52 protein-coding genes (1 of these 52 running past the window's edge) are annotated in these 57,671 nt (G+C 34.0%); 10 read left to right on the forward strand and 42 right to left on the reverse strand.

Annotated elements, in window-relative coordinates:
* Positions 1-128 precede the first annotated feature (128 nt).
* Entirely contained in the window at positions 129-1,118 is a 990-nt protein-coding gene (gene hemB / locus DRF57_RS06710) for a porphobilinogen synthase (protein WP_047488446.1), read from the reverse strand.
* A gap of 118 nt (positions 1,119-1,236) precedes the next feature.
* Here hemB and DRF57_RS06715 point away from each other — a divergent pair, with 118 nt between their 5' ends.
* The 3 genes from DRF57_RS06715 (at position 1,237) to DRF57_RS06725 (ending at position 3,919) form a co-directional block, all read left to right on the forward strand.
* Complete coding sequence (locus DRF57_RS06715) at positions 1,237-1,587, forward strand: T9SS type A sorting domain-containing protein (RefSeq protein WP_047488443.1); 351 nt, start codon at positions 1,237-1,239, stop codon at positions 1,585-1,587.
* Between the two features lie 105 nt (positions 1,588-1,692).
* Positions 1,693-2,604, forward strand: a complete 912-nt coding sequence (locus tag DRF57_RS06720; protein WP_047488441.1) for an ABC transporter ATP-binding protein — start codon at positions 1,693-1,695, stop codon at positions 2,602-2,604.
* Positions 2,605-2,608: 4 nt separating this feature from the next.
* Positions 2,609-3,919, forward strand: a complete 1,311-nt coding sequence (locus DRF57_RS06725) for an ABC transporter permease (RefSeq protein ID WP_115917576.1) — start codon at positions 2,609-2,611, stop codon at positions 3,917-3,919.
* A gap of 75 nt (positions 3,920-3,994) precedes the next feature.
* On the opposite strand, the gene DRF57_RS06730 is transcribed toward DRF57_RS06725, so the two are convergent.
* The 9 genes from DRF57_RS06730 to DRF57_RS06770 form a co-directional block, all read right to left on the reverse strand.
* Complete coding sequence (locus tag DRF57_RS06730) at positions 3,995-4,663, reverse strand: porin family protein (RefSeq protein ID WP_047488436.1); 669 nt, start codon at positions 4,661-4,663, stop codon at positions 3,995-3,997.
* A 15-nt stretch (positions 4,664-4,678) separates the two neighbouring features.
* Entirely contained in the window at positions 4,679-5,551 is an 873-nt protein-coding gene (sucD, locus tag DRF57_RS06735) for a succinate--CoA ligase subunit alpha (RefSeq protein WP_047488432.1), read from the reverse strand.
* A 90-nt stretch (positions 5,552-5,641) separates the two neighbouring features.
* Complete coding sequence (locus DRF57_RS06740; protein WP_047488429.1) at positions 5,642-6,208, reverse strand: hypothetical protein; 567 nt, start codon at positions 6,206-6,208, stop codon at positions 5,642-5,644.
* Positions 6,208-7,107 (reverse strand): UDP-3-O-(3-hydroxymyristoyl)glucosamine N-acyltransferase, encoded by a 900-nt coding sequence (locus tag DRF57_RS06745; protein WP_115917577.1) that lies wholly within the window; start codon positions 7,105-7,107, stop codon positions 6,208-6,210. The genes DRF57_RS06740 and DRF57_RS06745 overlap by 1 nt, the downstream gene beginning before the upstream one ends.
* Positions 7,108-7,177: 70 nt before the next feature.
* On the reverse strand, positions 7,178-7,741 hold the full coding sequence (gene efp / locus DRF57_RS06750) for an elongation factor P (protein WP_047488422.1): 564 nt from the start codon (positions 7,739-7,741) through the stop codon (positions 7,178-7,180).
* 76 nt (positions 7,742-7,817) lie between these two features.
* Entirely contained in the window at positions 7,818-8,612 is a 795-nt protein-coding gene (gene lpxA / locus DRF57_RS06755; RefSeq protein ID WP_047488419.1) for an acyl-ACP--UDP-N-acetylglucosamine O-acyltransferase, read from the reverse strand.
* A complete protein-coding gene (locus DRF57_RS06760; RefSeq protein WP_047488416.1) occupies positions 8,613-10,010 on the reverse strand; it encodes a bifunctional UDP-3-O-[3-hydroxymyristoyl] N-acetylglucosamine deacetylase/3-hydroxyacyl-ACP dehydratase in 1,398 nt (465 codons plus the stop codon). It lies immediately after the preceding gene.
* Positions 10,003-11,034 carry a UDP-3-O-(3-hydroxymyristoyl)glucosamine N-acyltransferase gene (lpxD, locus tag DRF57_RS06765; RefSeq protein WP_047488413.1) on the reverse strand — a complete coding sequence of 344 codons (1,032 nt, stop codon included), beginning with the start codon at positions 11,032-11,034 and terminating at the stop codon, positions 10,003-10,005. The genes DRF57_RS06760 and lpxD overlap by 8 nt, the downstream gene beginning before the upstream one ends.
* Positions 11,035-11,106: 72 nt before the next feature.
* Positions 11,107-12,333 carry an HD domain-containing protein gene (locus DRF57_RS06770; RefSeq protein ID WP_115917579.1) on the reverse strand — a complete coding sequence of 409 codons (1,227 nt, stop codon included), beginning with the start codon at positions 12,331-12,333 and terminating at the stop codon, positions 11,107-11,109.
* 225 nt (positions 12,334-12,558) lie between these two features.
* Here DRF57_RS06770 and DRF57_RS06775 point away from each other — a divergent pair, with 225 nt between their 5' ends.
* The 4 genes from DRF57_RS06775 to DRF57_RS06790 all read left to right on the forward strand — a co-directional run bounded on the left by DRF57_RS06775 (position 12,559) and on the right by DRF57_RS06790 (position 17,029).
* The gene (locus tag DRF57_RS06775) at positions 12,559-14,199 is read left to right on the forward strand and encodes a S41 family peptidase (RefSeq protein WP_115917581.1); all 1,641 of its coding nucleotides are present in this window, start codon (positions 12,559-12,561) and stop codon (positions 14,197-14,199) included.
* A gap of 132 nt (positions 14,200-14,331) precedes the next feature.
* The gene (porX, locus tag DRF57_RS06780; RefSeq protein ID WP_047488402.1) at positions 14,332-15,876 is read left to right on the forward strand and encodes a T9SS response regulator signal transducer PorX; all 1,545 of its coding nucleotides are present in this window, start codon (positions 14,332-14,334) and stop codon (positions 15,874-15,876) included.
* 98 nt (positions 15,877-15,974) lie between these two features.
* A complete protein-coding gene (locus DRF57_RS06785) occupies positions 15,975-16,265 on the forward strand; it encodes a YciI family protein (RefSeq protein WP_047488399.1) in 291 nt (96 codons plus the stop codon).
* Complete coding sequence (locus DRF57_RS06790; RefSeq protein WP_047488397.1) at positions 16,265-17,029, forward strand: exodeoxyribonuclease III; 765 nt, start codon at positions 16,265-16,267, stop codon at positions 17,027-17,029. The genes DRF57_RS06785 and DRF57_RS06790 overlap by 1 nt, the downstream gene beginning before the upstream one ends.
* 69 nt (positions 17,030-17,098) lie before the next feature.
* Here DRF57_RS06790 and DRF57_RS06795 read toward each other — a convergent pair whose 3' ends face one another.
* From DRF57_RS06795 to DRF57_RS06945, 31 genes are all read right to left on the reverse strand, one after another.
* Positions 17,099-17,470, reverse strand: coding sequence for a septal ring lytic transglycosylase RlpA family protein (locus DRF57_RS06795; protein WP_115917583.1), 372 nt, complete (start codon positions 17,468-17,470; stop codon positions 17,099-17,101).
* Positions 17,471-18,180: 710 nt separating this feature from the next.
* A complete protein-coding gene (locus DRF57_RS06800) occupies positions 18,181-18,888 on the reverse strand; it encodes a hypothetical protein (RefSeq protein WP_115917585.1) in 708 nt (235 codons plus the stop codon).
* A 35-nt stretch (positions 18,889-18,923) separates the two neighbouring features.
* Positions 18,924-19,598, reverse strand: coding sequence for a hypothetical protein (locus DRF57_RS06805; protein ID WP_123863296.1), 675 nt, complete (start codon positions 19,596-19,598; stop codon positions 18,924-18,926).
* Positions 19,599-19,985: 387 nt separating this feature from the next.
* A complete protein-coding gene (gene rimO / locus DRF57_RS06810; RefSeq protein WP_115917589.1) occupies positions 19,986-21,287 on the reverse strand; it encodes a 30S ribosomal protein S12 methylthiotransferase RimO in 1,302 nt (433 codons plus the stop codon).
* A 95-nt stretch (positions 21,288-21,382) separates the two neighbouring features.
* A complete protein-coding gene (gene rfbC, locus DRF57_RS06815) occupies positions 21,383-21,928 on the reverse strand; it encodes a dTDP-4-dehydrorhamnose 3,5-epimerase (RefSeq protein WP_115917591.1) in 546 nt (181 codons plus the stop codon).
* A gap of 17 nt (positions 21,929-21,945) precedes the next feature.
* Complete coding sequence (locus DRF57_RS06820; protein WP_228450319.1) at positions 21,946-22,911, reverse strand: MraY family glycosyltransferase; 966 nt, start codon at positions 22,909-22,911, stop codon at positions 21,946-21,948.
* Positions 22,908-23,804, reverse strand: a complete 897-nt coding sequence (locus DRF57_RS06825; protein ID WP_115917593.1) for an NAD-dependent epimerase/dehydratase family protein — start codon at positions 23,802-23,804, stop codon at positions 22,908-22,910. Before DRF57_RS06825 ends, DRF57_RS06820 begins: the two co-directional genes overlap by 4 nt.
* Position 23,805: 1 nt before the next feature.
* Positions 23,806-24,954: a glycosyltransferase family 4 protein gene (locus DRF57_RS06830; protein ID WP_115917595.1), complete on the reverse strand. Its 1,149-nt coding sequence runs from the start codon at positions 24,952-24,954 to the stop codon at positions 23,806-23,808.
* Positions 24,955-24,965: 11 nt separating this feature from the next.
* Positions 24,966-26,096, reverse strand: a complete 1,131-nt coding sequence (locus DRF57_RS06835) for a right-handed parallel beta-helix repeat-containing protein (RefSeq protein WP_115917597.1) — start codon at positions 26,094-26,096, stop codon at positions 24,966-24,968.
* A 4-nt stretch (positions 26,097-26,100) separates the two neighbouring features.
* On the reverse strand, positions 26,101-26,970 hold the full coding sequence (locus tag DRF57_RS06840) for a glycosyltransferase family 2 protein (RefSeq protein ID WP_115917599.1): 870 nt from the start codon (positions 26,968-26,970) through the stop codon (positions 26,101-26,103).
* 8 nt (positions 26,971-26,978) lie between these two features.
* Entirely contained in the window at positions 26,979-27,848 is an 870-nt protein-coding gene (locus DRF57_RS06845; RefSeq protein ID WP_115917601.1) for an alpha-1,2-fucosyltransferase, read from the reverse strand.
* Positions 27,845-28,417 carry an acyltransferase gene (locus DRF57_RS06850; RefSeq protein ID WP_084085208.1) on the reverse strand — a complete coding sequence of 191 codons (573 nt, stop codon included), beginning with the start codon at positions 28,415-28,417 and terminating at the stop codon, positions 27,845-27,847. The genes DRF57_RS06845 and DRF57_RS06850 overlap by 4 nt, the downstream gene beginning before the upstream one ends.
* Positions 28,404-29,279, reverse strand: coding sequence for a glycosyltransferase family 2 protein (locus DRF57_RS06855; protein WP_167449350.1), 876 nt, complete (start codon positions 29,277-29,279; stop codon positions 28,404-28,406). The genes DRF57_RS06850 and DRF57_RS06855 overlap by 14 nt, the downstream gene beginning before the upstream one ends.
* Positions 29,280-29,282: 3 nt before the next feature.
* The gene (locus tag DRF57_RS06860) at positions 29,283-30,317 is read right to left on the reverse strand and encodes an EpsG family protein (protein ID WP_084085212.1); all 1,035 of its coding nucleotides are present in this window, start codon (positions 30,315-30,317) and stop codon (positions 29,283-29,285) included.
* A 2-nt stretch (positions 30,318-30,319) separates the two neighbouring features.
* Positions 30,320-31,666, reverse strand: a complete 1,347-nt coding sequence (gene wzx / locus DRF57_RS06865; protein WP_115917603.1) for an O-unit flippase-like protein — start codon at positions 31,664-31,666, stop codon at positions 30,320-30,322.
* Positions 31,666-32,742 (reverse strand): GDP-L-fucose synthase family protein, encoded by a 1,077-nt coding sequence (locus DRF57_RS06870; RefSeq protein WP_115917605.1) that lies wholly within the window; start codon positions 32,740-32,742, stop codon positions 31,666-31,668. Before DRF57_RS06870 ends, wzx begins: the two co-directional genes overlap by 1 nt.
* Before the next feature lie 9 nt (positions 32,743-32,751).
* Positions 32,752-33,810, reverse strand: coding sequence for a GDP-mannose 4,6-dehydratase (gene gmd, locus DRF57_RS06875; protein WP_084085218.1), 1,059 nt, complete (start codon positions 33,808-33,810; stop codon positions 32,752-32,754).
* A 57-nt stretch (positions 33,811-33,867) separates the two neighbouring features.
* Complete coding sequence (locus DRF57_RS06880) at positions 33,868-34,866, reverse strand: mannose-1-phosphate guanylyltransferase (RefSeq protein ID WP_084085220.1); 999 nt, start codon at positions 34,864-34,866, stop codon at positions 33,868-33,870.
* Positions 34,866-37,226, reverse strand: a complete 2,361-nt coding sequence (locus DRF57_RS06885; protein WP_115917607.1) for a GumC family protein — start codon at positions 37,224-37,226, stop codon at positions 34,866-34,868. The genes DRF57_RS06880 and DRF57_RS06885 overlap by 1 nt, the downstream gene beginning before the upstream one ends.
* A gap of 70 nt (positions 37,227-37,296) precedes the next feature.
* Entirely contained in the window at positions 37,297-38,589 is a 1,293-nt protein-coding gene (locus DRF57_RS06890) for a nucleotide sugar dehydrogenase (protein ID WP_115917609.1), read from the reverse strand.
* Between the two features lie 85 nt (positions 38,590-38,674).
* On the reverse strand, positions 38,675-39,493 hold the full coding sequence (locus DRF57_RS06895; protein WP_115917611.1) for a polysaccharide biosynthesis/export family protein: 819 nt from the start codon (positions 39,491-39,493) through the stop codon (positions 38,675-38,677).
* 37 nt (positions 39,494-39,530) lie between these two features.
* Positions 39,531-41,459, reverse strand: a complete 1,929-nt coding sequence (locus tag DRF57_RS06900) for a polysaccharide biosynthesis protein (protein ID WP_115917614.1) — start codon at positions 41,457-41,459, stop codon at positions 39,531-39,533.
* Between the two features lie 128 nt (positions 41,460-41,587).
* The gene (locus DRF57_RS06905; protein WP_115917616.1) at positions 41,588-42,724 is read right to left on the reverse strand and encodes a DegT/DnrJ/EryC1/StrS family aminotransferase; all 1,137 of its coding nucleotides are present in this window, start codon (positions 42,722-42,724) and stop codon (positions 41,588-41,590) included.
* Between the two features lie 27 nt (positions 42,725-42,751).
* Positions 42,752-43,210, reverse strand: coding sequence for a regulatory protein RecX (locus tag DRF57_RS06910; RefSeq protein ID WP_174772365.1), 459 nt, complete (start codon positions 43,208-43,210; stop codon positions 42,752-42,754).
* Positions 43,211-43,269: 59 nt separating this feature from the next.
* The gene (gene glyA / locus DRF57_RS06915; protein WP_047488328.1) at positions 43,270-44,535 is read right to left on the reverse strand and encodes a serine hydroxymethyltransferase; all 1,266 of its coding nucleotides are present in this window, start codon (positions 44,533-44,535) and stop codon (positions 43,270-43,272) included.
* Between the two features lie 364 nt (positions 44,536-44,899).
* The gene (locus tag DRF57_RS06920; RefSeq protein WP_115917618.1) at positions 44,900-45,805 is read right to left on the reverse strand and encodes an NAD(P)/FAD-dependent oxidoreductase; all 906 of its coding nucleotides are present in this window, start codon (positions 45,803-45,805) and stop codon (positions 44,900-44,902) included.
* 187 nt (positions 45,806-45,992) lie between these two features.
* Positions 45,993-47,516, reverse strand: coding sequence for a glycosyltransferase family 39 protein (locus DRF57_RS06925; protein ID WP_115917620.1), 1,524 nt, complete (start codon positions 47,514-47,516; stop codon positions 45,993-45,995).
* A 136-nt stretch (positions 47,517-47,652) separates the two neighbouring features.
* Positions 47,653-48,858, reverse strand: coding sequence for an efflux RND transporter periplasmic adaptor subunit (locus DRF57_RS06930; RefSeq protein WP_047488322.1), 1,206 nt, complete (start codon positions 48,856-48,858; stop codon positions 47,653-47,655).
* Positions 48,859-48,982: 124 nt separating this feature from the next.
* Positions 48,983-50,254 (reverse strand): ABC transporter permease, encoded by a 1,272-nt coding sequence (locus DRF57_RS06935; protein WP_047488319.1) that lies wholly within the window; start codon positions 50,252-50,254, stop codon positions 48,983-48,985.
* An 82-nt stretch (positions 50,255-50,336) separates the two neighbouring features.
* Positions 50,337-51,566: an ABC transporter permease gene (locus DRF57_RS06940; RefSeq protein WP_047488316.1), complete on the reverse strand. Its 1,230-nt coding sequence runs from the start codon at positions 51,564-51,566 to the stop codon at positions 50,337-50,339.
* 83 nt (positions 51,567-51,649) lie between these two features.
* Positions 51,650-52,339 carry an ABC transporter ATP-binding protein gene (locus tag DRF57_RS06945; RefSeq protein WP_047488314.1) on the reverse strand — a complete coding sequence of 230 codons (690 nt, stop codon included), beginning with the start codon at positions 52,337-52,339 and terminating at the stop codon, positions 51,650-51,652.
* 423 nt (positions 52,340-52,762) lie between these two features.
* Between DRF57_RS06945 and DRF57_RS06950 the strand changes: the two genes are divergently transcribed.
* The 3 genes from DRF57_RS06950 (at position 52,763) to DRF57_RS06960 (ending at position 55,846) form a co-directional block, all read left to right on the forward strand.
* On the forward strand, positions 52,763-53,737 hold the full coding sequence (locus tag DRF57_RS06950; protein ID WP_047488312.1) for a ribonucleotide-diphosphate reductase subunit beta: 975 nt from the start codon (positions 52,763-52,765) through the stop codon (positions 53,735-53,737).
* A gap of 103 nt (positions 53,738-53,840) precedes the next feature.
* Positions 53,841-54,131: a hypothetical protein gene (locus DRF57_RS06955; RefSeq protein ID WP_047488308.1), complete on the forward strand. Its 291-nt coding sequence runs from the start codon at positions 53,841-53,843 to the stop codon at positions 54,129-54,131.
* 47 nt (positions 54,132-54,178) lie between these two features.
* A complete protein-coding gene (locus DRF57_RS06960) occupies positions 54,179-55,846 on the forward strand; it encodes a ribonucleoside-diphosphate reductase subunit alpha (RefSeq protein ID WP_262484686.1) in 1,668 nt (555 codons plus the stop codon).
* Between the two features lie 207 nt (positions 55,847-56,053).
* Here DRF57_RS06960 and DRF57_RS06965 read toward each other — a convergent pair whose 3' ends face one another.
* Positions 56,054-57,671: the 3' portion of a TonB-dependent receptor gene (locus tag DRF57_RS06965; RefSeq protein WP_115917624.1), read on the reverse strand. Its footprint extends 1,568 nt past the window's final position; only the last 1,618 of its 3,186 coding nucleotides appear in the window; the start codon falls outside the window, past its right edge — the gene reads right to left on this strand; the stop codon is at positions 56,054-56,056.

Raw genomic sequence — 57,671 nt, forward strand, 5'->3', positions numbered from 1 at the left:
GATAAGACTTAATTTAAAAGGAAAGAGTCCGATAGAATATCGAACTCTTTATTATCAAAAGATTATTTAATTTTGTCTAAACTTTTGGGTGCACTCTATCTGAGGTGTTTTTTTATAGTATCTTTTTCTTATTTATTCAGAATCATTGCTGCTTCCTTCGCAAAATAAGTAAAGATCATATCTGCTCCGGCTCTTTTAAAACAGGTAAGACTTTCAATAATAGTTTTATCATTATCCAGCCAGCCATTTTGAACGGCTGCTTTTACCATAGCATATTCTCCACTTACGTTATAAACTGCTATCGGCAGATCTATAGCTTCACGTACTTTAGAAACAATATCAAGATAAGGAAGTCCCGGTTTGATCATGATAACATCAGCTCCTTCATCAATATCTTTATAGACTTCATTCAACGCTTCACGGGAATTATGAAAATCCATCTGATATGTTTTTTTGTCTTTCGGAATTTCCATATCATCTTTCGGTGCGCTGTCTAAGGCACTTCTGAAAGGTCCATAGAAAGAGCTTGCATATTTTGCAGCATAGCTTACAATTCCTACATCTGTAAATCCACTTTCTTCCAATGCTTCACGAATGACCAATACTCTGCCATCCATCATATCACTTGGTGCCACTAAGTCTGCCCCTGCTTCAGCATGAGACACAGACATTCTGGCTAATGCATCATTGGTAGCATCATTTAAAACCTTTCCGTTTTCAATGATTCCGTCATGACCATAGATTGAATAAGGATCTAACGCTACATCAGGCATAACCACCATTCCCGGAACGGCATCTTTAATCGCCTTAATGGTATTCTGCATCAATCCGTCTTTATTCCATGCTTCTTTTCCGGTATTGTCTTTCAGATTTTCTGACACTTTCATGTACAGATTGACAGCTTTTACTCCCAAAGAAAATAATTCCTTACATTCTTTTACGGTCAGATCTATACTCCGCCTAAATATCCCCGGCATCGACGGGATCGCCTCCTGCTTGTTTTCGCCCTCCATTACGAAGATTGGCATTACAAAATCATCAGTTGTAAGCACATTTTCTCTTACCAAACTTCTGATAGATTCATTAACTCTAAGTCTTCTATTTCTTGAATGTATCATTTTGGAATACTTTTTGAATAAGTTTCTACAAATTTACTACAAGTTCAATAAAAAACTATTGTACAAGATTGTAGAATTTGTTACATTTGTTATATATATTCGAGAAAATATAAATTTGATGAAAAAACTTTTACTTTTAATTTTATTTGTAGGCACTTTTGTTGGATTTTCCAACAATTTACAAGCTCAGCTTAAAGAGCCGAGTTCCATCTCACAAAAAGCTGATGATGGAGTAATGATTGCCTATCCAAATCCTGCAAAGGATTACCTTATCATAAAGGCAAAGGATTCTTCTTTAAGAATCAAAAGTGTGACTTTTTATTCTATTTTGGGTATGCAGGTTGCCAGCTATACTGTCAATATGAATTCCGGAGAAATCAATATTGAAAAATTGAAACCCGGAAAATATCTGATCCGTTATATCTTAAGTGACAACACGCAAAAAGTTACTCAAATCGTAAAACAATAAATTAGAATCCTGATAATCATCAGGATTTTTTCTTTTACATCAATTCTGTTTAATATTTCCGTAACTTTCAGCACTTTTTTATACTAATTGTAAAAGAACAATTTAATGTTAAAAGCTGAACATATTAAAAAGACCTATAATGCAGGAAAAAAGGTCGCACTGGATGATTTTAGCATCCACGTTCCACAAGGCAGCATTTATGGGCTTCTAGGCCCCAACGGAGCTGGAAAAACATCTTTTATCCGTATCATCAACCAAATTACCCAGGCAGATTCAGGAGACATCTTCATCAATGGAGAAAAACTGAACCCCAACCATATCAGGGATATTGGGTATATGCCCGAAGAAAGAGGCTTATATAAAAATATGAGCGTGGGTGATCAGATTCTTTATTTTGCCGAACTGAAGGGAATGAGCAAAAATGACGCTTTACAGGAAGCAAAAAAGTGGTTTGAAAAACTCAATATTGACCAGTGGTGGAAAAAAAAGCTTTCTGAACTCTCCAAAGGGATGGCCCAAAAGATTCAGTTTGTAGTCACTGTTTTACACAGGCCCCACCTTTTGATTCTCGATGAGCCTTTCTCCGGTTTTGACCCTGTGAATGCGAACTTGATCAAAGATCAGATCATTGATCTCAAAAATAATGGAACCACCATTATTCTTTCTACCCACAGAATGGAAAGTGTAGAGGAAATGTGTGATTATGTAGCATTGATCAACAATTCCAAGAAGATTATTGACGGAAAGGTTTTTGATGTAAGAGAAAAGTTTAAGAAAAATATTTTTGGTGTTACGCTTTCCGAAGTTAGCAATGACCAATTTGAAAACTTCAAAAACAGATATGAGATTTTCAATCTTTCTAACGAGAACAATCTTGTCTCATTCGATCTGAAGAATGAAACCGGTCAAAATAATATTCTTCTTGACCTTGTCAACGTAGGCCAGGTAAGATCATTCGACGAAAGAATTCCTAGTATGAATGAAGTGTTTATTAATGCAGTAAGTAACCATTCTTAATTTTATGAATAATATTTTTTTAATTACAAAGAGAGAGTTTCTTACTCAGGTTAAGAAAAAGTCTTTTATCATATTGACCTTATTGGCTCCTATCCTTATTATTGCTTTTGGAGCAGTAATCGGGCTGATGTTTAAAGCTAATGAGTCTCACAGTGTCATCGAGGTAGTAGATAAAAGCGGATTGTTTAGAGACCAGTTCAAGTCTAATGATAAACTGGATTATCAATTTATTTCTGCAGCAGACGAAAAGGCAAAAGTTAATAATTTAAAAGACAATGAGTCTCTGGATGGTATTTTGATTTTACCGGAGCTTAAGAATCAGAATTATGATGAGCTGGAAAGCGGCAGCCGATTAATAGTGAACAGTAAAATAGGTCTTGATACGAAACAGAAGATCGTATCTGATATTTCCAATGTTATTAAAAAGGAAAAGATCAAGCAATTAGGCATTCAGGAAGTTCAGCTAGATGATCTTGACAAAAGCTTCACTCTGAAAACCATTAATGTATCTAATGACAATAAAGAGGATTCTGATCTTGCTTTCGGCGTGAAAACAGGGCTTAGTATGATTCTGATGTATGTAACATTTATGTTTATTATCATTTATGGGGTAAGGGTTATGCGAAGCGTTCTGGAGGAAAAAAACAACCGTGTCGTAGAAATTATCATTTCTTCCGTAAAACCTTTTGAGCTGATGATGGGGAAAATTTTAGGAGTGACATTGGTTGCCTTAACTCAATTTATCATCTGGATTACCATGTCTGTGATTGGTGCTTTGGTTTTAAATACCGGTTTTTCATCACTCCAGAAAAATATGCCCGGCGGAAATGAACAGGTGATGAATAAACTGGACATTGCCCAGCTTGCTACTCAGATTTCTCATAGCTTACTGGAAATGAACTTCCCATTGATCATTTTTGTATTTATTGTTTTCTTCCTTTTAGGCTATATTTTCTACAGTTCAATTTATGCTGCAATTGGCTCTGCCGTTGATAATGAAACCGAAACCCAGCAGTTTACTTTATTTGCTGTTTTACCCTTGATGCTGGGGATGTACGGAAGTTTTTCATTAATGAATAACCCTGATGGTCCGCTAGGCTTCTGGTTATCTATTATTCCGTTTACTTCACCTGTGGCAATGATTGCAAGAATACCATTTGGAGTTCCTGCATGGCAGATTGCATTATCTATTGCATTATTGCTGGGAACAACCATTTTCATGATATTCCTGGCAGGAAAAATTTACCGTGTAGGTATATTGATGTATGGCAATAAAGCGACTTTAAAAGAGCTTTGGAAATGGATCAAAGGATAGAGACTATCTTATATTTATAAAACAAAAATCCCGGAAATAAATTCCGGGATTTTTTTATGTTATGATGAATAACTTTTATTTGAATATGTAGCTTAAGGTAAGTGCTAAAACCTGTTCAGATTTTTTCTTGTCAGTACCTCCTTTTTCTTTTGCAAGACCAGGATAAGTATCTGAAAGACCTAAATCATATTTAACGGCTACCTCCAGCTGTCTCTTGAAGCTATAACCTACTCCTAGTCCTAATCCCCAGTTAAAGCTTTTTGCTTTTCCGTTGACTGTTGGTCTTGCCGGGTCAATAACATCCGGATCGTAATAAGGTCTGTCTGCAGGAACATTTTTAACATTCTGGTTAAGCAAAAAGTTAAATCTTGGTCCTATCATTCCAAAGAATTCTGATGCAGATTCTGAAAAATACCCTTTAAAATAAAGAGGTACACTTAGATAGTTGTTGCCATATACAGCATCATAACCATCTTTTCCTTTTGCATCCTTATCTTTACCTGTTTCTCCTGCACCATAGTACAGAACTTCCGGCTGTATATAGAATTGGTTTGCCTTTCCAACCGGTATCAAAGCCAAAGCTCCACCTTGAAAAGTGTATCTAGGGCCAGAAGGGTTATGGGCATTGGCTACTCTGGAATAATTTAATCCTGCAGTAACACCAAATCTGGTATTTTTCCATTGAACTTGAGCAAAAGACAAAGCGGAGAGGGTAAGCGCTGAGGCTAATAAAAGTTTTTTCATATGTTTGGTTTAAGATTATCCTAAGATTTTTGCAACAGTTGCACCGATGTCAGCAGGAGAGTCAACAACGTTGATACCATTTTCTCTCATGATTTCCATTTTTGCCTGAGCTGTATCTTCTGCACCACCTACAATTGCACCAGCGTGTCCCATTGTTCTACCTTTTGGAGCAGTCTGTCCAGCGATAAATCCTACAACCGGCTTAGTAGATCCGCTTGCTTTGTACCATCTTGCAGCTTCAGCTTCTAATCCACCACCGATTTCACCGATCATTACGACAGCTTCAGTTTCAGGATCATTGATGAATAATTCTAGTGCTTCTCTTGTAGTTGTTCCAATGATTGGGTCACCACCGATACCGATAGCTGTAGAAATTCCGTATCCAGCTCTTACCACTTGGTCAGCAGCTTCATAAGTAAGAGTACCTGATTTTGAAACGATACCTACCTTACCTTTTTTGAAAACGAAACCTGGCATAATACCAATTTTAGCTTCTTCAGAAGTAATGATTCCAGGGCAGTTTGGTCCGATTAATCTGCAGTCTCTGTCAGCAATGTAAGATTTTACTTTTACCATATCAGCTACAGGAATACCTTCAGTAATACATACAATAACCTTAATACCTGCTTCAGCAGCTTCCATAATAGCATCTGCTGCAAATGCTGGTGGTACGAAAATAATACTTACGTTTGCTCCTGCTTTTTCAACAGCGTCAGCTACTGTATTGAATACCGGTTTCCCTAAGTGCTCGCTACCTCCTTTTCCTGGAGTAACCCCACCTACTACGTTGGTTCCGTATTCAATCATCTGGCTAGCATGGAAAGTACCTTCGTTCCCTGTAAATCCTTGTACAATTACTTTAGAATCTTTGTTTACTAAAATTGACATTTTATTGTTGTTTTAATTTATTAATTTTCAGTTTATACGTCAGACAAAAATAACGATTATTTGTCGTTAAAAAAATTTTTAAATCTGATTTTATTCATCATATTTTTTCAGCACATTAATCAAATCTTCCTCCTTAAGTCTGTTATAATTAATGTTCTCAATAAGCGGTTCCAATTCTGGTTTATCAGCCATCAGAACCTTTAATCTTTTTCTATTATTCGTAAGGATGCTCAATACCTGTCTTACATTTCCCTTATACAAAATATCTGTACTTAAGGTAGATCCATCATAACCATGGCGCTGATAACTTCTAAACCATTTTATTTTATTCCCATTGTACAGCTCTTCTATGAGTGTTTTTGAAGATTCTGCCGGGAAATACACAAAAATTCTTGGTTTATTTTTGAGATCAGTGAACTCAATTTTTTTAATTTCAGAAGCGGGATACTTAACTTTCTTTCCATCTTCCAAAATCTTTATAGTCTTATCTGCAAGTGTTATTTCATCGATTTGATTTCCATCAAAAAGATTGGTTATAAACGGAATTTTAGCATTCAAAACTTGATCATTATTAAAAGTAATTTTAGAATCAATTTCTGATTTCTGCGCAAAACCTATGGTATAAATAAAAACAAGTAATCCAAATAATCTCTTCATCAAAGTCGTCTTAGTTTTACTTCTTTTTTCAGATATGTTTTGAAGTCTTCGGCAAACATCCCGATATAGGTTCCTTTTTCCAGGTCTCTGTTCACTCCGGTTTTTCCTAAAAGTACAGATCCGCTCTCAATTTTATTGCCTGAGGCGATACCCACCTGTCCCCATAATGTTACTTCATCTCCAATAACACAACATCCGGCAATACCCACCTGGGAAGCGATCAGACATTTTTTTCCGATAATGGTATCATGCCCTATCTGAATCTGATTATCCAAGACTGAGCCTTCTCCAATGATGGTAGAATCTGTAACACCTCTATCAATGGTACAGCCATTTCCAATCTCCACATTATTTTCGATCACCACATTTCCTACTGAAATTAAACGGTCAAAATTTCCATTTAATTTTCTGTAATAAAATGCATCACCTCCCAACACTGTATTGGACTGAATGATTACATGATCTCCTATTTCCGTTCTGTCGCCAATGACAACATTAGGGAAAATCAGTGTATTTTTACCAATTTTCACATTATTTCCAATGACTGCTGAAGGGTGAATTCTTGTACCCTCACCTATTTCTACATCATGAAGTTCTTCTGTGAAATTGTATATTCTTGTAAAATGAGTATTGATTGCATTAAAATCTCTGAAAGGATCATCAGAAACTAAAAGAGCTTTTCCTTCAGGACATTCTACTTCTTTGTCGATCAAGATAATGGTAGCAGCAGACTGCAATGCTTTGTCATAATATTTTGGATGGTTCACAAAAACGATCTCACCCGGTTTCACCATATGAATCTCATTGGAACCCAATACTTCAAAATCTTCAGGACCAACAAATTTTGCTCCTATCAGATCTGCAATTGTTCTAAGCTTTTGTGGAGAATGGAATCTCATAACAATAGATTTTCTTATAAAACAAAATTCGGAATGCTAGTGCAAACCGAATTTATGTAAATTGTATATATTATTTTACTCTTTCTAAGTAGCTACCGTCTTCAGTGCTTACTTTAATTCTGTCTCCCGGCTCAATAAATAAAGGAACCATTACTCTTGCTCCTGTTTCAACGATCGCGTTTTTAAGGGCATTTGTTGCAGTGTTTCCTTTTACACCCGGATCTGCTTCAATAACGTCCAGATAAACGGATTGTGGAAGCTCAGCAGAAAGTGGAGTTTCATCAGCCTCTTTCAGAATGATCGTTACTTCTTCACCAGCTTTCATAAACTGAGAGTTCTCGATCATTTCTTTGTTGATATATAATTGAGAGAAGTCATCATTATTCATGAAGTGGAATCCGTTCTCATCATCGTACAGATACTGGAACTTTCTTGTGATTACCTTTACTTCATCAATTTTGTGTCCTGCAGAAAAAGTATTATCAAGTACTTTTCCATTGGTTACTGACTTCAGTTTTGTTCTCACGAAAGCAGGACCTTTTCCTGGCTTTACGTGCAAAAATTCAATTACTTTGAAAATATCATTGCTAAATTCGATGCAAAGTCCTTTTCTGATATCGTTACTTGTTGCCATTAATTATATTATTCTTTTTATTTAGTTTTTATTGGGCTGTCCGGCAAATTACAAATTTACTTTTTAGCTTTATTTGTTAATTGCTCTCTTTGCTGGTTCCGTACCCTTTTACAATACCTCTTGGTGAGTTTTGGATAAACTGTAGGATTTCATCTCTTTCAGCAGTAGGAAGCATTTCTTTTTCAATATATGCCAGTGCCTGAGAAACATTCATCTTCATTTGGAAAATAGCTCTGTAAATTTTTTGAATTTCGAAGATCTTCTCATTAGAAAACCCTCTTCTTCTTAGACCTACTGAATTAATCCCTGCATAAGAGATAGGGTCTCTGGCTACTTTTACGTACGGAGGAATATCTTTTCTGATCAGTGATCCCCCTGAAATCATGGTATGTTTTCCGATCTTACCGAACTGCTGAACTGCTGAAAGACCTCCCATTACAGTAAAATCTCCAATTTCAACATGTCCTGCAATACCGCATCCATTGGCAATAATCACATTATCTCCAATAATACAGTCATGAGCAACGTGGGAAGTAGCCATGATAAGGCAATTGCTGCCTACCTTTGTAAATCCAAGAGCTTTAGTTCCTCTGTTTATAGTCACACATTCTCTTAACGTTGTATTATCTCCAATAATTGTTTGTGTATCTTCCCCATCGAACTTCAAGTCCTGAGGGATTGCAGAAATTACAGTTCCGGGAAAGATTTTACAATCTTTTCCAATTCTTGCACCTTCCATGATGGTAACGTTAGGACCAATCCATGTTCCTTCTCCAATTTCTACGTCCCCCGCAATTGTAGTAAAAGGTTCTACAATTACATTTTTGCTGATTTTCGCACGTTTATCTACGGCTGCTAATTGATGAATCATTTAATCAACTTTATTTTTTGCAACTTGAGCCATAAGCTCTGCTTCTACTGCCACTGTATCTCCCACATATCCATACCCCTGCATGTGAACAATACCTCTTCTGATAGGTTCTATCAGTTCAATTTTGAAAATAATAGTATCTCCAGGAACTACTTTTCTTTTGAACTTTACTTTATCAATTTTAATAAAGTATGTAGAATAGTTTTCAGGATCCGGAACACTTGCCAGTACAAGAATACCTCCTGTCTGTGCTAAAGCTTCCACCTGAAGTACTCCCGGCATTACAGGTTCTTTAGGAAAATGGCCCACGAAGAAAGGTTCATTCATGGTTACATTTTTCAATCCTACTACGTGAGAGTCTGAAAGTTCAAGAACTTTATCAATTAATAAGAACGGAGGTCTGTGAGGCATAAGCTTCATAATTCCGTTGATATCAAATACCGGCTCTTTTGTAAGATCAAAGTCCGGAACGTTTTTCTTTTTCTGCAATTTCCACTGACGGTTTAGTTTTTTTGCAAATTGTGTATTTACAAAATGGCCAGGTTTGTTAGCTATAACCTTACCTTTTATTTTTACTCCAGCTAAAGCTAAATCACCAATTACATCCAGTAATTTGTGTCTAGCCGCTTCATTTGGATAGTTTAAGTTCAGATTGTCCAGAATACCGTTTGGTCTGATAGAAACATTATCTTTTCCAAAGGCTTTCTTTAATTTTTCTGTAGTTTCCGGTGTAAGATCTTTATCTACGTATACAATAGCATTAGAAATATCTCCTCCTTTGATCAACCCGTGGTCTAAAAGCATCTCCAGCTCATGTAAGAAACTGAATGTTCTCGCTGAAGATATTTCGTCTTTAAACTCAGAAATATTTTTTAGCGTAGCATTTTGAGTTCCTAAAACTTTAGTCCCAAAATCTACCATTGTTGTTACTTCGTATGTATCTGAAGGAATAATTGTAATTTCCGAACCGGTAGCCGGATCGCTATAGGTAAGAACTTCTTTTACTACCAGATATTCTCTGGCAATGTTTTGTTCCACTACTCCAACACTTTCGATTGCTTCAACAAAATATTTTGAAGACCCATCTAAGATAGGAGGTTCAGAAGCATCCATTTCTAACATTGCATTATCGATATCACAACCTACTAAGGCTGCTAAAAGATGTTCGCACGTAGTAATTTTTACCCCTAATTTTTCTAATGTAGTTCCTCTTTCTGTTGCTATAACATAATTTACATCTGCTTCTACCTGAGGATGTCCCTCTAAGTCTGTTCTTACAAATACAAAACCTGTGTTTTCTTTGGCAGGTTTAATGGTAAGTTTTACTTCTTTACCAGTGTGAAGACCAATTCCAGAAAGAGTAACCTCTTGCTGAAGTGTTTTTTGCATATCACTCATTAGTATGATCTTTTGAGTTATTCTCAAGATTATTTATTCTGCTTACTATTTCAGTGAAATTTCTGAAATGAACATAATTTCTCAGATAGTCATTATAGCTGATTGCCGGTGAACCATATAATGTTTCTTTATCATTAACACTAGAATTCACGCCACTCTGAGCTTGAATTTTCACCTGGTTTCCGATTTTGATGTGTCCTACAATTCCTACCTGACCTCCAATTTGATTCCAGTCACCAATTGTAGTAGAACCCGCAATACCGGCTTGTGCGGCAATTACATTATTCTGTCCTATTTTCACATTGTGAGCAATCTGAATCAGATTATCAATTTTTGTTCCTTTACCAATAATGGTAGAGCCTATTGTTGCCCTGTCAATACTACAGTTTGAACCGATTTCAACATCATCTTCAATGATAACATTTCCCAGCTGAGGAATCTTTTTGAATCCTTCAGCGGTTGGTTGAAAACCAAAACCGTCACCTCCTACTACTGTATTAGAATGAATCACACAGTTATCTCCAATAATGCAATAGTCATAAATTCTGGCACCACTGTCTATTTTACAGTTTTTACCAATTTTTACGCCTTTTCCAATATATACATGTGGATAAATCTGTGAGCCATCTCCGATTTTAGCTTTCTCCGACACATAAGTAAATGCACCGATATAGGCTTTATCTCCTATTACAGCTGTATCATGAATGGATGAACCATCCTCCACGCCTTCTTTTCTTCCTCTCATTTCCTGATATAAATTCATCAGAACCTGAAATGAAAGATAGGCATCTTTTACAACAATTAAGGTTGGATTGTAACTATCTTTGACTATAAGTTTCTCAGAAACAATGATAACGGAGCATTTGGAGGTATCCAAAAAATGAGAAAACCGATCTTGTGCTATAAAAGAAAGATGTCCTGATTCTCCATTTTCAATTGGAGAAACCCCTGTAATAAGCGCAGTTTCATCACCTATTATTTTACCGTCAATAAAACTTGCAATTTGCGAAGCTGTAAATTCCATATTCTGCAAAGATAAGAAATTCTAGAATTTGCAAACATTTTTTGGTTTCAGATCTTAAATTTTAATATTCCTTTAAGAATCTAAGCTGGAAATATCTCGGGGAAACATGAGGATATGTCTTGTGGTCTTATTGACCATTAACCCCGATAAAAGCTGATCTTCTGACTCGTGAAGCCTTGTTTTTTTTCCATTTTTCTGTAATAGAAAAATGGGTTGCTTTTCTCTGTTATAAGGAACAAGTTTTCTCTTGATTTCATGTACCAATTCTTTTCCGTTATCGATTCCGAAAAATTCATTGGTATTTTTTATTTTTTCTTTAATAATTTCCTGATCAAAAGACTGTGATGAAATGATTGTTTTGGGAAGGTTTCTCTGAATCACACATTTACACCAATATGACAACACAAAATCATCAGAATTCTGCCATTCTTTCATCGCCTGAATCACATCATTATCATCAAGCTGTGTAAATCTTTCTATATCTTCATCTGAAGCTGAGCTTTTTTCACGGTATAAAAAGTATGTCAGATTATCCGTTGCCGGAAGTTCAATCCCCTGAGAAATCAGATATTTTGCCCGTTCCAAAATTTTCACCAAAAGAAATTCGGCTAAGGCTGAGGTTTTATGATAATATACCTGCCAGTACATAAACATTCTGGCTGTCAGAAAGTTTTCAATAGAATAAATTCCTTTGGCATCTATCACCAATTCTCCTTCTTCACAAACATTCATCATAGAAATAATCCTCTGGGTATTAATATTCCCCTCTGATACTCCCGTAAAAAAGCTATCTCTTTTCAGATAGTCCAGACGGTCAACATCCAGCTGAGAGGAAATCAGCTGATTAAAAAATTTTCTATGATATTTTCCCTGAAACATTTCAATAGCCATTGAAAGCTGTCCGTCAAACTCGTCATTAAGCTCGTTCATCAGCAGCAATGAAAGGTTTTCATGGTGCCAGTCGTCCATCAGCATACTTTCCAATGCATGAGAAAATGGACCATGACCAATATCATGCATCAAAATGGCCAGCATAGCTCCCTTTTCTTCTTCTTCAGAAATTTTAATGCCTTTCTGTTTTAAGGTTTCCAATGCTGTAAACATCAGGTGCATTGCTCCCAAAGCATGATGAAACCTGGTATGGGTTGCTCCCGGAAAAATCAGGTTCAGCAGACCCGTTTGTCCAATCCTCCTCAATCTTTGAAAATAAGGATGTTCAATGATATCAAATAAAATTTCGTGGGGTATTTTGATAAATCCGTGAACGGGATCGTTGATGATTTTAAGCTTATTCTGCATTGAAACGTCAATATTAGTAAACAAAGTTAGGGATTTTAAATTTTAGGTCTGATTAATTTACTATTAAAGATCTTACATATATATGGGTACCTCCCTATTTTACGAACAGCTTTCAACTTCATGCCGGAAAATTTTAAGATTTTTAAAGGCCATTTTATTTTTAAAAAATCTTTTGTAACTGTAATATTAAAGATTTATCTTTGAATGAAAACACAATAGCCTTTAATGAGAAAGCTCTCACTTTTCCTTTTTGTATTTTTAAGTTTACACTTTTCCGCACAGGTTTTATCAGAAAACCAAAAACTGGAATCACTCTGCAGAGTTTGGGGGTTTTTAAAATATTATCATCCCAATGTGGCAAAAGGGAAATTGGATTGGGATCAGCAACTTCTTCATAAGATCAATGACCTTGAAAAGATTCATGACAAAACAGAGCTCAACCTCTTATATTCTGAATGGATCGAAAGTCTTGGAAAAGTAGATGAATGTAAATCATGTCTAAAAGAGGATGACAAGGTTTATTTTCTGAATAATTTTGACCTGAAATGGATTGACAATCCCAATATATTTACTGAACAAACAGCCCAGACCCTTCATTATATAGAAAATAACCGGAATACAGGAGACAACCATTATTTAGGAAAAGGGGGAAGGAAAATATATTTCAGAAATGAAAATTCTTATGGTTCAAAATTTACTTCCAAAGAAATCGCATTATTGGAACTTTTCAGATATTGGAATTACGTGGAGTATTTTTTCCCTTATAAATATGAAACAGATCAAAACTGGGGTGATGTTTTGTCAGAAATGATTCCAACATTTCTTCATATAAATAATGATGAAAATTATCACCTGGCCTTAGCTGAATTGGTAACCAAAACAGATGACTCCCATGCATTTCTGTTTTCAACGCTGATCAGCCTTCATCAGTTCGGGAATAGAAAAATACCCGTAGAATATTCATATGCAGAAGGAAAACTGGTAATTACCAAAGTAAATACCACCCGATTCAATGAAGAAATACCTTTACGTATAGGAGATGTGATTTATGATATTAATGGTAAAACCATTCCCCAGATGGTTAATGATCTTGGAAAATTTATTCCCGCGTCCAATTCCTGGGGAAAAATAAGAAAAGTAAAAAAACTCCTCCTTTTTACTAACAGAGATTCAATCTCTGTAAAAGTTGAAAGAGATGGGCAAAATTTACCTATCACAGCAAAAACATATTTTGTAAAAGATCTCACTTATGAAACGACTGCCGTTCCCCAAAAGTGGACATTCATAGATAATAAAAAAAGTATCGGCTACGTTAATATGGGGGTTATTGAAAGAGAAGATTTGGATGAGATGTACAGAAACTTAGAATCTGCCACATCTATTATTTTTGATCTTAGAAATTATCCTAAGCAGACCATTATCCCTTTAAGCCGTATTTTACTTCCAAAATCGGCTGTTTATTATCAATTTAACTTTCCTGAAACCAATTATCCCGGTAAGTTTTACAGTAAAAAAAACAGTATCGGAAGAAAAAACAAAAAGTATTACAAAGGGAATGTCGTTGTCTTGGTAGACGAAAATACCCAAAGCCAGGCAGAAACAACGACCATGATGTTTAAGCAGCATCCTAATGCTAAAGTAATCGGGAGCAATACTTCAGGAGCTAACGGAGATATTATCAGATTTAAGATTGCGGACCTCGACACCTGCTTTACAGGGCTTGGAGCATATTATCCCGATGGCAGAGAGACCCAAAGAATCGGTATCATTCCCGATATTATAGTAAAACCTAGTGTAGAGGGCATAAAAAATGGAATTGATGAGGTATTGCAAAGGGCTTTACGTTATATAGAAACCAAAGAATAAATGAAATGAAAACAGAGAAGTTTGGCCATTGTTTTCATTTAACTAATATTTAACTTTTAATCTGCTCATTTTGTGAGATTTTAAACGGATTTGGTCAACATTTTGATAGAATAATCATGTAAAAAATAAATTATGTCAGAAAAGATATTATGGATAGATGATGAAATAGATTTACTTAAACCTCATATCGTATTTTTAGAAAAAAAGGGCTACCAGGTAACCCCCGTTAATAATGTGAACGAGGCATTGGAGCTTATGGATTCAGAGAAATTTGCATTAACATTAATTGATGAAAATATGCCCGGTATTTCAGGATTGGAAGCCATTCCCATGATCAAGGAAAAAGATAATTCCCTGAAAATTGTTATGGTGACTAAAAGTGAAGAAGAACACATCATGGAAGAGGCTATCGGGTCTCAAATTGCCGATTACATTTTAAAGCCTGTAAATCCTAACCAGATTTTGCTTTCATTGAAGAAGAATCTTCAGGAGGATAATCTGGTGGAACAGAAAACAATTCTGCAGTACCAACAAGAGTTCAGAAACCTTTCTATGGAACTTTCTTATTTGAGAACGTATCAGGAATGGGCAGAGTACTATAAAAAGATCCTTAGCTGGGAGATTAAATTTGATAAAGTAGCGGATAATGAATTTGCTGATCTTTTGCAGTCGCAAAAAGAAGAGGCTAATATTCAGTTTGCAAAATTTATCGAAAAAAATTATGAAGACTGGCTTGTTGACTCGGATAAACCTCTGATGAGCCATACTCTTTTCAAGGAAAAGGTAAAACCGGAAGTAGAAAAAGAGAAAGTACTTCTTCTGATGGTTGACAATCTTCGTTACGACCAGTGGAAAGTTGTAGAACCGTTATTTACAAAATACTACAATAAAATTTCCGAAGATTACTATTACAGTATTCTACCAACCGCCACACAGTATGCAAGAAATTCTTTTTTTGCGGGTCTGATGCCGTCAGAAATTGAAAAACGTTTCCCGGACAAGTGGTTCAATGACAATGAGGAAGGTAATAAGAATGAGTTTGAGCGTGATTTCCTTGAAGACCAGATGAAAAGAATCGGACTTGGTTCTAAGTCTATGAAATATCTTAAAGTATTGAATGCAGATTTTGAAAGAAAAATCTATGATGATTTCAACCAGCATAAAAACAATGACCTGCTAGTTATTGTTTATAACTTTATTGATATCCTTTCGCATGCCAAAACAGACAATCATATTGTAGATCAGCTTATCCGTGACGATAAAACTTTCCGTTCTCTTACTTTCAACTGGTTTGAAAACTCTTCACTCCTTAAGATCATTAAGGCAGCAGCAGAAAGCGGATATAAATTGGTTATTACCACCGATCACGGAACAGTATATGTAAAAAAGCCAAGCAAGGTTGTTGGCGACAGAGAGACCTCAACTAATATCCGTTATAAAACAGGAAAGAGCTTAACGTATGACAGCAGTGATGTATGGGCAATTACTAACCCCGAAAAGCTTTTCTTACCAAAAGGAAACCTGAGTTCAAAGTATATTTTTGCCAAAAACAATATATTCCTTGCTTATCCTAAAAATTACAACCATTTTGTAAATTACTATAAAGAGACCTACCAGCATGGAGGAATCTCACTTGAAGAATGTATTATTCCAATTAGCATTTTAGAGCCAAAGTAATATTTCATTTTGAAATTAAAAGCGGAAAAAATCAATTGATTTTTTCCGCTTCTTTTTTTATAGTCTGAAAGAGTTTATATCTTCGTAAAAAATACAGTATGTTTATTATTTCACTTACCTACAAAACGTCTCTTGAAAATGTAGAGCGTTATATACCCGAGCATAATCTTTTTCTTCAAAAGTATTATGATTCCGGACTATTCATTACTTCAGGAAGAAAGGAACCGAGAACCGGAGGCATCATTATTGCCAATACCGTCTCTAAACAGGAAACGCAAAAGATCGTGAGTGAAGATCCTTTTCATGTTCATCAGATAGCAGATTATGAAATCATCGAGTTTATTCCTTCAAAATACAATGAAAACTTTAAATTCTTTATAAAAGACTAATGAAATTAATTACATACAACGTCAATGGAATCAGGGCCGCATTCACAAAAGATTTTTTAGGCTGGTTGAAGGTTGCTGACCCCGATATTATCTGTATCCAGGAAAGCAAAGCCGGAAACGATCAGATAGACATCGAAAGTCTTGAAAAATCAGGATATCACAGTTATTGGCACTCGGCAGTAAGAAAGGGCTATAGTGGGGTTGGAATAGCCTCAAAAATAAAGCCTAATCATGTAGAGTACGGTTGCGGTATTGAAAGCTATGATAATGAAGGCAGAATCATCCGTGCTGATTTTGACGGATTTTCAGCTATTTCCGTATATGTTCCTTCGGCTTCCAATATTGAAAGATTAGATTTTAAGATGCAGTTCTGCCATGATTTTTTAGAATACATCAAAAATCTTAAAAAAGAAATTCCCAATCTTATTATATCCGGTGATTTCAATATTTGTCATGAAGCCATCGATATACACGATCCTATCCGTTTAAAAAATGTTTCAGGGTTTCTTCCTATGGAAAGAGAGTGGATGACCAATTTCATCAACGAATGTGAATTGATTGACAGCTTCAGGTTTTTCAATAGTGATCCTGACAATTATACCTGGTGGAGCTACCGACAAAATTCCCGGGCAAATAATAAAGGATGGAGATTAGATTACAACTTTACTTCATATAGCTTAAAAGACAAGCTTAACAGAGCCGTCATCTTAAAAGAAGCAGTACATTCTGACCACTGTCCGGCTTTATTGGAATTAGATGTCTGATAAGTTCTACTATGATCATACAAAAAGCCAGCTTTTAAAGCTGGCTTTTTTTTAATTTAAATCATAAATTTAATCGACAATTTCATATTCAACCGGAATGGTACCATGACTGATATTTCCGATCTCATCGAACGCTGCTTTAGACATATCTAAAGATCTTGATGAATGGTAAGGCCCTCTGTCATTAATTCTCACTATTACCTCTTTACCATTTTTAAGGTTCGTTACCTTAACGTTTGTTCCGAATGGAAGCGTTCTGTTTGCTGCTGTGAACTTTGAGTTATCAAAAATTTCACCGCTAGCGGTTTTTCTACCGTTAAATTTATCGTGGTAGTACGATGCATAACTTGTTTTTTTCGCATCTAAGGTATTATTCGTAAAAGAATAAACACCTAAAGTTGAAATCATCATTATGATTACGAGAATGAATCTTTTCATCATGTTGAACTTTTATTGGTTTTGACGGAGCAAATGTATCAGGAATCTTTTAAAGTCCACAGTCGAAATGTTAAAAATTGTTAACAAAAACAAAAACATATGTTAAACGCCTTTGTAAGCCCCTATGGATAGGCGTTTTAGGATACACTGTTAAAAAGTGTTAAAAAAATAGACTAAAAGTTAATATAATTAACTAATTCATGCATAATTGTAAAAAACAGCTAATGCAAACTATTGTAAATCAACATGTTGAAAAATAAACAATTCTCATTTTAAAATTAAAATCTGTTTTAAAGAAACAAAAGTTTTAAGATCAAAGACCAAAGATAAAGTTTGTAATAAAGGTCTTTTACAGTGATAAAACTTCATCTTTAAAAGTTATTTTAACAAGCAAAAAAAGAACTAACAAAAAAATCTAAACCCATTATTCATTTTTAAATATGAGTATATCTCCAACTCCTTATATCTAAAACAGATTAATATCAAAAATATCATATTGTTTATCTATTCTTATCTCGAATTCTGATTACTCGGCAATATAACATCCTGTAACTAGCTAAATTTCACTTAGTCCACATTTTTTGTATCTCATCCCAAAGATAATCTTTTAAGATGTTTATAGCCTGCTAACGTAATTCAATTACACTACTGCTATAATTAAAAAAACCAATGAGAAGACTCATTGGTTTTTATTATGTGTAATTGAATAATTATTAATTCTTCAAATATTCTAATACATATTCATATGTATCAGCCGGGTAAACTACAGACATACTAGGAGACCCAGTAATTGCATTTCCAGCAGAAGTAGCTACAGTATAAGAATATAAGCTTCTGTCATATACTGTATTGGTTCCAGCTTTATAGATCGTAATTCCATACATAGCAGTCATTCCAGTAGGTGCAGGAATATTTACAGCTGTAGAAGTACCAGTAGCTGCAAATGAACCTTTAACAGCATATACTTGCTTATTATTTACTGAAGTATTGGTAATTGTTTCTGTTGTAAGGATATTCAGTTTCCCAGCATTGGCATTAGATCCTAGTGGTAACCATTTACCTGGAGTAACATCCGTAGACTGCCCCGGGTTAGAGAAATAGTAAAAACCAGGAGTTACAGCAGTTACTACTCCATTACCAGCAACGGTATTACCAGTAGCAGTATTGTAAACTACCATACCATCATAAGCTGATGGGAAGTTGATTCCATCTAAACTAGATGTTTTAAAAGTAAACTGCGTTAAATCTGTTGACGGGAATAATAATCCTTTTCCATCATTAACAGTTGAATTATTATTTGTAGAAGCATCTAAGAAGATGTTCTCATTTGGGAATTGGTTAGTGATAGCTCCGTTGGATAAAACCTGCGCACTTGCATATGTACCTGCTGTTACAAAAAGTGCTAATATTATTTTTTTCATTTGCTTAAAGTTAAAAAGTTACAATTAAAATTCTATTATCTTCCTGTAAGGATACCCCATACCTTTACACCAGCCTGGTCAACTGTAATAAAACAGAAAGATCCGGCAGAAGTAATTGTAGAAGGATAACCGCCTATAGGTCTAGTAGGTCCGGCTACGGCAGTAACATCCCATCCAATATTCCCGGGCCCGTTAGCAGATACACATCTAACCGAATTTAAAGGAAGTGTTGTAGCATCCGGTAATTTTAATACACTAGTTCCACCCATTGAAGTTGCAACGATTGAATAATCATCAGCAGCCCATGCAATAGCAGTAGGTGTTACATGAAGCCTACCTTTCTGAATTTGGAAGTTTGGAGTAGAAGTTCCTCCTCCTACAGGTTTCCATGTAGAAGATACAGAATCATAATAATAGAATCCAACCGCAGTCACATTTGCTGTTTTAGTGGTAGTTGTACCATCAACAGCAGTAACATAGGTAAGTGCACCGTTCTGGTCAGCAGTATAAGCGTTATTCTTAGCTGCTAACTGATCTTCAGTTAAACGAGGGACCAATAAAGCATCAGGTCTTGCATTGTCCGTAGTATTAGCTACTACATCTAAAGTTGCGGCAGGTGTGGTTGTGTTAATCCCCACTCGCCCTTGCTGAGCCTTGGAAAGTGCCGAAAGGCAAACAAGCATTGTTGCTGTGAATAAAAATTTTTTCATAAGTTTTTAAAGATTTTAATTACATTATTTTCATCAGTATTTTCATCAGGAAGATGCATCCCAACTTGTGATTCTTCCTTTAGCTAATATAGACAAATATAGTACATTATAGTCATTTTAAGCTCTATTTCAAACAAATAACTTATTGAAAGCATATGATTTAAAAATATTGCTTATGGCGCAAATTTAAGACATAATTTTTTAATTTATATACTTTATAAAATAAATTTAAAAAATCTTAATATGGTAAAAACGTAAATAATTGAAAACCAGAAATATAAATAATTGTAAAAATTAAATATTTATGTTAATTTTCATTAATATATTTTCATTTCAGATCTAAAAGCCAAATTCAATACTCCTGATAATCAAGACTAAATAAAATGATTATACCAGCTCTCCGTACAGATCAAATTCTTCAGCTGAGGTGATCTTCACTTCTGCGAATTCTCCTATAGAAATATAGGTTTCTTCGGCCGAAACTAAAACAGTATTATCTACATCTGGAGAGTCATATTCTGTTCTTCCAATAAAGTAATTTCCTTCTTTACGGTCAAAGACACATTTAAAGGTTTTACCTATTTTTTCCTGATTTTTCTCCCATGAAATTTGTGACTGCAGTTCCATGATTTCCTCGACCCTCGCCTCTTTTACTTCCTGTGGAATATCATCTTCCAATACATGGGCCGTTGTATTTTCCTCATGTGAATAGGTAAAACATCCTAATCTATCGAATTTCTGTTCTCTTACCCAGTCTTTAAGTTCCTGAAACCTCTCTTGTGTTTCACCGGGATATCCTACAATTAAAGTCGTTCTAATTGCCATATCCGGAACTTTTTCTCTGAATTTTGCTAAAAGTGCATCTGTTTTTTCGTGAGTTGTTCCTCTCTTCATAGATTTCAAAAGATCTGAATTGATGTGCTGAAGAGGAATATCAATATAATTACATACTTTCGGTTCTTCACGGATGATATCCAGAACATCTTCAGGAAATCCACTTGGGAAAGCATAGTGAAGACGAATCCATTCTATTCCCTCTACTTTTACCAATTCTTTTAAAAGATCTCCAAGCGCACGTCTTTTATACAGGTCTAATCCATAATAGGTAAGATCCTGAGCGATAAGAATCAATTCTTTTGTCCCTTTTTTAGCCAGTTTCTGAGCTTCAGTCACCAACTTTTCGATAGGTGTTGAAATATGCCCCCCTCTCATTAAAGGAATAGCACAGAACGAACAAGGTCTGTCACAGCCTTCTGAGATTTTAAGGTAAGCATAATGTTTGGGAGTGGTAGTGAGTCTTTCTCCAACCAATTCGTGTTTGTAATCTGCTCCAAGATGTTTTAAGAGAATAGGAAGGTCTCTTGTTCCAAAATATTGGTCAACATCTGGAATTTCTCTTATCAAATCCGGCTTATACCTTTCAGAAAGGCAACCTGTAACGAATACTTTCTCCACTTCCCCTCTGTTTTTAGCCTCTACATAATCAAGGATCGTATTGATAGATTCTTCTTTGGCATTATCTATGAATCCACAGGTGTTGATGACTACAATATCACCACGGTCTTCATGAACCACTTCTTTGCCATTTGCTTTCAATTGGCTCATTAAAACTTCAGAATCATATACATTCTTGGAGCATCCAAGAGTAACTACATTGATTTTCTTCTTCCCTACAGATTTTGTGCGCATCTTTTTGATTTTGAGTGTGCAAAGATACAAAATATTGAAGAGTAAAAAATTAAAAAATAAAAACCACTTTAGAAAAGTGGTTTTCAATATCTTATTTAAAAGTTTCCTTCAGCAAACGTAGGCAGGATTCTATCTTTATCTGAAAGCTGAACTACATCGAGCGGCAACTGCCAATCTATATTCAATTCAGAATCATTCCAGATAACACTTCCTTCTGATTCTTTATTATAAAAGTTATCGCATTTATAGGAAAAGACAGCTGTTTCACTTAATACAGAGAAACCATGTCCAAAACCTCTTGGTACATAGAGTTGCAATTTATTTTCAGGAGTTAGCTCAATACCATACCACTGACCAAAAGTAGGAGATTCTCTACGCAGGTCTACAGCGACATCAAAAACTCTTCCTTCAAGACAAGATACTAGCTTTGCCTGTGCATGTTCTCCTTTTTGAAGGTGCAGTCCTCTCAACACACCATAAGAAGACTTCGAAATATTATCCTGTACAAAATGACCGTTCATACCCGTAAGTTCTTCAAATTTTTTCTCATTGTACTTTTCAAAAAAGTAACCTCTCCCGTCTTCGAAAATAGTAGGTTCTATTACGTAGCAATCTTTTAAGGGAGTTTCTTTTATTTTCATATTTAGGTTTTAATCTTTTATAAACTGTATTTCTTTTTTAAGCTCAATTTTAATCCCAGGTAAACGCCACCTGCAGGAATAAAAACAATTAATACAATAGCCCAAATTGGAAAGTGCGAATGTATTAAAAATATATTTATGAATAATTGTACTATAGCATAAACACTGCTGATAACTAAATGAGAGACTTTTTCCTCATTCGCGAAAAGCTGATATAAGTGTCTTCTATGGGCTTCAAAAATATTCTCTTTTAAAAATATTCTTTCAATAATAGTAAGTACTACTTCCATTCCGTAGATTGCCAAAAGTAAGATGTATTTATACTCACCTGTTCTCATGATCAGCAATGTAATAAGCCCGATTACCCAAAATCCGATCCCCATACTTCCCACATCACCGGCAAAACATTTTGCTTTTTTTCTGAAATTAAAAAACAAAAAGACAAAGCATGCTAGTATAGGATAATAAATAAAATCATGATCAGTAAACTGAATAATTTCTCTGTTGATATACGCCAGAGAACCCAGGGTAACCAGACTGTAGATTCCTGTCATCCCATTAATACCATCCATAAAGTTATAGGCATTGAGTGTCCCTATGATCACAACAAATAATATAGGCCAAACCCAAAAAGGCATTAAGGCAAAGGCTCCGGTAAAATATAGCAGTAAAATAACTGAAATAAGATGGACAGACAGCCTTATTTTATTAGATAATGTCCTAATATCATCAATAAAACTTATTGTACATATCGCAAGCAGACCTAATCCAAAAGACCAATACTCCTCTATTACCAAGCTGGGATTAAACAACCCAAAAATAATAAATGCAACTGGAAAGATAATTCCTCCGCCTCTTAAGGTAATCTGTGTATGGGCGCTTCTGTGGTTGGGTTTGTCAATAATATTATATTTATCAGCTATTTTAAAATACAACAGCATTACAATAAATAAGACAATTATTATCATTATATATTCCATCATTTGTTTTTAAAGCTTTTTATTGTTTTAAAAAGGCCTTCTTCTGCGGATACAGGAAGTGTTTTTATATGTAAAGTATTCTTAATTTTTTCATTTGAAACCTGATAACTCTCTGTTAGCTTTTTCAATCTTTCGGAATTTAAAGGTAATTTTAGTGCATCACCTAATTTTGCTACTGAAGAAATCATTGCGGAAGGTAGCCTCCACAGCTTGCTTTTTCTACCTGAAGCCTTTCCTATAATTTTTATCAAATCATTTGTAGAAATACTTTCATCATCAGCAAAATTATAAATTCCGGAGGGAATATCTTTATTCTTAAGTATTTCGTGTATTAAAAAGTTTAAATTGTCAATACTCAAAAATGAACGTTTATTGTCAAAAGCAGCTAATGGCCACGGAACACCCTTTTCTACCACTTTATACAAGAGATTCAGATTTCCTTTATTTCCAGGACCATGGATCATGCATGGACGGATAATAAAAAATCTCTTTCCTTCGGGAAGTTTTTTTGATAATAAATATTCTTCAGCCAAAAGCTTAGATTTTCCATAAGGTGTCTTAGGGTCGGATGCATGTCCTTCATCCAAAATTCCATCAACGGTATCTGCTGTTGCTTTTACACTGCTAAAATAAATGAAATCTCTGATATCCGAATCCACAAATTCATCAAAAAGTTTCTTGGTAAGCTCTGTATTTACTTTAAAGTATTCCTCGTCAGCCGAAGTATTTGCTGTGTCGTGGGCTTTTCCTGCAAGATGGATCAAAGCATTGAAACCATCATGGAGTTTCCAGTCATTCCTTAAGGATAAACCTGAAAAAAAACAATTCTGTTTTTCTAAATATTCCGATAAGTTTTGCCCGACAAATCCAGAGATCCCTGTGATAAGTATGTTCATTTTAATAGCCTAATTTTGTATGTATTATATCCCAAACTTTTGTTTCTTCAAAGTTTTCTCTCACAAAACTTCTGCCGCTATCTCCATGAAGTTGCTTCATTTCGGGATTTTCAATATAAAATTCTATTTTTTCTATAATATCTTCCGCATTATTCTTAATAAAAACACCTGTTTTATTTTCTATAATTGATTCAGTACATCCTGTAGCTTTAGTTATCAAAACGGGCAAATTCATAGAAGATGCCTCCAAAGAAACAGTGGGAAATCCTTCACGATATGTAGGAAGTACAAAAACATCCATTAACTTGAAATATGGAGCTGCATTTAATACAAATCCTGTATTGATAATACGAGGGTCATTTTCAATCATCCTTTTTGATTCTTCGCTAATTGAATCTCTTTCTTCAATTGGCCCCACTAAAAGAAGCTTTATGTGATCGTATTCTTCTCTAAGGGTTTTCCATGCTTCAATAAGTTCATTAATTCCCTTATCTTTTACCAACCTTCCGACATACCCTATTACAAAATCTTTATCTGTAATTTTAGTGTTGTTCCTAATATCTTTTATCAGATACTCATCTTGTTTTTCCGGATTAAATTTATTTTCTGTATCTATTCCGTTACAAGTACCTAGGCCTAAAACTATATTTTTAGATCGTGCATTCAGGTGATCTGCTTCACTAATGGCTTTTACAGAGTTACTTACACAAACAACCTCGGTTGCTAATGTTCCAGAAAGTCTATCAATATTCTGAAGTAAAAATCTCTTAAGACCAGTACTGGTTTCATAAATGATACCATGTCTAAAATATATTCTGGTTTTTACACCAGACAAAGCTGCTGCTATCATTGAAACCATCCCTCCTTTAGGAGTATGACCTACTACTATTTCTATATTATTCTTTTTAATGAATTTATAGATTTTATAAATAGCTTTTAAATCAGTAATTGGACTTATATTTCGAGTAACATCTACAGCAAATGGTGTGTATTCCAGTGGCTCCGCCAGTTGAAAGAACTCTTCTGAAGGAGTACATCCAAGATAATAATCATTATTTGTTTTTTTACTAAGATATTTAAATTGCTTACCAAAAAAATGATTAATAACAAATGATACTGTAACAATGTGAAGAACTTTATAATTTTTCAATATGTAATGTATTAAAAGTTTTTCTTATTAAATATCCCCTTAGTATCTTTATTATCAGTTGTAGATATATTTTTGATATTAAGTTTAACCTGTTTATTGTCATTTTGAAGATCTACAAACCCGTTTTTCAAACTTTTCCAATTTCCATTTGTCACATTAACTGTTCCAGTGGGTTCATATTTCTTTTTATCCTTACTTGTTAATAGTCCAAAAGGATATTGATAATCATCACTAAAATAATTATCTATATTAATTGTTATATTTCTTTTGTATTTTGCATCATCTGTAGAAAATCCAAAAAGAACCACATATAATCCACCATTAAAATTATTTGATGTTATTACGTTCTTTAGGTTTACATTCTCAATGATATCTTTATGCCAACTAGGTTCTATGTCAATACCAAACATTGGATTCGTACCAAACGTATTAGAAACCAATATATTATCTAAAAAGACATTTTTCCCAGATGTAATTGCAATTCCATTTCTTCTTGCAAAATCTACTTTTGCATCCTTGATGTGAATATCTTCACAATATCCTCCATCTTCTGAACCAACAAATATCCCTTCTCCCCAAGTGTCCTTGATATCTGAATTATAAACAAAAACTTTTTTTGAATTTCTTATTCCGATTCCTGCTCCCCATTCACCTTTATTATCTATATGTGTTTTTCTATCACCTATAATCTTAGGATTATATAAAGTGACATTTTCTACATTATAAATTCGGATAATATCATACCAGTCCTTGATATTCTCAATATCCGTTTTTGGGGAATGATCTGCCTTTGCGCGAATTTCAGATTGAGATTGGAAAAAAATTTTAGAATTACTCTTCAAAAAAAGTCCTTTACTATTAATTAATACAGGAAAATTCGGAAATTTAACATTCCTTTTTTCATTTAAAATTTTTTGAATAATTTCTGTATAATCTACATTTCCATTCCTAGAATAGTTTTTAGGTAATGCAAGTGTGAGGTCATAATATATGGTGTTATCCTTTTTGAGGGTAATTTTTCTATTATTATAGGTACTCAACATAGACTTTGGTATATCTTTATACTTAAAGTCAGGTTCCTGGCAGCTGAAAAAGCTTGTTAATAGTATGTAACAAAAAATCAATTGTGCTTTTATTTTCATCTTATTATTTTTTTGCTAATGATTTTAAAAGAGGGTCATTATAATCCTGAAGAGAAATATTACCTGCTAATGTTTTATTTCTTCGTGCAATATAATAATTATCTAAACCTACTGTATTTATCAATAAAGCTAAATTACTTTTCAGATAAGAAGTCAAAATCATTTTCTTCTGCTTGAAGGGATGATTAGTTAGATATGGATTTTTTCTAAATATTTTTCTCTGCTGTTTTAAACGAAAAAGATATGTTTTAAGTTTGAATTTTAAGGGATCTCTATAAAAAAGTAAAGGTTCTTCTATTATTTTAAATACGGAATTTTCTCTACTTCGTAACCATAAATCAAAATCCTCTGCCCCAATAAGTTCTTCATCATATTTATATTTTTTGAACCATTCTGTTTTACCTGCAACAGTAGGATGTATAAAAGTTATTGTTTTTAAAGCATCTTCGTATGATGGAGGTATTTGAGCGAGTCTAAACCCTATTACTTCGTTTAGATCACCAATTATGACTGCTGATGAACCAACAACGTCAACATCCGGATTATTCTCTAAAAAATCAATCTGTTTTTCCAGCCGGTTGCTAAACATAATATCATCAGCATCCATCCTAATGAAGTATTTTCCTTTAACCAAATCAATTTGTTGATTAAGGCGATAGGAAATACCTTTATTAAGGCCATCCACATATAATTTTATTCTTGAATCATTAAATGATTTTACAATTTCCACAGACTTATCTGTACTACCGTCATCAGTGATAATTAATTCAAAATTTGTATGACTTTGATTCAGGATAGAGTTTAATGTAAATTTTAAAAATTTCTCTGCATTAAACATTGGAATAGCAATCGAAACTAATATATTATCATTCATTTTACTCACTATAATTTAATCCAATCACCAGGAATGAAATATTTTACATTATCTTTTAAAAAATTCACATACCAATTCCGTGGCGCTATTACTGTTTTATTTTCATTTTTATTCAACCATGCAGCCCACCAACTGAAGGTACTGTTGGCTATAATTTGATTTTTGCATTTACTCATTAGCAGCATATCTTCAATAGCAGAATTTCCTTCAATAAAATTAAACTCACTTCCTTTAAAGTTATCCTTAGCCCATTCTTTATCTTCAGTAAAGATAAAAAAAACAGGGTTATCAATTTTTTCTTTAATCAGTTGAATTGCTTTCCTATAATAATCCATATCACATATATGAAATATTTTAGCATTTGCCGCAATATTCATGTAATCTCCTCTCCTAATATGGATACTTACAGAATTAGTATTTTTAATTTGAGAAATTAAGCTACTTAGCCTAGTCTCGGACTCTGTAGATAATTTTATCTTATCTTTTAACAACTGAGAAATATAATTAGGATATTCCTGATTCTGCCAATATCCATCATAATAACATTGATCTCTTAAGTCCTTTTCTACAGTATGGATATTTACACTTTGTATTTTATGTGTCTTATTAAAGACTGGAAATTTTTGAATCAATTTTCGCTCAATTTTTCTCAATGGGCCATTAAACATAAAATATTCTCCCTCCTCAAAACTATCCTCAAGATAAATAGGTAAATCAAATTTTTGAATATCTAATTCTCTTTTTGTAAAACTCTTATTTTCTATTTTAGTTTGAGAAAAATACTTCACATTAGTATTCAGAACTCCAGCAGTATATTGTCCAAATGCATACTGAAAAAGCTGGTTGCCTAATCCTCCTGATATTTTTACATAAATCATTTTTTCCTAAATTTTATAATAATTGAAGGGACACCTGCATTAATTGAATACATTTCTGTATCTTTTGTTACTACAGCACCTGCAGCTACAATACTTCCTTTTTTAATGGTAACACCATCCGTAATTACAGAGTTCGCACCTATCCATACATCATCCTCAATAATGATACCTTTTTCGCTTGATCCTTGTAAAATCATAGGGATATCTGTTTGCAAAAAGTTATGATTCCCTCCTGCAATCATACAATTGGGAGCAATCATTACATTTTCACCTATTGAAACAATACCATAAATTGAGGTACCAGGATTGATCTGTGTGTGATCACCTATTTCAAGTTTTAAAGGCCATAGGGTAACAAAAGGATTAATTTGAACTTTTTTACCCAAGCTTATATGTTTATGATTTCTTATTGAACTTCTTAACGATATGTATGATAAAAAACCTATTTTTTTGAATAAGAGAAGATGTATGGGATATAACAAAATCGTTTTTAAGGCTCTAAAAAAAACAAAAAAATATAAAAAAGGATTATGTAGAAGTTTGTATAATTTTGAACTATCTTTTTGCATAAATATATTTTAAAATATCTTGATAATCTTTTTTCTTAGATTTATTATTCGTTAAAGTAAAATAAATTAGTTTTATAGAATTTGAAAAGAGTTCTATATATTTATACTTCGTCTGACTGGATATATTAAAATGCTTTTTAAAGTAATAAAAATAGCTGTCAAACTCAGTTTTCATTTTAAAAAAAGTACTTGAAGATGCACCTTGTAAATGTATTATTTTAGCTTCAGGTACAGACATCATTTTCAGTCCTTTCTTTTTTATTCTCAGTTGTAATTCTCCATCTTCAACATACATAAAAAATGCAGGATCAAAACCACTTAATTCATCAAACAACTCTTTTTCCATTAACAAATCTGCTCCAATTACAATTGCTACATCCTGAGGTTTACCCGATTCATTAAACACATTATTATTCAGAAGAAATGACAAATGAAGTCTATAAGCTATTATTGAAAAAAGTGAAGGATAATACATTGAAAAAGAAAAATTTGGTTTCATATCTTCTGTAAACAAATTTCCACCACACGCTCCTATTTCTTTATTCTTATCTTTAAAATCAAATAATATTTTAATGGCATTATTGATAAGGATTGTATCACTGTTTAACAAAAAGACATATTTTCCTTTTGCATATGAAACACCTAAATTATTAGCTTTTCCAAAACCTAAGTTTTCATCGCTTTGAACAAAGATTACTTCAGGAAAGTTTTCTGATAGCATCTTATTAGGACTTTTAACTGAATTGTTATCTACTACAATAATTTCGTAAAGAAGATTTTCCGTCTTATCAATTATAGAAGTTATACATTCTTTTAAAAGCTTTTCTGTATTGTAATTAACAATAATAATTGAAACATCCATCATTTATGGTTTAAAAATACCTATATAAAAAAAGTTTAAATAAAAATAGGCAAAACTCACTGCAATCACAATAATTCTGCCTAAAAGATTAGGTCTTATAACTGAAAATACTATTGGTATGAAAAGAATATCTGCTACGGCAAATAAGTCTGCAATTCTTCCTGCATAAACAGGATTAAAAGATAGTGCAGCTAGAGAACCGATACTTAGAATATAAAATTTAAATAATAATATACTGTATTTGTTAATCTCCTGAAGTTTGTCCAGTTTATAGAATGCAAAATAAGCTATTGCAATTCTCATAATCTGCCATGCATTAAAAATATTCAACTCTGTTCCCTCTATGAAATCATATGCATTTACCTTGTTCTGCATAAATATGGGAAGAACATCCTGTATAGCTACTAAAACTCCTGATAAAAGAGTAGAAATAAGATAGCAAACAGGAATCACAAGTGCATAGACTTTCTTATTAATCTTGGTAGGGTTTATAAACCAGAACAAGAAAACAAAAAATGCGGAGTAATGAAATAAAAATGCGGTTAAGGCTAGAATTAGAAATACCTTCCAATTTCTATCATACAGTGGTTTAATACATAATAATATTAATCCTGATGCAACTCCTGCTCTAATTTGGGTCATATCCTGCAATAAAAACAAATATGAAAAATACACCAATAAAGAAAGCAAGGGGAGATCACTGTATTTTTTTATTGCATAGATTTTGGTACTTACTCCTAAAAGTGCATAGATAAAGATAAAGTAATCAAAATCTAGATTCCAGACCTTTTTAATAAGATATAAGGCAAATCTAAAGGATGGTTCTTTTGATTCTGTTTCATGTTTATCCGAAAACATATAGTAGTACATTTCGTAGTCTCTATCAAAAAAAGGAGGTCTTAAACCTGCAATAAGAACTAAGCCTATTCCTACAAAAAAAATTAAAAAATTTCTGAATGGAAGTTTTTTATATTCTAAAATGCCAAATAAAGCAATAAAACTAAGAAAAAAATAAGAGACTATAATTAATTCTGACATTCCTATTTCTTTTGTAATATTTGTAAATCTTTTATCACTTCAAAAGGCCATTTCCACCCCTGATATATCAAAGTAACTACTAATGGAACTACAATCATTCCCAGTACATTATTTCCTAAGAAATTAAAATATGCTAAAAGCCCTAATACAATAGCTACTCCTGAAATCATTGAAGCCTTAAAAAAAGGTACATGATTTTTAGTTACCAAAACTGCACCTGCCATAGAAACATTAGTCTCAATTAAAGATGAGATTAAAAGTAGCACAATCAATGAGGAAAGAATAAGCTGTGTTTTACTATGCAAAAGATCTAAAATATAAGGCCCTACTATGACTATTATACACCCACAGATTAAATAAGTAAGTACCATAAATAGGATTCCTCGTTTATAGATATTTCTAATAAACTCAATATTGTTTTTAACTCTTGAATCTACAATTTTAGGAATATAAGTTAATATATAGATACTACTTAATCCCGAAATCACACTTACTAATTGTATTGTTACCCCATAAGAGGCTATGTCTGTTAGTGCCAGGTAAAAAGACCCAATAATAAGTGATGATTTTGTGACCATAAACCCGCCCAATGAAGTTAAACCCATTTTGATTGCGTTTGGGGAAATGGATTTAAGGATATCTTTTTGCTCATTCCCCTTACACTCACGTAATTTTTCTGTAATTTCTGAATCATAAAAGGCACGATAAGAAAGAAAACGAATAATTAAAACTGAAGATAACTGAGCTGCAACAATAGCAATAAGTCCTAAATTAAACCAAATTAAAATAGTCGCCAAAAACAGATAAACTACCTGCCCAATAACATTAATCTGTTTTAATCTTTTAATTTTCCCTCTTCCTTCCAAAAGAGAATCATAATAAAGTGTATATAAATTGTAAGAAGTTATAACACATAGAATCCCCCAAGAAATATATACTTCAGTATGAGAGTTATTATATTTTTTCAATAGTGTGAAGATATAATAAGTTCCCAGTGTGGATAATAAAAAGAAGCAGACAAGAGCCAATCTGGCATAAAACCATCGCATAGCATTAATCAACCCCTTCAATAAAGAATAACTTACTCCTTTTTCTGATTCATTTTCAAATCCATATGATTGCAGCTTTTTCACACCACTAAAAACGTAGGTTACATTTCTTGCGAAAGAAGGATTAAATCCAAAATCCAAAAGATATGAAAAAGCTGTAATAGACATAAAAACCGTCCAGATTCCTACTGTTTCTGAAGGCATTTTATTTAAAATAACCGGTAGTAATAATGCAGAAGAAGCAATCTTAAAAAAGGTTGCTAAATAATTCCAAATAATATCACTTCTTCCAATATTCATTAAACTAAATTATTAATATACCAATTATACATTTCCTTTACTCCATTCTCAATCTCAACATTGTGTTTCCAACCCAAAGAATTTAGCTTTGATACATCAACTAATTTTCTCATTGTTCCATCTGGCTTAGAATCGTCAAAAAGAATATTTCCTGAAAAATTTATTTCTCCAGCAATCAGGAATGCAAGATCTTTTATTGTTAAATCTTTTCCTGTTCCAATATTGATATGGGTATTTCTGATCTCTTTTTTATCCGCAGTGACATCTGTAAAATTTATATTTTCCATTAAGAAAATACATGCATCAGCCATGTCCTCACTCCATAAAAACTCTCTCATAGGTTTTCCTGTACCCCATAGCTCTACTCTATCTTTTAAAATACCATATTTTGCAAGAATACTTTCTATAGCTTCATTACTATGACTACCTGAAATTCCTTCTACAGGTCTTTTGTCTAAGTCTTTTCGTACTGTTTCCCAATCATTGTTCATTAATGAATTGGCTAAATGTATCTTTCTGATCATTGCAGGAAGCACATGGCTTTTTTCAAGATCAAAATTATCGTTAGGACCATACAAGTTTGTAGGCATTACAGAAATGAAATTTGTTCCGTACTGAATGTTGAAACTTTCACACAATTTAATCCCTGCTATTTTAGCAATTGCATAAGGCTCATTGGTATATTCCAATATATCTGTAAGCAATTCTGTTTCATTAATAGGTTGGTGAGCTTCTTTAGGGTAAATACAAGTACTCCCCAAGAAAAGAAGTTTTTTTACATTATGCTTATATGATTGATAGATTACATTTTGTTGAATCTGGAGATTGTTATATATAAAGTCAGCCCTATAAGTATTATTTGCCATAATCCCCCCCACATATGCAGCCGCTAAAAAAACATACTCTGGTTTTTCATCTTCAAAAAACTTTTCCGTAACATCTGCATTCATCAGATTAAGTTCTTTTGATGTTCTTCCGATTAGATTTGTATATCCACTTTCTGAAAGCTGCTTCCATATTGCAGACCCAACCAATCCTTTATGCCCTGCTACATATATTTTGCTATTCTTCTCCATTGTATATAATTAACGTTTTTTTACATATTCAAGATCATGTTTCACCATGATTTCTACCAATTCATCAAATGATGTTTGTGTAGGGTTCCATCCCAAAAGGGTTTTAGCCTTGGTAGGGTCACCTAAAAGCTGATCTACTTCTGATGGTCTGAAATATTTTGGATCTACTTCCACTAAAACTTTATCTGATGCACTATCAATTCCCTTTTCATCAACTCCCGTTCCTTCCCAACGAATTTCTATATTTGCAACTTTAAAAGCTTTTGTAATAAATTCACGTACAGTATGCATTTCTCCAGTAGCAATTACAAAATCTTCCGGTTGATCATGTTGCAACATAAGCCACATACATTCTACATAATCTTTGGCATATCCCCAATCTCTTAAAGAGTCAAGATTTCCCATATAAAGCTTCTCCTGAAGTCCTTGAACAATCCTAGCTACTGCTAACGTAACTTTTCTGGTAACGAAATTCTCACCTCTTCTCTCACTTTCATGATTAAAAAGAATTCCATTTACAGCAAACATATCATATGACTCTCTATAGTTTTTAGTAATCCAAAAACCATACTGTTTTGCAACACCATATGGACTTCTAGGATAGAACGGTGTAGTTTCTTTTTGTGGAACTTCTTGAACAAGACCAAATAATTCAGAAGTGGATGCCTGATATATTCTTGTTTTTTTCTCCATTCCTAAAATCCTTATTGCTTCTAGCAGTCTTAACGTTCCAACAGCATCAGTTTCTGCAGTATATTCCGGTACATCAAAACTAACTTTAACGTGGCTTTGTGCTGCTAAATTATAAATTTCATCAGGTTGGGTAAGTTGTATAACCCTCATTAATGAGCTAGAATCAGTCATATCTCCATAATGTAAGTTAATTGACCTTTTTTGGTGCATATCTCTTACCCATTCATCGAAATAAAGATGTTCTATTCTATCAGTATTAAAAGATGATGAACGACGAATAATACCATGCACTTCATATCCTTTTTCAATTAAAAATTCAGCTAGAAATGATCCGTCTTGTCCTGTAATTCCTGTGATTAATGCTATTTTCCCCATATTTGTATTCTAAATTCTTTAATTATTATTAAGCTATTACAACCTTTATTTTCTAAACTATGTTAAATCTGATTTTTCTTTTTCTAAAGTTTCGTATATATATTTTACGTCTTGTGAGTTTTCTTTATTTAAAACCAATATAGCATCTTTAGTATCCACAAGGATGGAATTTTCAAGACCTATAAATTGAACAAATTTTTCTCCATCTCCTATGTACATATTTCCATTTTCATCAACTGGATAATTATTTCTTATAAGATAATCGTAAAGAGAATCGAAAGCTCCTAAATCTGACCAAAAGAAATCTGATCTTACCATTTTAATTTTTTTACTTCTTTCCATCACCGCATAGTCAATACTTTTGGATGGAATAAGCTTCATAAAATCTGGTTTTATAGCTGCATTCTCGGTTTTATTCTCCCAGGCATTTTTAGCAGATACGAATATTTCATGATCATACAAAAACAATTCATCAAGCATTGTTTTTGCTTTAAAACAAAACATACCACTATTCCACATAAATCTACCACTTTTAACAAACTCAATAGCAGTTTCTCTATTAGGCTTCTCCCGGAATCTCAATACATCATCCCCTTCATATTCAATATAGCCATAACCTGTTTCCGGTCTTATAGGATTTATCCCGAATGTTGCTATAAATCCTTGCTCAGCAAATGAAATAGCATTCTTAATTGCTATTTCATAAACATCGTCATCATCAATTATATGATCAGAGGGTGTTACTAATAAAACATCATCTTCATCTGCCGCAAAACAAGCCAAAGCAATAGCTGCTGCAGTATTCCTAGGTAATGATTCTGTAATCGATAAAACGGGTAAGTCTAAATTTTTAAGCCATTTCTCACCAATTTTAAAATTTTCAGAATTTGATATAACAATTAAACTATCAACAAATTTTTTATTTCTATTAATGGTTAAATTAAACAAAGAGTTTCCCTGAAACATTTCAAGATACTGTTTGGGATTTTGTTTTCTGGACAACGGCCAAAGCCTGGAGCCAACCCCTCCACTTAAAATTACATTTTTTATAGACATTATTTATTAAATATTTTTTGCCACCATTTCATTTCTTCTGCATTATATCCATATCCATATTTATTTCCATACCCTAAGAAGTCTTTACTTACATCATTTAAAACAAATGCAACATTTTTAATTTTACTCGAATTAATATTACTATTAGCAAATTCAATTAAGGCTTTTTCTGTATAAGCAGATCTGGAAACGTATAATGTCACGTCAGCAAGTTCAGCAATAAGGAAGGAATCAGTAACAAGCATAAGAGGAGCTGTATCTAATATAATATAATCATAATTACCTTCAAGTTCTTTGATTAGTTTTTCATATCGCCCATTTGTAAGAAGTTCTGTAGGATTCGGAGGAATACTTCCAGAATAAATTACATCCAGATAAGGGTTAAATGTTGATACGTGTACAATATCCTCTACTTTTGTTTTATCATCGTATAGATATTCAGTAAGTCCTAGTAATCCTTTTCTTGCTGTATTATATCTTTGAAGCTGAGGATTTCTAATATCAGATCCAATAATTAATACTTTTTTATTAGGAGTAGCTAATGTAAGAGCCAGATTTACCGAAATAAATGTTTTTCCTTCACCTTTTACTGTGGAAGTTACAAAAACAATTTTTGCTTCTTTCTTTTTAGGTAACATAAAATTCATATTGGTAATAAGAATCCTGAATGCTTCTGCCAATGGGGAAAGATCATTAAGTTTTACCAATTCATCCTGCCCTTTATTTAAGCTAGGAATTTCTCCAATTACAGCCTTACCATGAGAAAGAGTTTCTAAATCATGCTTAGATTTAATTTTATTATTTAATAACTCTTTAAGATAAATTAATAATAAGGGAATAAGTAGGCCAACAATCAATGCACCTCCTAAATAAACAATTTTTTTAGGAGCTACCGGCTTTAGAGAAGCATATGCATAATCTACAATCCTTGCTTTATCTGCGGTGACAGCCAAAGAAATAGCTGTCTCTTCTCTTTTCTGTAATAGAAGTAAATATAAGTTTTCCTTTATCTGTTGTTGTCTCTCAATACTTCTAAATATCTTCTCCTGAGCAGGAATCTTTGTAATTTTTGAACTAATCTTATTTTGCTCTCCTTCATATTGGTTTTTAGCTAATTGAATTCCTGTTCTGTTTTTAATAAGGCTTTCCATAACAGAGCCTTTTAAAGACGAAATCTGTTTATTAAGATCGATAATTAGTGGGTTTTGAGGAGTTGCATTTTCTAATAAACGGTTTCTTTCCAGTACCAGCTGATTGTATGCAGAAATATTAGCTGTAGCAGTAGTATTATTTAAACCAATATTGGTAGGCAGAACCTGACTATTATTTTGTCTACCCATAAAATCAATCAATGTATTGGTCAGTTCAAGCTGAGATTCCAGGTCAATCTGTTTTGCTCTTGCTTCTGCAGAAACTTCAAGATTAATTTTAGCTTCTGTTACCAGATCAGTAATCTGATTATTTGATTTGAACTTTTCCTTTTCATTTTCTACCTGCCCCAATTCATTCGAAATGATATTGATTCTATCATCTATAAAATCTTTTGTTTTTTTTGATTCTGAATTTTTATCTGAAATAGCTTCGTTATTATAAGCCTCTACTAATTTGTTTATTAGATCTTTGGCTTTAAAAACATTGGCATAGTTAAGGGATAATCCAATTACTGTAGCATCTTTATTTACTAACGCCACATTTAATATTTTCTGTAAATTATCTACGGCACCATCGACCGTTGAATAAGTCATATAAATATCCCTTATTTCACCAGCTTCGAATTTATTGAACTGGGAATTTTTCAATATCATTATATTAGCATAAGGAAGACTTATAATTTTATTAAATTGAGTTTTAACCTCAGGTAATTCATCGCTAGATAATGTTATATTATCACCAGAAATTTTTATTAAAACAGGTTTTTTAGGTCCTTTTGTAAAGGCCTTTTCATTAACTACTTCAATAATAATAGGAGATGTGCTTTTGTAAAGTTCTTTTTCTGTTAAGCTATATTCTGTGTAAACCGAAGTTTGTAATCTTAACTGCTTTACAACTTCCTGCATTAACTTTTTAGACTTAAAAATTTCTATTTCATTCTCTATACTATTGGTTCCCATACCCCCCAGACCCGACAGATCCTGAAGAACACCAAAATCCCCCGCTACAGAAGGCACTTTTTTAGCGTCCTTAATAAGCACCGAAGACTTGATACTATATATTGGCGTAGCTAACTTTAAATAGAAATAAGTAATAACCAAAGAAAATATAGGGACAATAACAAACCACAGCCAATTTCTTAAATAGGGTTTAATTATTTCCTGAATATTAATTTCTTTTTCCGATTCTTCAATAACTGGATTATCCATTATTTAATTTTAAATTTTACAAATTATTCTGTTAAAAAACAACAGATATTTATTAGTTTTATTATTTTAGTTATAGTCTAGCATCTACTAAACTTCTATCGATACAAGCTTTAGTGTCAAAGATAACGCTATCTTTCTTCTTTAGTTTTTCAAAATCTAAGGTAAGAAATTCTTTATGGGATACAGCAACTATAATAGAGTCATATTTTTTATCTTCCGGAAGCTGGTCAAGAATACTTATACCATATTCATGTTCCACCTCGGATTTATTTACCCATGGATCAAAAATATCAACTCCAATTCCGTAATCTATTAATTCATTATAAATATCAATGACTTTGGTATTTCTAACATCAGGACAATTTTCCTTAAAAGTCACTCCTAAAATTAGCGCATGTGAACCTTTAATAACATTGCTTTTTGCTATTAATAATTTCACCACTTTTGAAGCTATAAACTTTGCAATTGAGTCGTTTACTCTTCTACCGGATAAAATAACATCCGGATGATATCCCAATTGCTCTGCTTTATGCGCTAAATAATATGGATCTACAGAAATACAGTGACCACCTACTAATCCAGGTTTATATTGTAAGAAATTATACTTTGTACCAGCAGCTTCCAGAACATCGTGAGTATCTATTCCCATCCTGTCAAAGATAAGAGCTAACTCATTCACAAAAGAAATATTCACATCTCTTTGGGCATTTTCAATCGCTTTAGATGCTTCAGCAACTCTTATGCTGGGAGCTTTATGGGTACCTGCTGTAATGATTGTTTTATATAGATGATCTACTTCTTCTGCAATTTGAATAGTAGATCCTGAAGTTACTTTCTTTACACTTGTCAAAGTGTTTATTTTATCCCCAGGATTAATTCTTTCTGGAGAGTATCCTACAAAAAAATCTTCATTGAATTTTAACTGAGAATACAGTTCTAATATCGGAACACATTCCTCCTCTGTACAACCGGGAAAAACAGTAGATTCAAATATAACAATATCTCCTTTTTTTATAATCCCACCAAGCATTTTTGATGCTGTAAGTAACGGATTTAAGTCAGGAGCATTATATTTGTCTATGGGAGTTGGTACAGTGACTATAAAAATATTACAGTCTAAAAGTTCTTTCAGTTCGCTTGTACCATGATAACCTATACTTCCGCCAGATTCTTTATAGGAATTTAAGCCATCATTAAGCTTATGGAGATCCGCTTCCTGTGTTAAATCGTAGCCATTATTAAGCTGGTTAATTCTGTCTGCATTAATATCAAAACCCAAAACCGGATAATGACCTGCAAACTCCAAAGATAAAGGTAACCCTACATATCCTTGCCCAATAACAGCTATTTTATATGATTTCATTTCTTTGTGATTTTATTAGAAGAGCCTTTATCTTTACTTTATAATACAATTTATGTAAAGTTGCATTTATAGATATATAATACTCTTACTTTTTAAACAAACCAACCACTACGGCAAGTGCAGTGACAATAACAGAAGCTGCTGTCAGATAAATCGCTGTATTAGGGTTTTGCTTAGAAGCTATGTCTCTTGCTTTATTTGACGGAACAATAACAGCATCCCCTTGCTTCAAGTTAAAATATGGGGAATTAATAAGGTTAGCGTCCTGTAAATTAATTTTACCATGGGTAACTGTTCCGTTTTCAGTTCTTATTACTAAAATATCAGTCCTTTTACCATACATGGTTAAATCCCCTGCTAGTCCTAAAGCATTGAGGATAGTAGCCTGCCCGTTAGATATGGTATAGTCTCCCTGTTTATTAACCTCACCTAAAACTGTTATTTTAAAATTAGCAAGTCTGACACTTATCGTCGGATTTATAACATATTGGCTTACTTTATCCTTTACTTCATTTTTAAATTCTATAAGTGATTTACCTTTTGTATCAATCTTACCAAGTACAGGAAAATCTATATTCCCTTCAGTGTCAACAATATATGTGGGTCCGGAAATGGTTGTCATCCCTTGGTTAGGAGTATTTCCTCCAGCAAAATTATTTGTTTGAACGATTTCAGAAGAAGAATAGTTTTGATTGAATGGTTTTACTACATCCATATCTTTTGCAGTAATCAAAACCACTAATTGATCACCAGTTTGTATAGTAGAATTAGAATTTTTAGCAGATGATTCTATTGCAACATTTTCTATATTCTGCATATAATTTAAATCATTCTGGGCATTTTCCTTTACCTTACATGATACTAATAAGAATACAAAAAATATCCCTAATATTTTACTTTTCATATTTTAAAATTGTGCAAATATACACTTATATTTTTTTCTATTTATCTAAAACCTCGTAGATTGAATTATTGCTTATAAATTCAGGAACAATGAGTTTTAAAATTTTAACGACCTCTACTTTCTCTTTATTGACAGAAGCCTCCCCAATCAAATGAACAAGACTCTCTATTTCTGAAAATGACATGGTAGGATCTTTGGAAATCATAATCTTTTCATTATGGGTAGGGAGAGTTTTTGCATTGTCACTCAACAGCTCTTCGTATAGCTTTTCTCCCGGTCTAAGTCCTGTGTAAATAATCTTAATATCAATATTGGGTTCAAATCCTGATAATTTAATCATTCTTCTGGCCAGATCAAGAATCTTCACTGGCTCACCCATATCGAAAACAAAAATTTCACCTCCCTGTCCCATTGTTCCGGCCTGAAGAACCAGTTCACAAGCCTCTGGAATGGTCATAAAATATCTTACAATATCAGGATGAGTGATTGTTACAGGTCCTCCAGCTTCAATCTGTTTTTTAAAATGTGGAATAACAGAACCGTTTGACCCCAGAACATTCCCAAATCTTGTGGTAATAAACTTCGTTGAATTTCCCTCAGCATGTTGTAAAGACTGAACAAATAATTCTGCAGCTCTTTTAGAAGCTCCCATTACATTAGTAGGGTTTACAGCTTTATCCGTAGAAATCATCACGAATCGGTTTACTTTGTAACGACTGGATAAAACAGCAATATTTTTTGACCCTAAAACATTTACACGAATTGCTTCATTAGGATTGTCTTCAACAAGAGGTACATGTTTATAGGCTGCAGCATGGTAGACCATTGAGAAATTATACATTTCGAATAACGGCTCAACCCTATGTATATTGGAAACATCTGCCAAAACAAATTTAAACCTGATATGAGGAAACTTATCTTTCATTTCAAGCTCAATATCATATAACGGCGTTTCAGCCTGATCTAACACCACGATTAAAGAAGGTGTAAACTGAGCAACCTGTCTTACAATTTCGCTGCCGATAGAACCGGCACCACCAGTAACCAGTACATTTTTACCATAATGTCTGCTTTTGACTTCTTCGTTTTCAATTTTTATAGGCTTTCTGTTAAGTAAATCTTCAATTTGAAGATTTCTGATTGATCCTCCCAGATCACTATCTCTTAGTTTTTGTACAGAAGGAGCTTTAAAAACATTCAGATCTTTTTCCAGAAATAAATTCACCCAGGAATTCATCTCATCCTTAGCCATCATTTCTTTTACAATAATAACTCCGTCAACAAGAAGGTCATCTTTGGTATTTTCTTCAATTTTTTCTTTTGCATAAATAGGCTTCCCTAAAAGCGACGCCCTTTTCGAGTCCGTTCTTTGTGTCAAGAAACCTACAACCTGGTAAGGAAGGTTAGGATTATCCAGAATAGCCCTTGCAATAGCAATGGACTGTTCATCAATCCCCAACACAAGGATTCTTTTTTTCAACGTACTTCTCCTATATTCTCTGACAATATGAAAGAATTCTTTGACATAGAGTCTAAAAAGAAATAATCCCATAAAGGATATAACAAAGTATAAAACTAGATAGGGGGTTAAAATGAATTTCCCTCCGGTAATCCAGAAATACATCAGATTAATTGTCGCAACGACAAATAATGTAGAGAAGCAGGAAACAAGAAGTTTAAATAAGTCTATAAATGTGGAATGTCTGATAATCCCTGCATATGTTTTAAAAAAATACATAAATGCTGTATTTACCAAAATGATAAAAGCAAAAACAATACTTTTCTCTTCATGATAAATAAACTCTTTTTGGGTAATTTTTTCAATGATATACGTAGAAAGAAATAAGGATACTACCAAAATAATAATATCTATTACGAGTATTATCCATCTGGGAAGATATCTTACATCTGAGAGATTGACAACATTATCTCCTCCAAATATTTTTTTTCTAAGAGAGTTATACATTGTCTTGATTGGTGTTCATATGTTATTAAATGTGGTACAATTTCTAGCCGCTTAATTCAACTCACGTTGAATCATTCGTGCAAAATTAAAATAAAATATCATCAATATCCTAAATCTAAAAAATAATTTTACTTTCTTAGATTTTTAAGGACATCTGCAATTCTATTTTTATCTTCAGCAGAAAGATTGGTCCCTGACGGCAAGCATAAACCCGCTTCAAAAAGCATACCACAAATATTATTTCCAAAAAACCTATACCCTTTATATAAGGTTTGCAAATGCATAGGTTTCCATAAATATCTGGTTTCTATATTATTCTCAGAAAATATTTTTTTTAATTTTTCTTTTGTCATTCCATAATTATTTCCTCCAATGGTGACAGTGTTCAACCAATAATTAGAGAAAAAATCTTCACTTGGTTCTTCCAAAAGATGGATGTTTTCATCTTTTCCAAGGATATCCTGATAAAACTCATGGTTTTCTCTTCTCTTGGATACCCTGTCTTCTAAAACATCCAATTGCCCTATTCCTATCCCCGCAGAGATATTACTCATTCTATAGTTATATCCTATGTCTGAATAGCTGTAATACTCTTTATTTTCGTTGGCCTGGGTAGAAAAAGAAAGAGCCCTTTCTTTATTCGTCTTACTTCTCGATATTAAAATTCCTCCACCTGAAGTAGTAATAATCTTATTTCCATTAAAACTAATCACAGACAAATCTCCAAATGTTCCACAAGGTCTATTTTTATAAGTACTGCCCAGAGCTCCGGCACTGTCTTCAATAACAGGAATTTCATATTTCCTGGAAATCTCAAGGATGTCATCTACCATAAATGGCATTCCATATGAAGAGACAGCAATGATTGCCTTCGGCTTCTTGCCTTGCTGCAGACAATATTTAACAGCATCTTCCAAAGCATTGGGACACATATTCCAAGTAGAAGCTTCACTGTCTACAAAAACAGGAATTGCTCTCTGATAAAGTATAGGATTAGCAGAAGCTACAAAAGTAAAGGACTGGCAGATCACGAAATCACCTTCTTCGACATTCAAAAGCCTCAATGCAAGATGTATTGCCGCTGTCCCGGAAGACAAAGCTGTCACGAAGGAATCTTTGCCAAAATAATTTTCAAGTCTTTTTTCAAACTCATCTATATTTGAACCGTACTGAGAAACTCCGTTTGTATCCAATGCAGTCTGTATATATTGCAGCTCGTTACCTCCTAAGTGCGGAGGTGACAGCCAGATCTTATTCTTTTCCAATTTGTGTGTTTTTTGTTTAGTTTATGTTTATTCAAAAATATCATTTATTTTCTCATATTCAAAACCTCTGCTCATTAAATATTTTATAGTTTTTGATTTTCTCTGATATTCCTTAAGTCCTGTCTGTTTAGAGAAGTAATCTTCGTAGATTCTTGTAATGGTTTTCACGTAATCATCTTCATAAATTTCGTCAAAACACATATTGATCAGTTTTTCAGAAATCTGTTTCTGCTTAAGATTCATTTTGATTTTATTCTTCCCCCAGTGCTTGATATAAAACTTCCCTCGGATATAACTTCGTGTAAACCTTTCTTCGTTCAGATAATTTTCTTTCAGAAGATACAATATAATTTCCTCCTTTGCCTCCTCAATAAGCAAAAATTCTCTCATTTTCTGCTCTACCTCAGCATGACATCGGTCCTGATAAACACAATAGTTCACCAATTTCATTTTAATTTCATCAAAAGTAAAAGATTTCTTTTCCATATTTACAAAAAAAAGAATGAGCCGTTGCTCATTCTTTGTATTATATTGTTTCTGTTATATTAATAATTGAATAGAGCTTTTCCTTCCATTAATTCATTAACCTTCTTTCTTACAGATCCAAGAACCTCTTCATTTTTAATATTGTCTACCACATCAGAAATAAATCCGGCAATGGTATCCATATCATTTTCCTTAAGTCCTCTTGTTGTAATCGCTGCTGTTCCTAATCTGATACCAGATGTTGTAAATGGTGATTTGTCATCAAAAGGAACCATATTTTTGTTACAAGTAATATCGGCAAGAACTAATGCTTTTTCAGTTTCTTTACCATTTACTCCCTTATTTCTAAGATCTACAAGCATCAGGTGATTATCTGTACCTCCGCTCACAATGTCAAATCCTCTGTCGATCATTGCTTTGGATAACGCCTGAGCATTTGCTTTAACTTGCTTTGCATATGTCTCAAACTGTCCATCTATAGCTTCTCCGAAAGCTACTGCTTTACCGGCAATCACATGCTCCAAAGGCCCTCCCTGGATTCCTGGGAATACAGCTCCGTCCAATACCTGGCTCATCATTTTAGTTTCTCCTTTTGGAGTTTTGTGACCATATGTATTTTCAAAGTCTTTCCCCATCATGATCATTCCTCCTCTTGGACCTCTTAATGTCTTGTGCGTAGTAGTCGTTACTACGTGACAATGCTCAAATGGTGAGTTTAATAATCCTTTAGCTACTAATCCTGCAGGGTGTGCTATATCTGCCCAAAGTGTTGCTCCAATTTCATCTGCGATTTCTCTGAATTTAGCATAATCAAGATCTCTTGAATATGCTGAGAAACCTGCAATCATCATTTTGGGTCTTTCTCTTAAAGCGACTTCCCTCATTTGGTTATAATCAATAAGTCCTGTTTCTTTTTCTACACCGTAAGAAACCACTTCGTATTGAATTCCTGAAAAATTCACTGCAGAACCATGAGTAAGGTGTCCTCCCATTGAAAGGTCCATTCCCATAATTTTATCTCCAGCTTTCAAAACAGCAAGATAAATGGCAGCATTGGCCTGAGAACCTGAATGTGGCTGAACATTCACATAATCTACTCCGAAAAGTTCTTTTGCTCTGTTGATGGCTAATGTTTCAACCTCATCTACCACTTCACATCCCCCGTAATATCTTTTTCCGGGATATCCTTCAGCATATTTATTTGTCAGTACACTTCCCATTGCTTTCATTACGTTTTCAGAAACAAAATTTTCTGATGCGATAAGCTCTAATCCATGGGCTTGTCTTTGTCTTTCCTTTTCAATCAGGTCAAAAATAATATCCATTTTACTTTTAGTTTTTGAAATTTTTCACCCCAAATGTACGGAATTTCCCTTGAGATTTTGGTATCAAATCATATGATTTTTAGCCCCTAAGTGTTGTAAAACCTTATCGGGAATATATAATTATAAATTTCCAGCCCTAAACCGGTGACCATAATTTTTAACCCAATTACAAGCTTTCCAAAAATAAAACTCTGTTGTGATTGCATCTGAGAAACAAGTATTCAACAATTTTTTTATTCTTTACCTCTTGAAAAATGGAGGCTATACAGAAGGACAACTCGTTAACGAAAATAACTTTCCATTACAAAATTTCACAAAAATTCCCCATAGAGCTGTTATAGAGAAAGTAATATCTGGAAACTTGTTAAAATTCTTCTTCCGAAAGTTCTTTATTGGCAATAGCTCCGGCAAAATTACCTTGTGCAACAGCATTGGCTACAGACCTCATCATGGTAACATTATCTCCACAGGCGAAAACACTGGGAACATTTGTTTTCTGCATAAAATCTACCTTTATAAATCCTTGCTCCGTTAATTCGACCCCCAAATCAGCCGAGACATTCAGATGTTGTTCAAAAGGTATTTTAGCGTATAAAGCTTTTAATGAAACCGTTTTTCCGTTTTTAAAAATCATGTTCTGAATATATCCGTTCTCATGTTCTATACTTTGAACTTCATCTTCATTGATGTTAATTCCATTCCGATTCAATTGGGCGACCTGCACCGGGGTGAGCTTAGTTTTCCCATTGGTAAACAAGGTTAGCTTTTTAGTTAGGTTATAAACCAGTTTTGAAAATTCAAAAGCCATCTCCCCATCTGCAAGAATTCCTGTTACCTCATCTTTTACTTCATAACCATGACAATATGGACAGTGTATTACGGAAATCCCCCAACATGCTGAAAATCCAGGAATATCAGGCATCAGGTCTTTCACTCCGGAAGCAAGAATAAGTTTTTTAGCCCGGAAAACCCCATTATAAGATGATTCTACTTTAAAACCTTCAATTTCCTTAGTTATTTTCACAACGGTACCATTATAGAATTCTACAGTATGATAGGCTTTCACCTGCTCCCTTGCTGCATCTGAGATTTCTTTAGGAGTATTTCCATCATGCGTAATAAAGTTATGTGAATGTGGAGTTTGTCTGTTGCAAGGTCTTCCATTATCTATGATTAAAACATTTCTTAAGGATCTGCCCAGAGCCATTCCTGCTGATAATCCGGCATAACTCCCTCCTATTATGATGACATCAAATTTTTTATGTTCCATCTGCTTATTGCTTATTGCTTATTGCTTATTGCTTATTGCTTATTGCTTATTGCTTATTGCTTATTGCTTATTGCTTATTGCTTATTGCTTATTGCTTATTGCTTATTGCTTATGCAAAGTTAAAACAAAAAACTTTAATGCAACATTATTGCATTAAAGTTTTTTTTACATTATTTCAAATCATATATTAATCCTCTTTCTTCACTTCTTCAATCTCTTTCTTAAGTCTATTGTTAATATTAATTTTAGCATTCTTAAAACTGAATATCCTGGCCCCTTCCTCCCGTGCATAAGGGTTAGTAATAGAATCTAAAATTTTGGAATGCACAAAATAAGGACTGGTATCTTTCAGTTCTTCCATTCCCTCCGAATAATCTTTAACTCTAATGAGATTGTCATATTTTTTGCTGAAATCAAACCAGTTGATATAATCCGCATTGAACGAAACTGCTTTTATCCCGGCTTTTGAATAATAATTAATAGCTCCTGCCTGACCGTAGTTATCACATAAAACCAATGTGTTTCCTGTTTTTGACAGCTTGGTATATTCATGATCCGTTTTTTGAGCCAGCTCTCTCCAGCCTTGCATATCGGCGAAATCCTGAGGCAAAGAATGATCTTTTCCGTCCTCCCATCGAAGCAGCCCGAATTTCTTATACCATTCCGGATTTTTAACGATCGCTTCCGGACTTTTGTTTGGAAATGCAAGATAATATACCGGCACAAAAAGCAGGATAGGATGAAGAATGCAAATGGGTTTTAAAAGTTTCTTCCATCCTTTTTCGAGGATCATTCCCAGATAAACGGCCCCAAAAGCAATGTAAACCGGGTAAAGCCCTATTGCATAATAATCTTTTGCTCTGAAAAACATGAATAATGCAATGGTGATCACATATCCCCAGAAGAAAAATCTCATTTTTTTAAAAGATTGCTCAAATAACAGCGCATAGAAACCGGCTATGATCACAAAAGTAACTCCTATGAAAAACAGCGCCTGAGCCCTTAAAAAATCAAACCTGTTTACATTGACCAATTGATTTTCAGAAAGTGCTTTCATATGATGAATTACCGGAAAGTTATTATGATATTGCCAAAGTAGATTAGGAAGAATAAGAATTAAAGTTAAAATTCCGGCCCCATATACATGTGGATTTCTGAAAATTTTTCTTTGGTCTGTAATCAAAAGTGCAGGAATAAATCCTAAGGCTAAGAATGCTATATTGTATTTATTCAAAACTCCTATTCCAAATACCAACCCACCCCAATAAAGCCATTGCACCTTTTCTGTATTGACATATTTTATCAGAATATAAAAAAACAAAGTCCATAACAGTACTTCTAAAGAATTGGGCTGAAAAAGCATATTTAAACGAAGAAGTACTGACAGTAAAATTCCCAGACCTGCTAATATCTGAGCAAACACACTTCCTTTTAATTCTTCTATAATTTTCCAGACCACGACGATTGTTAATGCTCCAAATAAAGTCGGAAAAAATCTGACCCAGAATAGGGATCCTCCCAATATTTTGATAAGCCATGCAAACCATGAACTGACAGGAGGAACAGAGAGATAGCCCCAGGCAAGATGATTCCCCTGATCAAGATGTAAATATTCATCACGCTGCAAGTCATATTCCGGGCTTACCAGAACGTATTGAAGAATAAATTTTGCAATGATAAAAAGGAAGAGTACCCAATAACTTTTTTTCATGGTTGATTGTTTAGAATTAAAGGTAAGACATTTTACATATTGCTTTTATTACATCAGCGGCTTATACACATGAGGGAATAAAAAAATCCCGAAGAATTCTCCGGGATTTAACAGCTAAATGTATAGTGTCAGTTTATTATTTTTGTTTTGACTTTAATTCTTCTTTATCCTTGTCTGATGGATTCCAAACTTTCACTTCTGAATCTTTTGTGATATTTGATCCAGGAAGAACCTGAACGTTAATTCCATCACTTGCTCCAAGTTTTAAGTAGGTCTTTTTAAATTTCCCGTCTTTTTGCTTTACTTCTACAAAAGGAACATCTTTCCCTTGTTTCTTTTCATACTGAACTAAAGATTCGTCCAATAGCAAAGCGTTTTTCTGAGAGCTTAATACAATTTCTCCGTTAGCAGAGAAACCGGCTCTGATGTATTCATTATTAGGATTTGTTACATCTCCTTCTACCGGAAATTTAATAGTTCCTGCATTATCTTTTCCTTTAGGAGCAATCATTGTTAGTTTTCCTGGAAATGTTTTATTCTGTAATGCTCCGATTACGATATTCATATCCATTCCTTCTTTTAATTTTCCTGCCTGAGCTTCGTCAATTTCTCCTTTAAAAATCAGAGAGTTCAAATCTGCTACGGAACAGATAGTTGTTCCTGCATTAAAGTTATTGGCTTCAATTACCTGGCTTCCTACTTTTACAGGAACCTCAAGAACAGTTCCTGAAGTTTTGGAACGAATCTGTGTCGTAGCCAATCCTTGTCCCTGCAATTCAGGGGTAGCACCTGTTTTGGCAATCTGTAACCTTTTTTGAGCCGTATTAAGCTGCTGTTGAGCATTTTTAAGAGATTGCTGCTGAGAAAACAATTGCTGCTGAGAATTAAGATATTCCTGCTTGGAAGCAACTCCTTGTTTATACAGTTTCTCCTGCATATCAAATTGCTTCTGCATATTACTTACATTCAGCTGAGAGTTACCGATTTGAAGCTGTGCATTCTGAACTTCCTGTTGTGCTGCATTCACTTCAGAAATACTCGGAACAATTCTCACTGTAGCAATTAACTGCCCTGCTTCTACTTTATCTCCTTCTTTCACTAAAATTTTATCGATAATCCCCGCAATATTGGGTTTAATTTCAATTTCTTCTTTGGGAGTAATTTTTCCGGTAGCCATCACTTTATCATCCATATTCTGAACGGAGGGTTTACGGGTCAGGAAGGCCTCACTCTCTTTAGAGTTTGATTTTACAAGATAGCCAATCCCGGAGAACAATGCCACTGCAAATAAAAGCCCTAACACAATATAAATGGCTTTTTTCCAAGTGAATTTCTTTTTCATATGTATAGTTTATTTTTTACTTTAAAATTGAATGATTTAGAAATTAAAAGATTAATCCTGTATGCTTATGGCCAGATTACTGTAATTTCAAATCTTCAAATTATGTTATTTTCTAATTATTTTATTATTCTGATCGTAATGCTTCAATAGGTCTGATCTTTACCGCTCTCTGTGCGGGTATCATTCCGATAATCAATCCTAAAATTACCATTACTGCCATGGCTGCAAATACATTTCCGTAATTTACCGTCGGGTTATAGAAAGGAAAGGAATCCTGTCCCTGTGTAACCGCATTTAAAATCATCAGCACAAAAATCCCAAACATAAAGCCCAGTAGCCCGGAGGAGAGGGTAATCACAACACTTTCCAACAAAATCTGATTCCTTACTTCAGCCGGCTTTGCTCCTAATGCTCTCCTGATCCCTATCTCTTTTGTTCTTTCTTTTACGGTGATCAGCAGGATATTTGAAATGGCAATTACTCCGGCAAGAATCGTCAATGTTCCGACGATAATTGTTAAAAGCTGCATTCCTGTAAGAAAGCCTGTCAGCTTTTTAAATTCTTTTCCCAGGTTGAAACTACCAAAAGCATTGGTATCTTCAGGAGAAACTTTATTCTTAGATTTTAAAACCTGTTTTGCATTTTCCTCCACGTCATTTACATTGGCATTGGGCTTACTTACAATAGCAAACATGTCAATCTGTTCTCCTGCATTATACATTTTGGTATACGTTGAAAGTGGAATAAAAGCCGTTTGGTCATTTTCAAAGCCACCTCCTTTTTTCACTCTGAAAACACCTATTACATTAAAAAATATTCCTTTTATATTAATAGATTGTCCAATCGGGTTTTCTTTCTTCTTAGCCTCAAAAAAATTTTTATAGATCTCTTCTCCGATAACCACTACATTTTTATTTCCTGAAACATCTGCATCATTGATATATCTTCCGAAAATAAGTTTCTTTTCTGAAATTTTATTCCCTACAGAATAATCTCCGGTAAGAGAGTACGTACTGCTTTTACCATTTCTAGACATAGATTCACCGGGTGTTCCAGTAAAGCTCCCTCGGGAATTCTGAGGTGATATATAATCGATCTCTGTTAATTTTCTTTTCAGCATATCCATATCGGATAAATTGAGATGCACCTCTCTTCCTTTAGGAAATCCCTCATAAGGAATAGATGTTTTCTGCGCCCACAGGAAAATAGAGTTGGTAGCAAACCCGGAAAATAATTTATCAAAACCATTCTCCATTCCTTTGGCTGCTCCAAGAAGACTTACATACAAAAACATCCCCCATCCTACTCCAATCATGGTAAGAAATGTCCGAAGCTTATTATTCCTCAATGAATAATAAATCTCCTGCCAAGTGTCTTTTTTAAATATGATATTCACTTCTTCTTAGTTATAAGTTATTACTATTTGTAAAAGGTTAAAAGACAAAACCGTCTATCAGTACCCTATTTTCAAATTGCTGCTATTCTGTTCTTAATGCTTCAATTGGTTTAATTCTTGAAGCTCTGTATGCGGGAACAAATCCGGCAATCAATCCGGAAAAGACCAAAGCTACAAATGCCATTACTATCGTTCCCCATCCTACACTTGGACTTTTAATAAAGAATTCTTCAAGGCTGTCTCCAAGCAGGTTTAAAGTCAGGACTCCTACGGCTACTCCTACAAAACCTGAAACCACGGTAATGACAACACTCTCCTGTACAATCAACCCGACAATACCTCCGGGTTTGGCACCAATTGCTTTTCGAACACCTATTTCCTTTGTTCTCTCTTTTACAATGTACACCATGATATTACTGATCCCGATAATTCCCGCCAGTAAGGTACCCATTCCGATAAACCCTACAATAGCTGTAAGAACCGCCATAAATGTAAATGTATCATTCATATTCTTGGCATTATTCCAGATACGAACTCCATTTTCATCGTCAGGAGCAACATTCTTTCTTGCTTTTAATTTATCTTTTAACTCATCACCATATTTGATGGCCTGATCCGGAGTCAGTTTTTCATTATATGTAATATAGGCTATATTCACTGTATCAGAGCCTTTTTTCATCTGCTGTAAAGTCGTAATCGGAACTGTAATATGCCTTTCATCTCTATCTCCTCCATCATCTGAAAAAACTCCAATGACCTTGTACATTGTTCCGTTAATATTAAGCTCTTTCCCAACAGGGCTTCCATTTTTGATTAAATCCCGCTGAACCATTCTTCCAATGACTGCAACATTTAATTTTCTTTCCATGTCCATAGCTGTCAAGTAGCGACCATCAATAACTTTTCTGTTTTCAATAACCTGCTCCCCGGGATCAGCCCCGTTGATCTGATAAAGACCACTCTCTTTTCCATATTTCACCATTAAGCTGGCACTGTACCTGGGACTGGAAGGCCCTGCTTTTTCCTTGTCTGCATTAATTAAAAAGTCATAGTCTGAGTTATTCATTGTCACATTTCGATCAGACTGCAAGCCTTTATAAGCTAAGGTGGTCTTTCCTGTGGAAAAAATAATCAAATTTTTAGCATCTCCCGCAAACCCTTCAGAGAAAGCGTTTTGAAGCCCTTTCCCGATTCCAAACAACACAATGAAAATAAATAACCCCAAGGCCACAGTAAATCCGGAAAGTACCGTCCGAAGTACGTTACTACGGATAGAACTGAATATTTCCTGCCAACGATCTAGATCAAACATTTTTTATTAGTATTAAAAGACTGAAAATTTACGATTGTTAAATTTTCAAATTATCTCATTTTCAAATTCTCAAATTAACTTATCTACAGTACAAGCTGCTTAATAAATTCATCACTTTCAATAATACCGTCTTTCAGTATTACGTTTCGTTTCGTTTGGGCAGCCACATCAGGTTCATGGGTCACCACAATGATTGTCTTTCCTTCATTGTTAATATCCTGAAGAAGCTTCATAATATCATGAGTCGTCTTTGAATCCAGTGCTCCGGTAGGCTCATCCGCCAGTACCACTTTGGGATTTGTAATAAGGGCTCTGGCAATAGCAACTCTCTGCTTTTGTCCTCCTGAAAGCTCATTGGGAAGGTGATTAGCCCATTGTGCCAACCCTACTTTCTCCAAATATTCCATGGCTTTCTGATTACGCTCTTTTCTGGGTACATTCTGATAATACAAAGGAAGAGCTACATTCTCTAAAGCCGTCTTATAGCTGATCAAATTGAAGGATTGAAAGACAAAACCCAAGAATTTACTTCTGTATTCGGCAGCTTTTATTTCAGATAAATGTTCAATGGGAACTCCATCAAGATCATATACTCCTGAATCTTTTTCATCCAGAATACCAATAATATTAAGAAGTGTAGATTTTCCGGAACCGGAACTTCCCATAATAGATACAAACTCACCTTCTGAAATACTCAGATTGATCCCTTTAAGGACATGAAGCTTGCTTTTTCCTGTATCGTATGACTTATGTAAATCCTGAATTACTAACATTAAGTGATGTATGTTTTATATCCAATAAGTAGGTGATAATTTCAAATTGTTACAAGAATAAAAATTTATTCAAATATTTTTTTGTTTAACAAAATAACCCTTTATCAAAAGCACTTTACAACAAATTGTTTAACTGTAACTTTAGTTTTACATCCATTTATCCTCAATATTGCTGCTTAGCCTATTATCCGTGCTGGTTTCATGTAAATGTGGAAAACTTTTACAGCTAAAAGTCAGTCAATTAGTATTTACCCCTTTCAAAATCAGTTCTTTTTTTCGAACTTTGTAGTTAGATTCTGATCAGAAACACAAACATAGTTTGTGAATAAGTTTAATTCACAAACAGCACAAAAACAAAAAGTTAAATGTTTTCTGAACGTTATCCACATACATCTGAATTATTTAATTATAAAGATATTTAATATGGGAATTTTTGATAAAAGAGTAAGTTATAAGCCATTTGAATACCCTGAGGTTCTTCAATTTGTAGAAGCTATCAACAAATCGTTCTGGGTACATTCGGAAGTGGACTTTACTGCAGATGTTCAGGATTTTCATTCGCAGTTGGAGCCCAATGAAAAGCATGCTGTGAAAAATGCGCTTTTAGCCATTGCACAGATCGAGGTGTCTGTAAAGACATTCTGGGGAAACCTATACAACCACATGCCAAAACCGGAACTGAATGGTTTGGGAGCTACTTTTGCAGAATGCGAATTTCGTCATTCTGAAGCTTATTCCCGTTTATTGGAGGTGTTAGGATATAATGAAGAATTTTCAACAGTAGTAGAAATTCCTGCCGTGAAAAAGAGAATTGATTTCTTATCAAATGTTCTTAAGCACGCCAATTCTACAACACCAAAAGAATACGTTTCTTCTCTTTTATTATTCAGTATTTTAATTGAAAACGTATCTCTGTTTTCTCAGTTTGCAATCATTCTTTCTTTCACAAGATTCAAAGGATACATGAAAAATGTATCTAATATCATTGCCTGGACTTCAGTAGATGAGCAGATTCACGCTAATGCAGGAATTTATCTGATCAATAAGATCCGTGAAGAGCAACCTAACCTCTTGACTGATTCTGACATTGAAGATATCTACACTCTGGTAGATCAATCTATAGAATTGGAGGGTGAAATCCTGGACTGGATCTTTGAATTAGGAGAGCTGACTGTTTTCTCAAGAGAAGACCTTCTGAACTTTATGAAATACCGTGTTGATGACAGTTTAAAGAAAATCAATATGGAAACCCGCTATAACATTTCTCCGGAGCAATACCGCCCAATGAAATGGTTTGAAGAAGAGGTTTTCGCCAACTCTATGGATGATTTCTTTGCCAAGAGACCTGTAGATTATACAAAACACGATAAGAGTATTACAGCAAACGATTTATTTTAAATGATACTGGGCGCGAGCGAAGCGAGTGCCAAAACAGATCACTTTTTAATAAATTATTGATTCCAATCACAGTCAATTAATTCAACAAGCACAAATATAAAAGATGATTAACGTAATTGTAAGTTACACTGTAAAACCTGAGTTTGTTCCTACAAATCAAGCTAATATTCAAACGTTTTTGAGTGATTTTAAAAATCTGGATCAATCTGCCTTTGAGTATAAAGTTTTTTTAAAAGAGGATGGTGTTACTTTTTTACATTATTCAAACTACATTAATGAAGAAGTGCAACATGAAGTTTTGAATACTCCTTCTTTTAAAGAGTTTCAGAAATTAAGAGATGAAAGTGGCTTGAATGGTTCCCACAAAGTAGAAATTTTACAATCAATAATATAAATACAACAAAATTCCGGGGTGATTACCACACTCCGGAATTCGAAAATATAACATCTATGGAAGAACAAAATTCAAATATATGGTGGCTCAACGAAGAGTCTGAGCAGATGCTGAACAGAGGATATCTGTTGAAAGGAGAAACAGTAGATGGAGCCATCGACAGAATTACCACTGCTGCTGCAAAAAAATTATATAAGCCGGAATTACAGCCTGCATTTAAGGAAATGATCACCAAAGGATGGATCAGTTTCTCTTCACCGGTATGGGCTAATATGGGAACACAGAGAGGTCTTCCTATCTCATGTTTCAATGTTCATATCCCGGATAGTATCGAAGGGATTACTCACAAAATGGGTGAAGTAATTATGCAGACAAAAATTGGAGGAGGAACTTCCGGATATTTTGGAGAACTTCGTAACAGAGGTACTGCAGTAACAGATAATGGAAAATCTTCAGGAGCTGTTTCTTTCATGAAATTGTTTGACACCGCAATGGATGTTGTTTCTCAGGGAGGAGTAAGAAGAGGTGCTTTTGCAGCTTATCTGGACATCGACCATGGAGATATTGAAGAATTTTTATCGATCAAAGATATCGGAAGCCCTATTCAGAATTTATTTACCGGAGTTTGTGTACCTGATTACTGGATGCAGGACATGATTGACGGTGATATGGAAAAACGTAAAGTTTGGGCAAGAGTATTAGAAAGCCGCCAGCAAAAAGGTCTTCCTTATATTTTCTTTACAGATAACGTAAACAGAAACAAACCTCAGGTTTACAAAGATCAGGGAATGACTGTTAACGCAAGTAATCTTTGCTCGGAAATCATGCTTCCATCTACGAGAGAAGAATCGTTCATCTGCTGTTTATCATCAATGAACCTTGAACTATATGATGAATGGAAAGATACTGATGCTGTAAAGCTGGCTGTTTATTTCCTTGATGCTGTTTTATCAGAATTCATTGAAAAAACTGAAGGAAATTATTACCTGCAGGGAGCAAGAAACTTCGCACTTCGTCACAGAGCACTTGGATTAGGAGTATTAGGATATCATTCTTATTTACAGAAAAATATGATCCCGTTTGAAAGTTTTGAAGCTACTCAATTTAATGCAAGAGCTTTCAGACATATCAAAGAACAGGCTGAACAAGCCTCAAGGGAACTAGCCAATATTTATGGTGAACCGGAATTATTGAAAGGATATGGACTGAGAAATACCACTACAATGGCCATTGCTCCTACCACTTCAAGTTCTGCTATCTTAGGACAAACATCTCCGGGAATTGAGCCTTTTGCATCTAACTATTATAAAGCAGGTCTGGCTAAAGGAAACTTTATGCGTAAGAACAAATATCTTGCTAAATTACTGGAAGAAAAAGGATTGGACAACGAGGAAACCTGGAGAACAATCATGCTGAACCATGGTTCTGTACAGCATTTGTCTGAATTAACTGACGAAGAAAAAGCAGTATTCAAAACATTTAAAGAAATTTCTCCTATGGAAATTATTTCTCAGGCTGCACAGAGACAACAATATATCGATCAGGCACAGTCATTGAATCTTCAGATTCCTTCCACAATGCCTGTAAAAGACGTTAACTATCTGTATATAGAAGCTTGGAAGAAAGGAGTGAAAACACTTTACTACCAAAGAAGTTCTTCTGTTTCAAAAGAAATGATGGTTAATTTCGTAACATGCTCTGCTTGTGAAGCGTAGACCCAAATAATAAACACGTCATATCAACGAAAGCACGCCTCTGGCGTGCTTTTATTGTTTTATCTCGTAACATCCTGTATTTCTTTTACTATTTATCAACCTGATATTTTAACCAGCTTTCTTCGATTGAAGACCTATATTAACAAAAAAGACCCGGAAAGAAAATCCGGATCTATTGAAAAAGTGTATAAAATAAAAGATTAATCATTAGAAATTGTATCTGACCCCAAGCTGCGCCTGAAATCTTGATGCAAACTGATCAATCGTATAAGGTAATCCCGGTGTTTTAAAATTATACGTTGGATCTCCTGCCGAAGGCTGGCCTGTAGCAATATTTCCGACTTTCGTTAATCCTACACTTGCTGTGGAATTAAATGTATTAGGTACAAAATATACTTTACCCCAATCTTTGTTTAATAAGTTGGTAAAGTTGATGATACTTAATGAAATCTGAATATTACTTTTAGATTTCTCACTAAGTCGGATCTCATCCATAATTCTGATATCTGCCTGAACATTCCAAGGAGTAAAATCACCATTTCTTTCAGTAAATTTTCCTCTTCTTGATTTCAGATAATCATTATTATTGATAAAATTTTCATAATCTGCAATCTGTTGCTGAGCGGATACCAGTACATTTCCGGAAGCATCTTTTATAGGGACAATATATTTTGCTGCTTCATTGGCATCTTTAAAGATATAAGCAAGGCCCGCAGCCTGCCCTGTGTTAGCAATAGTACTGTTCACAAACCCCCAGGAATATGGATTTCCTGACTGAGCATTGAAATACACATTTGTAGATAGTCTATTTGTTTTAGACAGATTAAAGGCATATCCGAGATTAGCCACAATCCTGTTCTTGGTTGCAAAGTTAGAAGTTGTCAGCTTAGGATCATTAGGTGTCAGTGACTGATTCATCTGCCAGTTACTCTCCATCGAATTCCTTATACCATTTGTAATATCTTTAGCATCACCATAGGTATAGGCTACAAAGAAATTAAATCCAAAATTATAAGATTTTGAAAGCTGTGCGGTAAGGTTGTAACGGTATCCTTCTTTAGTATTGGAAAGAAGATAAGCATTGGAAAAGTTACTGTTGATGTTGGTAGTATAAATTGGCATTTCATGATTTACATCATAGCTGTAATATGTTACATTATCTGTTTTATTCACTTGCTGGAACCTCAAATCATAAAGGACTTTAGTATAGATACCTTCTAAAGTAAATTTATAACCTTGCAAAATATAATCAAAAGCCAAGGAACTTCTCCAGACTCTTGGCATTTTAAAATTGTTATCGATAAGGTCTACCTGTACTTTTGAAGAATTTTGCCATTTCGGGAAATTAGAACCTATCAAAGGGTCCCCATTAGTCGCAATCTGTGCTGCTGTAGGGGCATTATAATCATAACTTCCAAAACCGACCCCATCATTATAATAGGCATATCCCAACCATGCAAATGGAATTCTTCCCACAAAAATACCAGATCCTCCTCTTAATACCATAGATCTGTCTTCGGTGATATCGATGGTAAATCCGAGCCTTGGAGAGAAAGTAGGTTTATTAAGATAATTATTGGTAAGTTGGCTTAATGGAGTATACTCATAGGTCTTACCAAAATTAGGATCCTGAGGTGAATTTGTTACCAGTGGACTCAGCTGCGGTTTGTTAGGTAAATCCGTATAATCCACTCTCACTCCAGGTGACAATCTTACCCGTCCCCAGTTGATCTCATCCTGTAAATACATGGAAAGAAGATTGACTTTATATTGGGCATATGGATTATCAAAAAGAGTTTGTCTGTCTTCTCCGTTAAAAGGATAG

The sequence above is a fragment of the Chryseobacterium rhizosphaerae genome (assembly GCF_003385455.1).
In the GTDB taxonomy this organism is placed as follows: domain Bacteria; phylum Bacteroidota; class Bacteroidia; order Flavobacteriales; family Weeksellaceae; genus Chryseobacterium; species Chryseobacterium rhizosphaerae.

Excerpts from the sequence above, each read along its gene's own strand:
- DRF57_RS06745 (WP_115917577.1), bottom strand. The coding sequence starts at position 7,107 with ATGAGATTCCATTCTCCACAAAAGCTTAGAACAATTGCAGATCTGATA.
- DRF57_RS06825 (WP_115917593.1), bottom strand. The coding sequence starts at position 23,804 with ATGAACATACTTATCACAGGGATCTCTGGATTTGTCGGGCAAAACTTA.
- DRF57_RS06790 (WP_047488397.1), top strand. The coding sequence starts at position 16,265 with ATGAAATTAATTACATACAACGTCAATGGAATCAGGGCCGCATTCACA.
- DRF57_RS06950 (WP_047488312.1), top strand. The coding sequence starts at position 52,763 with ATGGGAATTTTTGATAAAAGAGTAAGTTATAAGCCATTTGAATACCCT.
- DRF57_RS06795 (WP_115917583.1), bottom strand. The coding sequence starts at position 17,470 with ATGATGAAAAGATTCATTCTCGTAATCATAATGATGATTTCAACTTTA.
- lpxA (WP_047488419.1), bottom strand. The coding sequence starts at position 8,612 with ATGATTCATCAATTAGCAGCCGTAGATAAACGTGCGAAAATCAGCAAA.
- DRF57_RS06805 (WP_123863296.1), bottom strand. The coding sequence starts at position 19,598 with ATGAAAAAATTTTTATTCACAGCAACAATGCTTGTTTGCCTTTCGGCA.
- DRF57_RS06880 (WP_084085220.1), bottom strand. The coding sequence starts at position 34,866 with ATGTCTATAAAAAATGTAATTTTAAGTGGAGGGGTTGGCTCCAGGCTT.
- rfbC (WP_115917591.1), bottom strand. The coding sequence starts at position 21,928 with ATGAAAATAAAAGAAACTCCCTTAAAAGATTGCTACGTAATAGAACCT.
- efp (WP_047488422.1), bottom strand. The coding sequence starts at position 7,741 with ATGGCAACAAGTAACGATATCAGAAAAGGACTTTGCATCGAATTTAGC.
- DRF57_RS06770 (WP_115917579.1), bottom strand. The coding sequence starts at position 12,333 with ATGCAGAATAAGCTTAAAATCATCAACGATCCCGTTCACGGATTTATC.
- DRF57_RS06775 (WP_115917581.1), top strand. The coding sequence starts at position 12,559 with ATGAGAAAGCTCTCACTTTTCCTTTTTGTATTTTTAAGTTTACACTTT.
- DRF57_RS06940 (WP_047488316.1), bottom strand. The coding sequence starts at position 51,566 with ATGTTTGATCTAGATCGTTGGCAGGAAATATTCAGTTCTATCCGTAGT.
- DRF57_RS06850 (WP_084085208.1), bottom strand. The coding sequence starts at position 28,417 with ATGCAAAAAGATAGTTCAAAATTATACAAACTTCTACATAATCCTTTT.
- DRF57_RS06945 (WP_047488314.1), bottom strand. The coding sequence starts at position 52,339 with ATGTTAGTAATTCAGGATTTACATAAGTCATACGATACAGGAAAAAGC.
- DRF57_RS06840 (WP_115917599.1), bottom strand. The coding sequence starts at position 26,970 with ATGAATGATAATATATTAGTTTCGATTGCTATTCCAATGTTTAATGCA.
- DRF57_RS06760 (WP_047488416.1), bottom strand. The coding sequence starts at position 10,010 with ATGAGTGATATGCAAAAAACACTTCAGCAAGAGGTTACTCTTTCTGGA.
- DRF57_RS06910 (WP_174772365.1), bottom strand. The coding sequence starts at position 43,210 with ATGGAAAAGAAATCTTTTACTTTTGATGAAATTAAAATGAAATTGGTG.
- DRF57_RS06800 (WP_115917585.1), bottom strand. The coding sequence starts at position 18,888 with ATGAAAAAAATAATATTAGCACTTTTTGTAACAGCAGGTACATATGCA.
- DRF57_RS06715 (WP_047488443.1), top strand. The coding sequence starts at position 1,237 with ATGAAAAAACTTTTACTTTTAATTTTATTTGTAGGCACTTTTGTTGGA.
- DRF57_RS06930 (WP_047488322.1), bottom strand. The coding sequence starts at position 48,858 with ATGAAAAAGAAATTCACTTGGAAAAAAGCCATTTATATTGTGTTAGGG.
- DRF57_RS06855 (WP_167449350.1), bottom strand. The coding sequence starts at position 29,279 with ATGGATGTTTCAATTATTATTGTTAATTACAATACAGAAAAGCTTTTA.
- porX (WP_047488402.1), top strand. The coding sequence starts at position 14,332 with ATGTCAGAAAAGATATTATGGATAGATGATGAAATAGATTTACTTAAA.
- DRF57_RS06895 (WP_115917611.1), bottom strand. The coding sequence starts at position 39,493 with ATGAAAAGTAAAATATTAGGGATATTTTTTGTATTCTTATTAGTATCA.
- glyA (WP_047488328.1), bottom strand. The coding sequence starts at position 44,535 with ATGGATATTATTTTTGACCTGATTGAAAAGGAAAGACAAAGACAAGCC.
- gmd (WP_084085218.1), bottom strand. The coding sequence starts at position 33,810 with ATGGGGAAAATAGCATTAATCACAGGAATTACAGGACAAGACGGATCA.
- wzx (WP_115917603.1), bottom strand. The coding sequence starts at position 31,666 with ATGAATATTGGAAGAAGTGATATTATTTGGAATTATTTAGCAACCTTT.
- sucD (WP_047488432.1), bottom strand. The coding sequence starts at position 5,551 with ATGTCAATTTTAGTAAACAAAGATTCTAAAGTAATTGTACAAGGATTT.
- DRF57_RS06870 (WP_115917605.1), bottom strand. The coding sequence starts at position 32,742 with ATGGAGAAGAATAGCAAAATATATGTAGCAGGGCATAAAGGATTGGTT.
- DRF57_RS06890 (WP_115917609.1), bottom strand. The coding sequence starts at position 38,589 with ATGAAATCATATAAAATAGCTGTTATTGGGCAAGGATATGTAGGGTTA.
- DRF57_RS06885 (WP_115917607.1), bottom strand. The coding sequence starts at position 37,226 with ATGGATAATCCAGTTATTGAAGAATCGGAAAAAGAAATTAATATTCAG.
- DRF57_RS06925 (WP_115917620.1), bottom strand. The coding sequence starts at position 47,516 with ATGAAAAAAAGTTATTGGGTACTCTTCCTTTTTATCATTGCAAAATTT.
- DRF57_RS06900 (WP_115917614.1), bottom strand. The coding sequence starts at position 41,459 with ATGTATAACTCTCTTAGAAAAAAAATATTTGGAGGAGATAATGTTGTC.
- DRF57_RS06730 (WP_047488436.1), bottom strand. The coding sequence starts at position 4,663 with ATGAAAAAACTTTTATTAGCCTCAGCGCTTACCCTCTCCGCTTTGTCT.
- DRF57_RS06725 (WP_115917576.1), top strand. The coding sequence starts at position 2,609 with ATGAATAATATTTTTTTAATTACAAAGAGAGAGTTTCTTACTCAGGTT.
- DRF57_RS06835 (WP_115917597.1), bottom strand. The coding sequence starts at position 26,096 with ATGAAAATAAAAGCACAATTGATTTTTTGTTACATACTATTAACAAGC.
- DRF57_RS06955 (WP_047488308.1), top strand. The coding sequence starts at position 53,841 with ATGATTAACGTAATTGTAAGTTACACTGTAAAACCTGAGTTTGTTCCT.
- DRF57_RS06720 (WP_047488441.1), top strand. The coding sequence starts at position 1,693 with ATGTTAAAAGCTGAACATATTAAAAAGACCTATAATGCAGGAAAAAAG.
- DRF57_RS06740 (WP_047488429.1), bottom strand. The coding sequence starts at position 6,208 with ATGAAGAGATTATTTGGATTACTTGTTTTTATTTATACCATAGGTTTT.
- DRF57_RS06860 (WP_084085212.1), bottom strand. The coding sequence starts at position 30,317 with ATGTCAGAATTAATTATAGTCTCTTATTTTTTTCTTAGTTTTATTGCT.
- lpxD (WP_047488413.1), bottom strand. The coding sequence starts at position 11,034 with ATGGAATTTACAGCTTCGCAAATTGCAAGTTTTATTGACGGTAAAATA.
- DRF57_RS06820 (WP_228450319.1), bottom strand. The coding sequence starts at position 22,911 with ATGATGGAATATATAATGATAATAATTGTCTTATTTATTGTAATGCTG.
- DRF57_RS06920 (WP_115917618.1), bottom strand. The coding sequence starts at position 45,805 with ATGGAACATAAAAAATTTGATGTCATCATAATAGGAGGGAGTTATGCC.
- DRF57_RS06845 (WP_115917601.1), bottom strand. The coding sequence starts at position 27,848 with ATGATTTATGTAAAAATATCAGGAGGATTAGGCAACCAGCTTTTTCAG.
- rimO (WP_115917589.1), bottom strand. The coding sequence starts at position 21,287 with ATGCGCACAAAATCTGTAGGGAAGAAGAAAATCAATGTAGTTACTCTT.
- DRF57_RS06785 (WP_047488399.1), top strand. The coding sequence starts at position 15,975 with ATGTTTATTATTTCACTTACCTACAAAACGTCTCTTGAAAATGTAGAG.
- hemB (WP_047488446.1), bottom strand. The coding sequence starts at position 1,118 with ATGATACATTCAAGAAATAGAAGACTTAGAGTTAATGAATCTATCAGA.